Genomic DNA, 57,395 nt, shown 5'->3' with positions numbered 1-57,395 from the left:
ACGCCATACTCGTGCACTCTCGCAAGGCCGAAAACATGTTTCTGGCGGGTGGCTTTGGCACTCATCGCCGCGAGATCATGTATAACGATTTCGTTTTCATCGGCCCGTCTACGGATGACGCAAAAGTTTCCGAGTCCGAAACCGCGGCGGGCGCACTGAAACAGATCATGACCGCACAAGCCCCCTTTGTTAGCCGCGGGGATGACAGCGGCACCCACAAGAAAGAACTCAGCCTGTGGGCGGCGGCCGAGATCGCACCCGAAGGCGCGTGGTACAAAGCGGTTGGGGCCGGTATGGGTGCAGCATTGAACACAGCCGCAGGTTTGGACGCCTATATCATGGCAGATCGGGCAAGCTGGCTGAACTTTGGCAATAAAGGCAATCTGGCGCTGCTTTATGCGGGCGATCCGATCCTGTTCAACCAATACGCCTATTTACCCGTGAACCCGGACAAGCACGAGCACGTAGAGACCGAGCTTGCGGCAAAACTGGAAGCGTGGCTTGTGTCGGACACAGCGAAAGCGTTGATCAACGATTACAAGATCAACGGCGAAACGCTGTTTGTTTTCAACGCCGAGTAATCAGGCGGGTAAAAAGGGGTAAGTGGCGGAGCGGAAGGGATTCGAACCCTCGAGACGGTTCCCCGCCTACACACTTTCCAGGCGTGCGCCTTCGACCACTCGGCCACCGCTCCGCCGACGTTGTTATTCGGAAGTGCTGCGGGGTTCAAGCCGTCATTGTCACTTTTCACAGCGGGTGCCGCGAATAAATGCAGGCAGCCAGACGTTGATCCCGTCGACGCTTTTCCTTGCCCAAAGTATCCCCGAAGGAGGCCTAGAATCTGCCGCAGCTTGCTGCGGCTACCGCCAAGCTGGACGGCCCTTTAGGGCCAGCCTCGCGCGGCAGAGTTACGCTTCAAGATGCAAGGCGACGCGGCGGTTCATGCGACCCTTTTTTTCCACCTTGCCCAGACGCACTCGGCCAATTTCGGCGGTGCGCAATACATGCGTTCCGCCGCAGGGTTGTAGATCCACCTGCTCGTCCCCAGTTCCGATGCGCACCAGCCGCACTTGCCCTGCGCCTTTTGGTGGCTGCACCGACATGGTCTTAACCAAACCGGGATTGGCTTCCAGTTCTTCATCTGAAATCCAGCGCGTCGAGACCTCAAGATCGCGCGCGATCAGGTCATTCAGCGCATCTTCCACAGCCTGCTTGTCCTCCAACGGATGCTCCATGGCAAAATCCAGTCGGGACTTCTCAGCCCCGATTTGCCCGCCTGTGACAGGCAGCGGAATCACGACCGACAACAAATGCAGCGCTGTGTGCATCCGCATGTGGCGCAGACGCAAATCCCAATCGAGTGTCTGAGAAACGTCTGCCCCAACGGGCGGTAAGCTTTGCCCGTCCGCGGGCACCAGAACAATCGCGCCGCCCTCGCCTTTCACGGTGGTTGCTAGAGCCATCTGATCACTGTCCCAGGTCAGCTGCCCCCGGTCCCCCGGTTGCCCCCCGCCGGTCGGATAGAACAGGCTTTGATCCAGCACGACACCGCCCTGATCCGTGTGCGACACAACGCGGCCGGTGGCCTCGGTCAGATAGGCATCATCCTGATACAGCGGTTTACTCATCACCTTCTCCTTCCCCAGTCATATCTTCAACAGTCATGGCGCCTTGGGTCACACTCTGTACCTGCTCTGAAGACGCTACAGCTTGGGGCGCTGTTGCCGCCCCGGTCAGTGCCTCGGGATTGCGCAGCCAGATGTCGCGCTGCGCAAATGGGATTTCGATCCCTTCTTCAACAAAGCGTCGTGCGATCTCGTGGTTGATCTCGCTTTTTACCGAGAGCATGAAATTCACGTCAGACAGAATGGCACGGATCTCGAAATCAAGACTGTCGGCGCCAAAGCCCTGAAACACAATTGATGGAGCTGGGTTGACGGTGACCATGGGATGCGCCTCGGCGATTTCACGCAGAATGGCCTCGACCCGCAGCGTATCGGTACCATAGGCCACACCCACGGGAATAATCACCCGCCCGATCGAGTTGCCGCGCGTGTAGTTCGTGACCACGCCGGACACGAGGTCCGAGTTGGGCAGGATCACATCAGACCGATCAAAGGTCTCGATCCGCGTGGCGCGCACCGAGATGTCGCGCACATAGCCCATCTGGCCGTTCACCTCGATCCAATCGCCTTCTGAGATGGGGCGCTCGATCAGAAGGATGATCCCGGACACGAAGTTCGACACGATGGTTTGCAGGCCAAAGCCGATCCCGACGGACAGGGCACCCGCAATGATCGCGATCGAACTTAGGTCAATCCCGGCCCCGGTGATTGCGATGACGGCAGCCAGAAAGATCCCAACATAGCCGGTGCCAACAGCGATCGCGTTCTGCCCGCCCTTGTCCATTTTCGTCTTGGGCAGGATAGTGCTGCGCAGCGCCGATTGAAGCACGCGTGTTGCAGCGTACCCGACGATGAAGATCAACGCGAAGATCAGAAACGCTCGTGGCGTGATCCGGGCGTCTCCCATTTGGAATCCGTTCAGGAACGTCGCCCAAAGCTCGACCAACTCGGTCGAACGCGCGCCCCATATCAGGGCCAACAGTGGCAAAGCGCCCAGCATCAGACAGAAACTAATGATGACCGGCAGCAAAGCCTGATCAGTCGTTTCATTGTCCGTGCGAAGGATCGTGGCATAGACAGCTTTTATGAAGGCATTCAGGATTTCCAGAACGGCCAACACAGCCAAGGTCAGGATCGTTGGGACCAGCAAGGACTCCGCCAACGTGGCATATCCAACCGCCGCCGCAATCGGAGCGACAAACCCGATAATTTCGCAAACACGGCCAATCAAGGCGTTGGTCCGCTTCCTGAGGACACTTTGACTGCCCGAGGCTTGCGTCCCAAGGTGACGACGCAGCAAACGCCCCAAACGCACAAGCAAGACGCCTGCACCGACGAGCATTGGGAATGCCAGAATTGCCGTGACGCTGCTAGAATATGACTCGGCCACGCTGATTTCTTGCAATGCGATCAACACACCAAGCAACAAGCCCAGTAGGGTGACATCAATGCGCGCTTCGGCCCGCAACGCTGGCGTTGGCAGATAAAGCGATGCGTGTGATGACTCGGCCCCGAAAATGCGTGTGCCGATCCAAAGCGCAACGAAGAAAATAAACCCTGCATCAGGCAACGCATCAGCAATCACTTGCCCGCGCAGGCCAAGAACACCGGCAAGGTTCAATGCGATTAGAAGGGCCGAAAGCCCAAGCATGGGGGCGATCACCTGCCCCAGCGAAATAACAAACCCGACCACCCCGCGCGATGGTCCCTTGCGCATATGGCGCAGATGACTTCCCAGGCGGATCAACCACCTGCGCGAGCGTGTCAACAGAAGCAGCCCAATGGCCAACAGAACAAGCGTGAGGGGCAGATCATCGTGCAGATCACGCTGCTGCGCCTCGTTTCCCCAAGCATTGCGCATTTCGCTCATCGCGGTCGAGAACGTTTGCTTAAGGGCCGCCAATGCCGAGGGCCACGCTGCTGGGTTCAACGGTGTGGAACCAAGTTCGAACAATTGGTCTGCTTGGCGTGACCGCAGCACGCTGTCGATCTGGCGGATCAGGAAATCTGCTTGCGCAAAGGCCTCTTCCGCTTCTTTGACAGGCGCCTGTGCTTGGTTCAGATCTTCGGTCAGCTCGGTCCGGCGATGTGTCAGCACTGCCAGCTCGCTTCCGGGATCTTCTGGTTCAGGCCCGAGCGTCGCCAGTTGCGTCTTTAGCGTGTTGATACGGATCGAGTTTTCATCCTGAGCCGTCGCGAACAACCCGCGCCACTGATCAATCTCGCCACGCAGATCGCTGAGCGCCTGATCCGAAGCACGCCCAATCTCTAACACACGCTCGCCACGCTCAGCGACGCGCGACCACGCCAGATAGTCCGGCGTGCCTGTTTCAGTCAGGACATAGCTCGGGGCATCTTCAGTGACGTCTGCCTCTTGCGCGGTGACGCCCAAGGGTGCCAATAGCACCGCAGCGCACATCCACGCCCGCAAGATCCAAAGGAAACGGGCCATTAGCGTCGTGCAGCGCGGTTCAGAGATCATCAGATATCCTCGAATACCTCGGGCATGAAGGCAGGATCACGATCCAGCCATTTTGGAATGGGAAGACCCTTTTCGCGCAGGAACTCCGGATTGAACAGCTTCGACTGATATCGCGTGCCATAATCGCACAAAACGGTCACAATGGTATGTCCCGGTCCCATTTCACGCGCCATGCGCATGGCGCCAGCCACGTTGATCCCGGACGATCCGCCAAGGCACAGCCCCTCATCCTGGAGCAGGTCATAGATCACCGGCAATGCTTCGTCGTCGGGGATCTGGAACCGCATATCGGGCGTGAATCCTTCAAGGTTGGCTGTGATGCGCCCCTGCCCGATCCCTTCGGTGATCGAGCCACCTTCGACCGCAGCGGTGCCGGTTTCATAAAGCGAATAAAGGCCCGAGCCCATTGGATCGCTCAGCGCGACTTTCACGCCTTTGGGCTGCAGTGCCATGCCAACGCCTGCGAGAGTCCCGCCAGACCCGACCGCACAGGTGAACCCGTCCACTTTGCCTTCGGTCTGCGCCCAAATCTCGGGTCCGGTGCCTTCGATATGCGCCTGACGGTTCGCCACGTTGTCGAACTGGTTGGCCCAGACTGCCCCTGCCGGCTCGCTTTCGTTCAGCTTTTCGGCAAGACGGCGCGAGTAGTGCACATAGTTGTTGGGGTTCTTGTAAGGAACAGCGGGCACCTGAACCAACTCGGCCCCGGCCAAACGGATCATGTCCTTCTTTTCCTCGGACTGGGTTTCCGGAATCACGATCACCGTCTTGAAGCCCATCGAGGCCCCAACCAGCGCAAGTCCGATCCCGGTATTGCCAGCGGTCCCCTCCACGATCGTACCGCCCGGCTTCAGCGCCCCGCGCGCCACAGCGTCACGGATGATAAACAGCGCCGCACGGTCCTTGACGGACTGTCCCGGGTTCATGAACTCGGCCTTGCCCAAAATCTCGCAGCCCGTTGCCTCAGACGCTGCATTCAACCGGATCAGGGGCGTGTTGCCCACTGTTGCTTCAAGATCGCGTTTGATGTCCATTTTTCAGCCCCTTATCGCGCGTCGTTTCTACCATCTGTAGGACCAGACCATAGGCGGTTCAAGGGCCGAGCATCACGAATGCGTGCGCAAATCCTGCCGATTGGCGGCCAGCCAGAAGGCCGCAAGGATCAAGGGGCCGCAATTTGCCTCGCCCGAGGTGATAAGTTCGATCAGGTGATCAAAGGGAATGACGTGGCTTCGGATGTCCTCGGCCTCGCTTTCGACGCCGCCAATGCCGCTGGCATCATCGGGAAGATCACACAGGGCAATGAAGGGATAGAAAAACTCGGTGCTGGCGCCGGGGCTTGGGTAATGCGGGGTCAGAGCGATCAGGCGGTCCAACTCCAGCCGCGCTTCCTCCATCGCTTCACGGCGTGCGCTGTCTTCTGGGGTCTCGCCTCCATCGATACGTCCGGCAATCGGCTCCAACAGCCACGGGCGCACATCCCCACGGATTTGCGGCCCCATGCGGAACTGCTCGATTACCAGCACGCGATCCCGCACCGGATCATAGGGCAGAACGATCACCGCATCCCCACCTACGAAGGCGGCACGGTCCACGACCTCGCTCATCTCGCCCGAGTATTTGCGGAAGGACAGCTCTTGCTCTTCCATCGTAAAATGCTTGGCGTAGGGGCGTCCCCGGCTTTGAACCGATACATCCTGAGAACCATAATCCACCCGCAACGTGGTCGGGGACGGTTCAGTACGCGCACGCACCCGGCTGGCCGCACGCGTACGGATCATCGGAAATCGCCTTGCGATCTCGTCCGGCGCAACCTGCCCGTAACCTTCCATGACCTCTTTGGCGGCTTCGACGGTCATGGCACCAAACTGGGCTTCCCAATCGCTCAGGCTCCATATCTCTCCGGGCGTCCACAAACCGGGCGCGGGAAAATAGACCTGTGTTTGGACCTGTATGCCATCTGGTTCAACCTGCACCTCGACATCTTCAAGGGAATAGTCAAAACCACCCTCGTAAAAGTTCAACCGCGCCACGTCCTGATCCGAAAGATCCTGCACCAAAAGCCCGGTTAGGCGCGCTGATGCATCACTTGCAGAGATCATTGGAAATGGTTGATTTTGCACCCAATTTGCGACATGACTTGTCAGTGATGCAGGGCTGATACGGCAGGTACTTTCGCCCCCCAAAACCAAATCCAGAAGCGGGCGATGGCACAAGGTGCCATAGAAAAACAGAGAGTTCACGAGATCCCTTTCACATCTGTATGTGGTGCGTCACACACAGATGCACTATCCCCATTTTCGGGCTGCGTAAAAGGCACTTGTTGACGCAATGAACACACCCAGGATAGCGACCGCTGCGATCTCGGCGGTTGTATATTCCATCACCGTTTCAAACCCGATGACGAAAATATCCTGCAAAGCCTCGATCGGCCCTTCATACCGCTTGCGCAGTGAATTGCTGATCATCTCGGCAAACGAGAATGTAAAAAGGGTGACAAAAACCTGCACAATAAGCGTGGTGCCTGCATTGGCCCCAGCGGTTCCAAGCCTCTTGTCCGCGCGCGGCCCCAAATAGAACCACCCAACAAACAGGCCTGCCGCTGATGCGGTCGGCGAGAGATAGGACAGATCCTTGCCTTCGGGCATCAGGGGTTTCACCAGCTCAGCGCACAGCCATCCGACCGCAGCCAAAATGATGGCAGAGATAAGTTTTGCGGCTGTTGGCATAAGCTTCCCGCTTTCCAAGTCTGTGGTCGTTGTTACTAAATCGTTAAGATCTGCTTATGGCCATATTATGGCGTAAAGCACGACAGTAAAACAGAATTATCCAGACCTCCGCTCTACGGTCAATTGAACCACATCACAGCTTCCGGAATGAAACGCCGCTGCGCACGATGTCAGATAGAAATTCCACATCCGGTGAAATCTTTCATCAAACCCCATCGGGGCGATTTTACCCCAGCTGGCGTTGAAACGATCAAACCACCGACGCAACGTGACCGAGTAGCTTTCCCCAAATTCGATCTGGTTTCGTGTATCCAATCCCGCGCGCATCACCTCGTCTTGCAGCACAGACTTTGACGGCAACATGCCGCCCGGAAAGATATACTTCTGTATGAAGTCAACGCCTTTGCGGTAAGCGTCAAACCTACGTTCCGCGATTGTGATGATCTGCAATGTCGCTTTTGCACCGGGTTTCAGACAAGATTTCACCGTATCAAAATAAATCGGCCAATATTTCTCGCCCACGGCCTCGAACATTTCGATCGATGCGATCCCATCATACTGGCCGGTCTCGTCGCGGTAATCCTGCATTTTGATGTCGACCATGTCCTGAAGACCCGCACGACGCAGCCGTTCCACGGCGAAGTCATGCTGTTCTTGGCTGATGGTCAGGCCCGTCACGCGGATCCCCTTGCGCGCGGCATGTTCAGCAAAGCCACCCCAGCCACAGCCGATCTCAAGCACATGATCCCCCGGCCCGACGCCCATTTCGTCGATCATGGACGCGTACTTTTCCTCCTGAGCACGCTCTAGGCTTTCTTGCCCGGTGCGAAACAGCGCCGAGGAATACGTCATCGTGTCATCCAGCCACGCCCCATAAAAGTCATTTCCCAGATCATAATGGGCCGAGATGTTCTTCTTTGCCTGTTTCTTGCTGTTGGCGCGCATCAGATGGCGCATCCGTTCATAAGCACGCAGGAACATCTGACCGGGAAACCCGTCATAGACCATGTCATTGTCATCCTGCACGAGATCCAGAAACGCCTGAAGGTCGGGCGTAGACCAGCCGCCCTCGATGTAGGAATCACAAAACCCCAGATCGCCTTCGCGGATCAAACGCGCGAAAACATCCGGATCATGAACGTGAAGCTCGGCCACATAGCCGGGCTGTGCGCCATCTGCCTGAAATCGACGACCGTCTGGCATCACAAAGTCCAGCCGCCCCTTATTCATGCGCTTGGCGATCGCAAATACCTGCGCGAAATAGCGCGGCAAATCGCTTTGATTCTTGGTGTCTGTCAGGATCATGTCTCACCCCTGAAACATAGAAACGTTTGCCAAAAGGCTATGTCGTGCATGGGTGAGCTGGCAAGATAGCTGCTGTGCAACTGCGGAAAACCGCTTTGCAAACGCAGTATTCAGGTGTGGTACCCCGGTCAATGCCGACCGGGGCAACCTGTTGATATATCAGAGAACCTGATCCAGAGCATCGATCAGTTTCGTGACTTCTTCTGCGGTCGTATAGTGGGTGAAGCTGACACGCAAAACGCCATGTGCGGGGTCTACCCCCTGCGCCTCAAGCGCGCGCACAGCATAGAAGTCACCTCCACCTGCCATGATGCCTTTCGGGACCAGAGCAGTTGCCAGATCTTCCCCCGGCTTGGCCGAGACCAGTGACACGGTCGGCGCCCGGTTGGCTGCCACCGACGGCCCCAGCAAACGGATCGAGTTCTTGGCCGAAGCAAAATCCAGAAGCGGTTGCAGCAGCTTTACTTCGTGATCACGCATCAAGGTGTGGGAAGCGGCAGCCAAGTCTGCGGGATCACCGGTTGCACCATGATGTTTGGCCAGCGCCTCTATATAGTCCGCCATCCCGGCCGAGGCTGCGACCTGTGCGTGGTCAGGACCTGCGGGGGTGAAGCGTTTGTACAGACAGCCTTCATTGAAATAGTGCGCCTGATTGGGCAGTGCCTCGCCCAGCGCGCGGCGGATCACCATGATGCCCTGATGCGGACCATAGGTCTTATAGGCTGAGAACAAATAGATATCCGCGCCCAGCGCGTCCACATTCACAAAGCCATGTGGGGCGTAGCTGACGCCATCCACACAGCTATAGGCCCCTGCCATGCGGGCCTTCGCGCAGATGGTTTTCACGTCATTGATCTCGCCAACAACGTTCGAGCAATGCGGGAAGCAGACCAGCTTCACCTTCCCGTCGCCCAGAAGATCATCCAGAGCCGCCGGGTCCAGATTGCCAGTGTCGGGGTCGATTTGCCATTCGCGGACCTCGAATCCTTCGTCTGCCAGACGCCGCCACGGGCCGGTATTCGCCTCGTGATCCTGATTTGTGACGACAATCGCATCGCCCGGCGACAAGTGCTGCCGGAACGCCTGTGCCAACACATAGGTGTTCTGCGTGGTCGACGGACCGAAAGACAGCTCATCGGTTTCCACCCCCATCATGGCCGCCAAACGCGCACGCGCCTCGTCCATCTCTTCCCCTGCCAGTCGGGATGCCTCGTAGGGTGCATAGGGCTGAACCTTACGCTGGGTGTAATAACGGGTCAGGCGATCAATCACCGGCTTGCAAGTATAAGATCCACCCGCATTTTCGAAGAACGCCTGCCCCTGTAAAGTCGGCTCAGAGAAAGCGGGGAATTGCGCACGCACCCAGTTGATGTCCAGCTCGGCCATTGTCGGCTCCTTCAGTCATGTTTGGGGGGTGCCTGTCAGATCAGAGCCACCCCGGATCCGGCAGGTCTTCCAGCCAGCCCGAAGTCATTTCAAAACCACGGACAGCCCTCGCCAAAACGAGGACATCATCTGGCTAAACCGCTCCATTTCAGGCGTCAAGACCATCAGAAACGGCATACAATCGCACACCGTAAAATGCCCTCTGGAAGCGGCCAGAAAGCGACAAATTGTCGCAAATGACTGCGATCCTGTCCATTTTGACGAACGTCGCACAAATCCTGTCCGTCAGGCTCACAAGATGCCATTCGGCCCGCCCGATTGAGCAAGGTTAAACAACCAAGGACAGGGAATATGAGTATCAAACCCCCCTTTACGGAGCTTCACATTCCGAAGGCTCCGTCAGGTTTTTACGAGGGCAATAGCCTTCCGATTGCGTTGATCTCGAAGGGGATCATGGTCGCACTGGTGATCTGGGCACTGGTTTTCCCAGCAAACGCGAATTCAACCCTCGGCAGCCTGAACTGGCGCCTTCTTGAAGGGTTCAACAGCTTTTACATCATCATCGTAGGCATGTTCCTATTCTTCCTGGCTATCGTGGCCATTCTACCATCCACCGGCAAACGCGTGATGGGACTTCCGGGCGAGAAGCCCGAGTTCTCGAACTTCTCGTGGTTCTCGATGATGTTTGGCGCCGGTCTGGGCGTCGGCCTGATGGTCTTCGCAACCGCCGAGCCTTTGGGCCTGTGGGGATCGAACCCAGTCATCTTAACCGGAGATGTCGCACCCAACACACCGGAAAGCCTGCAGTCGGGATATCGCTATACCTTCCTGCACTACGGGTTCCACGCTTGGGCCATCTATGTGATGACCGGCCTGTCGCTGGCTTACTATGCGTATACGCGTGATATGCCACTGACGATCCGCTCGGCACTGACGCCGCTTTTCGGCAAGTTCGTGAACGGCTTCTTCGGTCACATCGTCGACGTTCTGGGCGTTGTCGCCACCATTCTGGGTGTCTCGGTGACCATCGGCTTCGGTGTCAGCCAGTTCATTGACGGTCTCTATGCCATCACCGGTATGGAGTGGATGATGGATATGTCAGGCGACGCGCCTGCACCGGGCAAAGTCGGACTGGTTACGGGTTTGGTCTGCATCATGGGTCTGTCGATCATCTCGGCTGTTTCGGGTGTTGGACGCGGGGTGAAATACCTGTCGAACCTGAACCTGGTTCTGTCGCTGATCCTGCTTCTGACCTTCATCGTCTTCGGCTCGTTCTTCTTTGCGATGTCCACCTATGGCGCGGCATTGGTCGATTACCTGCTGCACATTGTGCAGCTATCCTTCGGCGCATACGGCCCACAGCCTGCTGGCGACTTTGCTGCCAACCTGCCCGAAGCCGCAGCCCCGCTGGCCGACTCCCTGAAGGGTGGCGCAACCAACGCATGGGGTAGCTATGGTGGCTTCGTGTCGGGTCTGGAAGGCGATGCAGCCGCCCTGCCCGCAGACGTGCTGCGTGAAGTCTACGCCGCGGGTGAACCTGCCCGTCAGTTCGGCTGGCAAGCTGGCTGGACCACCTTCTACTGGGCTTGGTGGATCGCGTTCTCGCCCTTCGTAGGCCTGTTCCTGGCCCGAATCTCGAAGGGTCGTTCGGTCCGTGAGTTCATCATCGGCTGCGTATTCGCCCCGGCTCTGGTCTGCTTTGCATGGATGACCATCCTTGGCGGCACCGCGATTGATCTGGAACTGAGCGGTGCTGCAGAAGGTGCCATCATCGGCGCCTCGAACACCTCGAAGCTTTTCGTCACTCTGGGCGAAATGATCTCGGGTCCGTTCCTGTCGATCATCACCGTGATGTGCGTGGTCCTGATCCTGACCTTCCTTGTCACCTCGGCAGACAGTGGCATCCTTGTGATGAACACCATCATGTCGGGCGGCGAGCAAGAGACCGGCATCAAGCACCGCATCGTCTGGGGTGTTGTTCTGACCGCCGTGATCGGGACGCTGCTTCTGGCGGCTGGGGAAAACAACCCGATGGATGCGCTGAAAAACGCGATGATTATCGGCGCGCTTCCCTTTACTGCGGTCATGGGCCTGATGATGGCGTCCTTGACCAAAGCGCTTTATCGCGACGGCCTGCGTGACAAACACGCAAGCACTCAGGCGGAGCCGGCTGAGTAACGCCTCGCCCAATATCTGAAAACAAAAGCGGCGCCGGGAAATCCGGCGCCGTTTCTATGTCAGGGCTTGAAGCTCGGGATCATCCGGCCATCGCTTTCGCGCTGCCTCCAATAGATCACCCGGATAATAGTCGCCCTCGGCCATAGGATCTTCGCGCAAGACCGCCAGCGCAAAGGGCTTCAGAACCTCAGCGCCGATATCCTGCGCAATCATGATGCGCAGATCTTCAGTGGTAAATTGTCCAAGGTGTTTCTTGCGCAGCGACGTGGTCGTCGCCTCTAGATAAGACGCGCAGCACGGCGTCGGCCAGCGCTGCCCGTCAATCTCTTCCAGAGTTTTATTGGCGAGGGACGCTGTAACGCGCCCCTCATCGTTCTTAGGCATTCACATCCACCACGACACGACCTTTGACCTGACCATTTAAGATGTCAGCGCCCAGTTTGGGAAGGTCTTCCAGTGTCGCAGGGTTGATCATGGCTTCCAGCTTGTCCATTGGCAGATCTTTGGCGATCCGCTGCCAAGCCCGCACGCGGTTGTCGTAGGGCTGCATGACGCTGTCGATCCCCAGCAGGTTCACACCACGCAGCAGGAACGGGATGACGGTAGCCGGCAGCCCAGCGCCACCTGCAAGACCCACCGCAGATACGGACGCACCGTATTTCATCTGACCCAGCACACGCGCCAGCATGTCACCGCCCACGGCATCCACACACCCAGCCCATGTCTCGGCCTCGAGCGGGCGTTTCGTGGTCTCGTTCAGTTCTTCACGCGCCACGATGGTGGTGGCCCCGAGTGACTTCAGGTAATCTGCCTGATCCGGGCGACCGGTCACACCTGCAACCTCGTACCCCAGATTGGCCAGAATAGCCGTGGCAACCGATCCTACGCCACCAGCAGCCCCGGTGACCAGCACTGGTCCCTGCCCCGGTTTCAGCCCGTGATCTTCCAGAGCCATGACAGCCAGCATCGAGGTGAAGCCCGCTGTGCCCACGGCCATCGCCTGACGGGTGGTCAGACCTTCGGGCAGCGGCACCAACTTGTCGGCCGAAATACGTGCCTTCTGGGTATAGCCACCCCAAGACACTTCGCCCACGCGCCAGCCGGTCAGCACCACCTTGTCGCCGGGCTTATAGCGGTCATCTTCGGACGCTTCCACGGTGCCTGCATAGTCGATGCCCGGTACGTGAGGATAGTTGCGCACAAGACCCCCGCCCTTTGCGGACATGCACAGCCCGTCCTTGTAGTTCACGGTCGAATACTCAACGGCAACGGTCACATTACCCTCGGGCAGCGCGTCTTCACCGATTTCCTTGATCGACGCCGAGGCCAGCCCCTCGTCGTTCTGTTCCATCACAAGTGCCTTGAACATCGTCGTCTCCTTAAATCCAAAAAGTGTCATAGACGGTCGCTGCACGCGGTCCGTCAGGCGTCATCACATCCAGCTCGGTGCCCGTATCCCAGTGGGTCATCCGCACCATGCCAATGGCGACACCGGTGTTGAAATCAGGCGAGTTGGCGGCCGAGGTCACCTGACCCACTTGTCGATCCCCGTCCATCAAGGGCCACGCCCGGTCGCACGGGGGCACAGTGCCCAGTATCTCGATCGCGCGCACTTGCTGCACCGGGCCTTCTTTGGCCACCCGCAACAGCGCGTCGCGTCCCACACAACCCAAAGCGCTTTCCGTAGAACAGAACCGCCCCAGCCCAGCTTCGTGCGGGGTGTTTTCGCGGGTCATATCGTTGCCATAGGACAAAAGCCCACCTTCGACGCGCTCGATCCCATTGGGGCAGCCAGCATGTACATCCATGCTTTTGCCTGCCTCCATCAGTGCGTTCCACAGCGGCATGCCGATGTCACTGCCCTCGACGTAGATCTCGAACCCGCCCTGCTTGGAATAGCCGGACCGCGCGACCACAAGACTGCGCCCCTGAAACTCCAGCCGTTTGTAGCGGAAGAAGCGGATATCGCGCACGGCATCGCCAAAGACGGCCGCCGCCAGATCATCCGCCTTCGGACCCTGAATGGCCAAAGGCGAGACGTCCGGTTCATCCACCAGAACGTCCAACCGGAACCCATAGGCCAGCCCCTTCACCCACATGATCAGATCACTGTCCGCAATCGAGATCCAGAACCGGTCCTCATTCAACTTCACCGCCACCGGGTCGTTCAACATCCCCCCGGTCTCGTCGACCATGGGGACATAGAAACACTGCCCGTCCTGCATCTTGGACAGATCACGCGGGGTGAGCATCTGAATCAGGCGGGCGGCATCCGGGCCGCGCACCTCGACCTGCCGTTCACAGGACACGTCCCAGACCTGCACCGCGTCTTTCAAGTGACGATAGTCTTCTTCCACCGACCGAAAAACGGTCGGCAGCAGCATGTGGTTATACACCGTGTAGCCCTTGACCCCGGCAGCTTCGACGCCGTCAGAGAAAGGGGTGCGCCGCAAGCGGCGGGATGGTGAGATCATAGCCATGGGTCGCGCTCCCGTGGGGTCCTCCGGCCGCGTTAGCGACCGGGGCCTTTCCAGTCGATCTGACAGATCTCGGCCGAACGGCCATCAAAATCCCAGACCCGTCCATGCGAACGCAACTTGCCTTTGGTTGCCGTGGCCACGGTGATATCCGGTCCCATCCAGTATTGTGTGTTGGTAATGACAACATCTTCGTCACCATCCGCTCCGCCGACCGGATGCACCACACCTTCAATCTTGCGACCCACCGTGATGTGACGTGTCTTTCCTTCGGTTTCATAGGTGACCGGCTGACGTTCCGCGCCCAGGAACTCGCCTACCAGCATTTGGAACAGACCAGTTGTACCTTTGGCAGCACCCGAGAAAATCGCAACCAAAGCGTCAAACGCTTCGTCGCTGGCGCGATCATCGATGAACAGCGCTACTTTCCAGTTACCGCGCCCCATGTTGCCCGGAATTTCGATCAACAAACCAATGTTTAGGCCTGACAGGTCGATATCGCCGTACTGACCGCTGTCAATCCGCACTCCGCCCCATGTTTGGCAGTGCCCTTCCGTGGGTGGGTGCTTACCCAAGCTGACCACACAGGGGCAAAAGACCGTGCAGTTACAGTTGAGGATGAGCTCCCCTTTGATGGTCCATTCGACTGTACCAATTTGCGATCCGTCCATGTTATCCTCCCTGGACAAGTGCCACGATCCCGCCCGCGATCAGCGCCCAGCCCAAGGGGCGGGTTAGATAGCGGCCCAGATCGGGCAGTTTTTCAAAAATCATGATAAGTGTGGCGAGCCCCATAAAGGCGAGGTTCATAACCCCACCCACGAAGCCCAAAAGCATCAGCGCCCAGCAACAACCAAGGCAAATCGCGCCAAGGCGCAAGCCCAGCGCGACCGCGTTCCAACGTGTCTCGCGCCAATATTGCATGAAGAAGGTCATCGGTTGACGGCATTGGCTGAGGCAGCTGTCCTTCAGAGACGAGAATTGATACGCCCCTGCCCCGATCAGCAACCCGCCTGTCAGCCACGGCGAGACACTCTGCCCAAGTGGCGACAGAAGCCCCGCGCGGAATAGCACAAGCTGCCCGGCAGCGGCGACGGCCGCAAAGCCAAGCCAAATCGCCAGATATCCCGCGATCAGTTCCGCAAAACCTTGGCGCGAGCCCGCGCCCGAAGCGATCAAATCGTCATAAGCTGCGAAGGTCGGTAGCGCCGTTGGAGCCATCATCGCAGCAGACATCACGGCCCACATGGCGAACAGCCCCAAGAACCCAGCCTTGTCAGGCTCCACAACACAGAGCGAGCGCCAGAAGTCAGCGCCATAGATGCGCGACAGTTCCAACGCCTCCGGCGGCAGCGCCATGGCGTAGAGAAGCACCCAACCCACAAGGATCAGCCCAAACAGCGCCAGCCAATGCGGCGCGCCCATGGTTCTTATCCTTGACGAAACGGACATGCTTCCCCCATCTTGCGAGTCGGAATGATAATGTCTGACAATTGCCGATGGAGCAATTGAATTGTCAGACAATTGCGACAAATAGAGGAAGTAACGCGGCGTGAAAACGGATTTGGACGAGAACAGAGACCTGTCAGCGCAGATCGCCGAGGCTATTCGCGACGCCATCATTGGGGGCAGCCTGATCGTTGATCAACGCCTGCCTTCCGAGGCGGAACTGTGCGAAAAGTTCGATGTGGGTCGATCCACCGTTCGTGAAGCGCTGAAACGTCTGGCCGCCCAAAACCTGATCCGCACACAGCGCGGGGCGTCAGGCGGGGCCTTCGTCAATCGCATGTCTTTTGAAGAGGCTTATGATCAGCAGATCACGACCTCGACCCTGCTTCTGTCCATGAACCGGGTGGACTTTGAGACCGCGTGCGAGGCGCGATATGTGCTGGAACGCTCTTGTGCGCCTCTGTCTGCCCAGCGCCGTACGCCCGACCAATTGGCGACCATGCGTGCCGAAATCCACCGCCAGTCGCAGCCCGGCCTGACGGACGAGGCCTTCTGCGCCTCAGACGTGGCCTTTCACCGGGCGCTTGTGGATGGCGCGGGCAACCCCGTGCTGTCCTATCAACTGGCAGGGGCCGTCGAAGCGATGCAGCCCCTGATGAACATGATCACCTACTCACAGAGAGATCGGGACCGGATCATCGCACTGCACAGTCAAATTGCCGATGCGCTTGAAGCGCAGGACGCTGATGTTACCAATGCGCGCCTGATCGACCTTGAAACAGAGACCCTAAAGCTCGCTAAAAGCGCCTTCGCCGCCCACCGCTGACCACACCGTCTGCGCAAAGGGCATAATTGTGCTATGCTTAAGGCATTACACAATGCGCATTGCGAGGGACCATGTCTTTAAAAGTCATCGGAACAGGCTTTGGCCGTACAGGTACAGATTCCATGCGCGAAGCCCTGAACATTCTGGGTTTCGGCCCAACGCATCACATGTTCGAGCTGAATGACAACCCTCATCAGACAGAGATTTGGCGCACCCTGGTGGAAGGCGGCTTGCCAGATTGGGACCAACTATTCGAGGGGTATCATGCCTGCGTCGACTGGCCCTCGGCACATTACTGGCGTGACCTGATTGATCACTATCCAGATGCCAAAGTGATCCTGACACAGCGCCCCTCAGACGCATGGTGGCGCAGCTTTGAAAAGACCATACTCTCGTTTACCAATTCCCCAGATGATCCAGACAAGTTTTTCTCGCAAAAACTTGTGGGCGATACAGTATTTGGTGGGCGACCAGTGACGCGGGACCATGCGATCTCAATCTACGAAGCCCACATCCAGGACGTGAAAGATACAGTGCCGGAACATCGGCTGTTGGTTCACGGTCTCGGCGACGGCTGGGCACCACTTTGCCGGCACCTCGAGGTCGAGATCCCGCAGCAGGACTACCCAAATCGCAACGCGAAGAAATCTTTCCAGGACCGCGTTGAAGCACAGCGATCTTCCTGAGCCAACTATCAAACTTCGCACCAGAAATTCGTCAGCAACCATTTGCAACTGCGGATACCGCAACCTATATAACCAATGTCCCCTCGGGGACTATGAACATAAACGCGCTCGTAATAAGCGGATCGGACCCGGGGGCGGTACCCGGCGCCTCCACCAACATCCTTCATTTGGGGACCTTGGGGGCGAAATAGGATCGACGGACGTCTAAAGGGGTTAGCTTTGTTTCGGTGAGATACCACCGTTATCGGTTCATTTAAGCTAGTTGCAAATGACAACAAAGCTCCGGCAATGGCTCTGGCTGCGTAAGCAGTTCGGGTCGCCGAAACTAAGTCCTTACGCTTAGCAGCGTTTGGCGGGGTTCGCAGGCACCTGGCAACAGAAGCCTGCACTTCCATTTCTTCGGCGCTTCAAGACCTTGACCCCTGCCCCTTGGGTCTGGCACAAACTGTCTATGGGGTTCGCGTGACCACCCCGTGAGGCCAAGGCTCAAGGTTCGCATCCATCACCAAACTTGTTTGAAGGATGCCAAGCCATGCCTGCATTTTCCGAAATTTCAGCCAACCAGCTGATGCGCCTGATCGGCACACCTGACGCGCCGGTTCTGATCGATGTCTCGGTTGACGAAGACTTTGACGCCGACCCGTTTCTGGTGCCCGGCGCTGTCCGCCACAAGCATACCGACATAATAGCCCTTCTGCCCGGCCTGACTGGGCGCACGGTCGTCACGATCTGCCAGAAAGGTGGCAAGCTTAGCCATGGTGCTGCGGCAATGCTGCGTGACGCAGGGCTGAACGCCGAGGTTCTGGCGGGAGGCAATTACTCTTGGCGAGATGCCAAACTGCCACGTGTACCTGCCGCCTCGATCCCGCCTAAACAGAACGGGGCAACGCTTTGGGTCACCCGTCATCGCCCCAAGATCGACCGGATCGCCTGCCCGTGGCTGATCCGCCGGTTTGTCGACCCGTCCGCGCGGTTCCTGTTTGTGCCGCCTGCGCAAGTGCTTGATGTGGCTGCACGTTATGACGCAACCCCATTCGATATCGAGGACACGTTTTGGTCCCATCGCGGCGTAAAGTGCAGCTTTGACACGATGGTCGAAGAATTCGCGCTGGCCACCCCGGCCTTGTCTCGTCTGGCAAATGTCGTGCGTGCGGCGGATACCAACACGTTGGCCGACGTACCCGAAGCCGCAGGGCTGCTGGCGCTGTCGGTCGGGCTATCTCGTCAGTACAAAAACGATACCGAGCAACTGGACGCGGCGATGCCCTTGTATGATGCGCTTTACCGTTGGGCCCGTGATGGCGCAGACGAGACCCATGACTGGCCAGACAACAGGGGCGCGAAATGAAACTTCCCAGTTTGGCGGAGCTGATCCGCGTATTCACCCGCATTGGCCTGATGTCCTTTGGCGGACCAGCTGCGCAGATTGCCGTGATGCACAAGGAACTGGTCGAGGATCGGCCTTGGCTGACCGAAGATCAATTCCTGCGCGCCCTGTCCTTCTGCATGCTTCTGCCGGGGCCAGAGGCGATGCAGCTGTGCACCTATGCAGGCTGGCGTCTGAGGGGCACCTTGGGCGGATTGATCGCGGGTCTTCTGTTCGTCCTCCCCGGCGCCGCTGTGATGTTCGCGCTGGTTCTGGCCTATGCGAATTGGGGCAATGTCCCGGCGGTCGAGGCGCTGTTTCTTGGGATTAAGGCGACTGTGGTCGTCGTGGTTCTACAAGCCTTGTGGCGTTTGGGGCGAAAAACCCTGAAACGCTCGCTGCATTGGATCATCGCCCTAATGGCTTTCGTGGCGTTATACCTATTCGGTCTGCCTTTCCCTCTGGTGATTGTCGCTGCAGCCTTGTTCGGCGCGCTTCGGGCTGCGTCTGAAACCACAGTGACTGCAGCTGTTCCAGCACGTTCAACCGCCACCCTCTCAACTGTTGCCATCTGGGGCGCGCTTTGGGCTGCCCCAATCGCTCTCGCCTTTCTGCTGGGGGCGGATTTCCTCGTGGATGTGGGGCTTTTCTTCTCGAAACTTGCTGTGGTCAGCTTTGGCGGCGCCTATGCGGTGCTAGCGTACATGGCGCAAGCCGCGGTCGAGACCGAGGGCTGGATCAGCGCAGGGCAGATGGTCGATGGTCTGGGGCTGGCCGAAACAACCCCCGGCCCCCTGATTCTTGTCACCCAGTTTGTGGGCTTCATGGCAGGTTACAATCTGGCGGGCGCGGGACTTGCCTTCGCGGCCGGGCTTATGACCCTCTGGGCCACCTTCGTGCCCTGCTTTCTGTGGATCTTTACCGCCGCCCCCCATGTGGAATGGCTGACCAGCCAACCCCGACTGGATGCCGCCTTGCGCGCCATCACCGCTGCCATCGTTGGCGTCATCGCCAATCTGATGCTCTGGTTCGCCATGACCGTGTTCTTCGCCCAGACCCGTCCAATCTGGGAAGGTCTGCCCGGTGCACGCCCTGACTTTGCCTCGGTTGATCTGACGGCAGTGGGCCTGTGTGCGCTTTCGGCCGTGTTGCTGGCCCGCCTGTCGCTGCCACTTACCCTGATCTGCATGGCCCTGGCCGGGCTTGGCTGCAGTCTTGTGTTCACCTAATCACTTCCTGTCTTCCCTTCCCCGCCCCCTGCCCCTATTCTGATCCAAAGCGCAGGAGGTCCCGCCCCATGTCCGACATGTCCGACCAGATCGACTATGGTAATCTGATGCATGACGCCATGCGCAGTTTGATCCGCAAAGTTCTGGATGATGTAGCGCGTGACGGCTTGCCGGGGCAGCATCACTTTTTCATCAATTTCGACACGCATCACGAAGATGTCGAGATTGCGGATTGGATGCATGATCGCTTCCCGGACGACATGACCATCGTACTGCAACACTGGTTCGAAGACCTTGATGTGCGCCCTGATGGTTTCACGGTGACACTGAATTTCGGAGACGTACCAGAGCGGCTTTATGTGCCTTATGATGCAATTCGCACCTTTGTAGACCCCTCCGTCGAGTTCGGCCTTAGGTTCGAACTTCAGGATGAACATCATCCCGATTTGCATTTGGCCGGGGACGAAGATCTTCTGTCCGAGGAAGACCAGCCCGTATCCGACCCGGAACATGACGATGCCGAAGCTGGCTTTGCCGAGGATGTGGAAGAAGAGCATCACGACGCCGAGATCGTCAGCTTGGATAGTTTCCGCAAATAGCCCTCGTTGTGCGATGCTTTCCGCGCTCAGCGCCACAGACACCTCAAAACACCGGCTATAGCGCCATCGTTAGCGGTATCCCACGGTATACAGGATTGAACTTTGCGCCCATTCCGCTATGAAGAACGCGGTATTTTTGACAAAGGCGCAAAGACATGACCCAGACCCGCACCGAATCCGACAGCTTTGGCCCGCTTGAGGTTCCTTCCGACAAGTATTGGGGCGCACAGACCCAACGTTCGATCATGAACTTCCCCATCGGCTGGGAAAAACAGCCGGTGGCCATCGTCCGCGCACTTGGCGTGATCAAACAGGCCTGCGCTGAAGCGAACAAAGCCTCTGGCGCGATGAACGCTGACATCGCGGATGCCGTCATTCAGGCAGCATCCGAAGTGGTAGCTGGCAAGTTTGACGACAACTTCCCGCTGGTCGTATGGCAAACTGGGTCGGGCACTCAGTCGAACATGAACTCGAACGAAGTAATCGCCAACCGCGCGATCGAGATCATGGGCGGCGTTATCGGCTCGAAAGATCCGGTCCACCCGAACGATCACTGCAACATGGGTCAGTCGTCGAACGACACCTTCCCGACCGCCATGCACATCGCAACCGCCATGTCGGTGCGTGACGTACTGCTGCCCGGTCTGGAAAAGCTTCTGAAAGGTCTTGAGGCCAAAGAAGAAGAGTTCAAAGACATCATCAAGATCGGGCGCACCCATACGCAGGACGCGACCCCTTTGACATTGGGTCAGGAATTCTCGGGCTATGCGCATATGATCCGTCAGGGCATCGCGCGTGTGAAGCTGGCCCTGCCCGGCATTTACGAATTGGCCCAAGGCGGCACCGCCGTTGGTACCGGCCTGAACACCAAAGTGGGCTGGGGCGAAGAAGTCGCGGCCAACATGGCGCGCATCACCGGCCTGCCCTTTGTCACCGCCCCCAACAAGTTCGAAGCCCTGTCGGCGCATGACGCCATGGTCTTCATGTCGGGCGCTTTGGCCACGGTTGCCGGTTCCTGCTACAAAATCGCCAACGACATCCGCCTGCTGGGCTCCGGCCCGCGTTCGGGTCTGGGCGAGCTGATCCTGCCGGAAAACGAACCCGGTTCGTCGATCATGCCGGGCAAGGTTAACCCAACACAGGCCGAGGCACTGACGCAGGTTGCCGCCCACGTCATGGGCAACAACGCTGCAATGACCTTCGCCGGTTCGCAGGGTCACTTTGAGCTTAACGTCTATAACCCGATGATGAGCTATAACCTGCTGCAGTCGATCCAACTTCTGGGCGACGCCACCGACAGCTTCACCGAGCGTATGCTGAACGGCATCCAAGCCAACGAACCGCGCATCGACAAGCTGATGAAGGAAAGCCTGATGCTGGTCACCGCGCTGGCCCCGACCATCGGTTATGACAACGCGACCAAAGTGGCCAAGACCGCGCACAAGAACGGCACCACTCTGAAGGAAGAGGCAATCGCCCTTGGCTTCGTGGATGAAGCGACCTTCGACGCTGTTGTCCGCCCCGAGCAGATGATCGGCCCGAAGGCCTGATGGAAAAGCCGGTCAACCTGAACCGGTATCGAAAAGACAAAGCGCGGGCCGATAAAAAGGCCCGCGCAGATCAAAACGCGATGAAATTTGGCCAAACCAAGGTCCAAAAAGACGCGGACAAGGCGGAAACGGCGCGGATCACGCGGCTGTTTGACGGCCACAAGCAGGATCGTGACACATGAGCCGACCTGAAAAACATTCGCTTACCCTTCATGGTCACCGGACATCCGTGTCCTTGGAACCCGAGTTCTGGAAAGCTTTTCAGGATATTGCGAAAGCGCGGGGGTTGCCCCTGAACGCTTTGGCTGCCGAGATCGACAACGCCCGCGGGGTTGATCGTGGGTTAGCGTCAGCCATTCGGGTCTTTGTACTTGAGTATATCCAGCGTCAGGCCGAAGACTGATCCCTGAAGGATCAATCCCACAAGGCTGCTCGGATGCGTTCGGTTCTGCCTTTCTCGCGGAGTTCTTCAGGCGTTAAAGCATCGGCATCTTGATCCTTGCGGAGCACGTCATCGAAGATGCCTTCAATCTCTTCTCGCGAGACCTTGTCCTTACCCTCGTCCTCTTCGACACGTACGCCAAAAAGTCGCCATGCCGGAAGCACCATGCGATAGGTGAACCCTTTCTGTAGCGATGTTTTTGTGTTCGCGGCCTTCATTGCTTTCCCCAATGCGTATCCCCTGTTGGAAAGCATATTGGCTTGCTTGACGCTTCGGTAAACGGGGAAAAGCGCCGCGTCTGTCACCCGACCGGACCGAACCATTTATCTAGTTGTTTTAAATGATTTATTGTAGCTAGCTACGAGGTGTGATCGACAACCAGATCCCGTCTTCACCGCGCACTGTCAGGTGCGCAACTGGCATGGCTGGCCGGGTTTCCACCAGTTCAAACCGATAAGAACGCACCAGCATGGACAGGATCAACGGCCCTTCGATCATCGCAAATCCCGACCCCGGACACACGCGTTGCCCCGCGGAAAACGGAATATAGGCGTCGCGCAGGCATTCCTTCCCATTGGGGGTCTGGAACCGCTCTGGATCAAACTCATCCGGTCGTTCCCACAGACGTTCATGTCGATGCAGATGCCAAGGGCTAAGCACGATCTGACTGCCAACGGGCACCTTACGGGCGCGGAACTCCTCGGGACAAGTTGTTTCACGCACCATCATCGGAACCGGAGGGTACAAACGCATCGTTTCGCGAAATACATCGCGCGACAGGCGCAACTTGGACATGACCGAGAAGTAGGCTTTCTTGGGGTCAATCTGATCCTGTGCCTCGCTGGCCACTCGGTCCTGCCAATCTGGATAGAGCGCCAGAAGATACAGCGCCCATGCCAAGGCCGAAGCGCTGGTTTCGTGCCCGGCCAAGAAGAAAATGGCGACCTGATCGACCATCTCCTCCGTGTCAAAACACGCGCCGGTTTCCGGGTCGGGCGTCGTCATGATCTTGGTGGCCAGATCATCCGGAGCAGTCCCCGCCTGAATGGCGTGCATCCGGTCTTGTGTCAGCTGCTGGATCAATCCGCGAATGACCTTGGCGGTGCGCTTGGTATCGCGCTTATGAAACCGCGGGAACCATTTGGGCAGGGGCAGAAACGCCCCAAGGTTCAACACGGGCTGGGTGCGCTGGTGGTTCTTGAACTCGTCAAAAACCCGCCCCGCCACTTCGTGCTCTATCGGGATCGAGAACAGCGTGCGAAAGATCACATCGGCGGCGGCGTGGCTGGTGTGGCCTTCAATCTCGACTGGCTGACCGGTCGCATGGGCGTCGAACCGTGCCACAGCGGCATTGGCCGCGTCCCACATGGCCGGGAACACCTCGCGCAGGCGTCCGCCCTCAAAGGCGGGATCGATAATGCGTCGTTGGCGCTTCCAGACGTCGCCATTCGTAACAAAAACCGAGTTTCCCAGAAGCGGAGCCAACCCCTCGCGTATTCGATCGGATTTCGGAAAATCATCCGGGCGCTGTTTCAGCACAAGGTCGACCAGTTCGGGATCGTTGCACATATAGCTTCGGAAAAACGGGGTCCGAAACTCGGCCATCCACGCATGGTAAAGCCGTGCCGGCTGGGCCGACAGGATATCCTTGCGAAACAGCTTGGCATAGCGCCAGAGCGACACCCGACCAGGGCGCGAAGGCGGTTTAGGGGGCAGCGGATCCGTCATGGCACCATTGATGTGTATTTCGAGGCACTGACGTCAATGCGGCTTTTCGACGGCGCCCGGTCGCGATAGCGATCCCGCAGGGTTTGCGGCCCAGCGGTGATCTGGAAATAATCATAATCGCGTGGGCGATCAAAGGCGCAGAGATACTGAAAATGTAGCCGAAAGAACCGCCAGCGCAGCTCGGCCCAGCGTTCGGGCGACAGAGTTTGCGTGAAGGCGGCCGAGAACACCAAAGGCCAGCGTTTGCCCTGATCCGGTGCGACACCGGACACCGTAACCGGATCACACAGCGCAAAGGCACAGCCATCCCCCGGTGCGGTGACATCCACCCATGCAATCTGATCTTGTTGACACAGCCGGTTCAGGTCGCGCCGTAGACGCCCAGCATTGGGCAGGAAGCTGACCATGGGGACCACTTGGCCAAGGGTCAGGAAATTCAGATGAGGGCCGCCCTTTGGCACCCTGCCCTGCGCCAGAAGGTCCGACAGGATCGACACGCCCAGATGTGCGCCGGACGAATGACCGATTACCAGAACCTCGTCGACATCGGTGGCCAATGCCTCGGCAATCTGATCGCCAAACTGCGCCATCCGCGCCTCAAGCTCGGGCGGGTTGGCGCCCTTGGTCGAGGCGGAATAGCTGTAGTCATGCATCAAGTAGTAGATGAACAGCTTGTTGTCGATCTTACGGAACCACAACAGCAAGGCAGCGGCGACCACCAGCAGGACGATCCAGCCCAGAATGCGCCCCAGAAGCGGCGACAGCGCGCCCGCGGCCCATTCGGTCAGCCCGCCCAAGATCCCGCCGACAAGCAGTGCAAGGATCAATTGCAGAAGCAACGCCACCACGGGATAGAGCGCCGCAATCACCGGCCCTCTGCGCAGCCACATTAACCGTCTTAGCGCCCCCGTGCTGATATAGGTCCACGCGGTTCGAAACATCATCAGATAGGTCTGCGGGATATTCAGCTCCATGCTGTCGCGCACGATGTCCGACCAGACCAATACGTCAAACTCGGCCTCGACCTCGTGACCATCCATCCGGCCCAGCACTTGCCAACCATAGGTCGCGGTGCCTTGCCGCCCGATCAGATCAATCTCATAGCCCGAGATCGAGGCCTGCATGGCCCCTTCCGTGCGATAGAGCTCGCGATAGCGGCGCGGGTGAATAGGGTCGTAGCCGGGGATGTAAAACACCCGGCGACGGCGCACGATTTTTAATGTGTCGGCGTTGTTGGTCATCTGCCCGGCCTAATCTTTGTGGCAGGTTAAACCGGAACGGTTAAGGACATAACCCCCGGCATACAGAATTCACGGCTGGGATCAGCCCAGTGTCGCCATGGCCGGGAACATCTCGAGCAGCCAGTACGAGAAGCGCGAGAAGCCGCCTGTCAGCATCAACAGACCGATGGTCCACAAAAGCAGGCCCATGATCCGCTCGATGCGCTCCATATTACGCTTCATGAAGGCCATCAGCCCCCCGAGACGCGCAAAGAACGCGGCAAACAGAAGGAACGGGATGCCCAGACCAATCGCGTAGACCGCCAAAAGCAACGTCCCGCGCGCAACCGACCCCTCGCTGGCGGCCAGCGCTAGAATGGCGCCCAACTGAGGTCCGATGCAGGGCGTCCAACCGAAGGCAAAGGCCAGCCCAAGCAAATAGGCGCCAAAGGCACTTCCGCCTTGATCACCAGCATCCAACCGTGCTTCGCGGTTCAGAAACGGGATCGAGATCACGCCCAGGAAATGCGCCCCGAAGACCATGACCACCACGCCCGCAATGCCTGCAAAAAGCGTCTGATTGGCCAGGAACATCGACCCAAAGGCCGACGCCGCAAAGCCAAGGAACAGAAACACCGTCGACAAGCCCATCACAAAGAAAAGCGCGGCGAGCAGAACCTTGCCCCGGCCCGACGAACCACCTTCGTTCATTTCCGACATGCTGACCCCTGACATATAGGCCAGATAGGGCGGCACAATCGGCAACACACAGGGGCTGAGAAAGCTCAGGATCCCCGCGAAAAACGCTATGGTCAGGGCAGGCACTAGGCTTGCGTCGATCAATTCAATTCCAAACATAAGCCTCACATAGCGCGGGTTTGAGGCGGCGTCACCTGCAGCTTTGTCACATCTGCGCGACAAATTGCGATCTCGCAACGGATGGACAGCGTAATGCACAGGGATTAAGGAAAATCATGACCTATGATGACGATCTGGATGCCATCGGGCTTTTGTGCCCCCTGCCCGTTCTGAAAGCCCGCAAGCGCCTGAAATCGCTTGAGCCCGGGCAGATTCTGAGACTGCAAGCCACGGACCCCGCCGCCGTGATCGATGTGCCGCATTTCTGCGCTGAACAGGGACACGAGCTTGTGGGCCAGGATGAAACATCTGGTCCGGTTGGCGTGACCTTCTATTTTATCAAACACGGATAAACGAAAAAAGCCGGGCGAGTTGCCCGGCTTTTTCTGTTCTTTGGTCCGTTTAGCGGTTCAACGACCACCACCCTTTGCGCTTGGGTTTGGGCGGCTCGTCTGAAGCGACTTCGACCACCGGAGCTGGGTCCGGCGCGGCTACGGGCGCTTCGGCAACGGCGACTTCGACCGGCGCAGGAGCGGGATCCGCAGCAGGCGTTTCCGCAGGTGCGCTTGCAGTCTCTTCCGCAGCGGGTTCAGCCTTCTTGCGCGGCGCGCGTTTGCGAGCAGGCTTCTTGGGCTTTTCTTCCTCAGCCGGCGCGTCTTCCGCCTTAGCTTCTGCCTCGGCCGCTACTTCGGCCGGAGCCTCGTCGGCCTTCGGCTTCTTCGCGCGGCTTGCACGTTTGCGCTTGGGCTTTTCTTCGGTCGGCTCTTCCGACGCTTCAGGCTTGGCCTCTTCAGACGCCTCGGTGGTTTCAGCTTCGGCGGCTTTCGCCTCTTCCTCGGCTTTCGCCTTCGAGGTCCGACGCCGACGCACAGGCTTCTTCGGCTTTTCGTCCTCGGCAGGTGCCTCGGCCTCTTCAGCGTCAGTCGCTACGGCATCCGCAGTATCCACGTCGGCAGCAACCTCGTCGGTCTTCCGTCTGCGCGACCGGGTGGCCCGCTTGCGCTTGGGCTTTTCTTCCGTCGCCTCTTCTGCGGCATCCTTGGGAGATTCCTCAGCATCCGAAGCATCGCCAGCTTCCGCTTCACCTTCCGAAGCGGCCTGTTCGGCATCGCCATTCTCGGACTGTTCAGTATCCTGCTGATCATCTCCACCGCGACCGCGACGACGACGACGACGACGACGGCGCTTCTTGGGCTTATCCTCGCCTTCGACTTCCGGCGTCTCTTCCGCGATCACCTCGGCCTCTTCGACGTCATCAATGTCCGCCATGATGGACGCGTCAACAGACACAACCGGAGCCGCATCCGGCACCACGCGAGTGGCCGTCTTGAACTTCTCGATCGTGTAATCCGGCGAGATCAGGAACGGATCAGCTTCGATCCGCACAGACATGCCATAACGCGCTTCGATTTGCGCGATATGCTCGCGCTTGTTGTTCATCAGGAAGTTCACGATACCGATGGGGGCCTTCACCAGAACCTCGCGCGAACGACGGCGCACGCCTTCTTCTTCCAGCTGACGCAGGATGTTCAGGGCAAGGTTGTCATCCGAACGGATCAGGCCCGTGCCGTGACAATGGTTACAAGGCTGGGTCGTTGCCTCGATCATACCGGGGCGCAGACGCTGACGGCTCATTTCCATCAGACCGAAGCCCGAGATGCGACCCACTTGAATGCGGGCGCGATCGGTCTTCAGCTTGTCCTTCATCCGCTTTTCAACAGCGGTGTTATTGCGACGCTCGTCCATGTCGATGAAGTCGATCACGATCAGGCCTGCAAGGTCACGCAGACGCAGCTGACGCGCCACTTCTTCTGCGGCCTCAAGGTTGGTCTTCAGCGCGGTTTCCTCGATCGAGCCCTCTTTGGTGGCTCGGCCCGAGTTCACGTCGATGGCGACCAGTGCTTCGGTCACGCCGATCACGATATAACCACCGGATTTCAACTGAACGGTCGGGTTAAACATGCCCGACAGATAGCTTTCCACCTGATAGCGCGCGAACAGCGGCATGGCGTCTGTATAGTGCTTCACGTTCTTGGCGTGGGACGGCATGATCATCTTCATGAAGTCCTTGGCCACGCGATAGCCGGCCTCGCCCTCCACAAACACTTCATCGATCTCACGTGAATAGAGGTCACGGATCGTGCGTTTGATCAGGTTGCCTTCTTCGTAGATCTTCGCGGGCGCGATGGATTCCAGCGTCAGCTCGCGGATCTGTTCCCACAGGCGTTGAAGGTATTCATAGTCGCGCTTGATCTCGGTCTTGGTGCGCTTGGCACCTGCGGTCCGAACAATCAGACCCGCGCCCTTCGGCACGTCGATCTCGGCTGCGATTTCTTTCAGTTTCTTGCGGTCTGCGGCATTGGTGATCTTGCGGCTGATCCCGCCACCGCGCGCGGTGTTGGGCATAAGTACGCAATAGCGACCGGCCAGCGACAGATAGGTGGTCAGGGCAGCACCCTTGTTGCCGCGTTCTTCTTTCACGACCTGCACCAGAAGGATCTGGCGAACCTTGATCACTTCCTGGATCTTATAGCGTTTGGGACGCGGTTTGCGACGCGGACGAATTTCTTCAGTCGAGTCGTCATCGGCCACACGCTCGATCTGGTCATCCTTCTCGGATGCTTCCAACGGCGCGTCTTCGTCGTCTTCGTCGTCACCGTCGTTGTCGGCATCGTCGCGAGCATCGGCATCAGCCGCATCCTCAGCAGGTGCTTCTTCAGCATCGACCTTTTCAGCAGCTTCTTCTGACACCGCCTCAACTGCGGCCTCTTCTGCCTTAGCAGCAGGTGCTTCAGCTACGTCCGAGGCAGCTTCGACAGCCGCATCTTCAGTAGGTTCTTCAACCGGGGTTTCAGAAACCAGATCCATCGGTGAATGGCCTTCGTCGGCATCCAACCCGCCATCATCCAGATCAATCACGTCCATCCCGCTGGAGGACTTATCGATCTCTTTGGTAGCAACCGCATCATCCGATTTGGTCTCTTCCGCCTTGGACCGCGAGCGTGTGCGGCGGCGGCGGCGTGTTTTAGGTTTGTCGTCCTCTGCGGCCATAGCTTCTGCATAGGCGCGCTCTTCCTCGAGCAGCGCTTCACGATCCGCAACCGGGATCTGGTAATAGTCCGGATGGATTTCCGAGAACGCAAGGAAACCGTGACGGTTTCCGCCGTAGTCAACAAACGCCGCCTGAAGCGACGGTTCGACCCGCGTTACTTTTGCCAGATAAATGTTGCCAGCGAGCTGGCGTTTGTTTTCGGATTCAAAATCGAATTCTTCGACCTTGTTCCCGTCGACCACCACAACGCGAGTTTCCTCGGCGTGAGTGGCGTCGATAAGCATCTTCTTTGCCATTGTGTCTTTCTGCACTCGGATCGCCGCGTTCGCCCCGGGGGACGAACAACAGGAAAGGAGTGACTTGTCAGGGCGAGCAGATGCGGGGGATGGGACAACAGCTCAAGGGGCATACGCCCCTGTGCCTGTCCTTGCTCGATCCTCGCACGCATCATCGCGTTTCTTCTCCGGCTCCGCCTATCCTGTCCGGTTTTACCCGGCGGTTCGTGCGAAACCCATTCATTTGCCCACTTTGCAACGCAAAGTACGGGCGTATTTTCAGACATCGGGGCAAGTCTTAGTAAACCTGCTGCCGGGTCATCAATTTCCGGCTTCGGCGGCCAGTCCGTCTTGCGGCTGCGTCCCGAAGCGCTTTTAGCCTGTCATGATGTGGTCTGCGGGCGTCCTTGGGCCAGCATCCGTCGCCATGACAGCGAAACTCTGGTGCGGGGTGCTTTTTCTAAACGCACCACCGTCCTTTGAACATATGTGCTGGGGACATGGAAAGACAATGGGCAAAATGCGTTTCTTTGCATAAGTTTTTGCAAGTCCCGCATCGCGACCCCGGAAGGTCATTCCATTTCTGGTTGCTAACCTTAGCTCAGTAGAGACCACCGGATGACAGCGACCCGAAATCTGCCTTGTCCGGAACCACGACCGTTTTCCCGGTTGAGGTCCGCACCTGTTCGCCCCCCGATCCACCATGATCAAACAGCGGCAAGTTCGATCCCATGGCAAAGCCACCATCGAACATCACACCAAACAGCGGCTCTTCGCCATCGCGGAAGTACTCTGCAACAACGTGTTCACCTTCGGCATCAAACGGCAGCCGCGCGCCCGAGAAGCGGTCGATCTTGATGAAATGTCCGCCTTCTGGCACGTCAAACTCTCCGCCACCCAGCTCTTTCACAGCTTCTGTCATGAAGCGGGTAAAGACAGGGCCACACATTCCACCGCCTGACGCTCCGGGCATATTGCGCGGGCGGTCATAGCCGATATAGCAACCTGCCACGATGTTCGACGTAAAGCCCACGAACCAAACATCACGCGCGTCATTGGTGGTCCCGGTCTTACCTGCGGTCGGTACCGAAAGGTTCACCGTACGGCTGGCCGTGCCGCGTGACACCACCCCGCGCATCATCGACGTCAGCTGATACGCCGTGATGGGATCCATCACGCGTTCCCGGTTGCTGTCGATCTGAGGCTCTGCGCCTGCGGCCAGCACCGGATCGGTGCAATTCACGCAGTCGCGACGGTCATGGCGATAGATCGTGCGGCCCCAGCGGTCCTGCACCCGGTCGACCAACGTGGGTTCCACCCGCTCGCCGCCATTGGCGAACATCGCATAGGCCGCAACCATCTTGAACAGCGTCGTTTCCTCGGATCCCAACGAGTTGGCAAGGAATGGGTTCATCCGGTCATAGACCCCGAACCGCTCGGCATAGCCAGCAACTGTGTCCATTCCGATTTCCTGTGCCAGACGTACGGTCATCAGGTTTCGGGATTGCTCGATCCCAGTTCGAAGAGGTGTCGGGCCGTAGAACTGGTTCGACGCGTTCTTTGGTCGCCAGATCTTACCACCGCTTTCAACCTCAATCGGGGCATCAATCACGATGGTTGCAGGGGAAAAACCGCTGTCCAGTGCCGCTGCATAGACAAATGGCTTAAAGCTCGATCCCGGCTGGCGCTGTGCTTGTGTCGCGCGGTTATAGACCGAATGCTGATAGCTGAAGCCACCCTGCATCGCGATCACGCGGCCTGTGTTGACGTCCATCGCCATGAAGCCGCCCTGCACTTCGGGGATCTGGCGCAGGGTCCAGCGGACAAAGCTGCCATCGGCATCTTTCACCATCCGGCGCACATGCACGACTTCGCCAACCTTCAAAAGATCACCCGCCACGCGGGCCTTGCGCCCAAGGCTGCCATCGTCATTCAGACGACGCGCCCACGTCACGTCCTTGGCTGGGATCCAGTGGCCGTCTTCGTCATCCTCGACGCCTTCAATGCCGATCCGGGCCTCATTGCCGCTGATCTCGAGCACAACGGCCGGATGCCACCCCTTAACGTCACGGGGGAACTTGGTGTCCGCCAGCGCCTGACGCCAACTTTCCTCGTTCGACAGAGTGGCCTCGGGCAACGTCACACCTGAGGGACGCCAGACACCCCGGCCCCGGTCGTACTCTTCAAGACCTTGTCGCAGACTTGCGGCGGCAACCTCTTGAAGCTTCGGGTTTTCAGTCGCACGAATGGTTAGCCCGCCCGTAAAGAACTCTTCTTCCCCAAAATCACGACTCAATTGGCGACGGATCTCGTCGGTGAAATAGTCACGATCTGGAAGCTCAGTACGATACCCAGCGAAATCGCCGTTCTGGACCGAGCGCAGCGGCAATTCCTTTTCGGCCTCATAGACCGCCTGATCCAGATAGCCGTTCTGAAACATCTCGCGCAGGACATAGTTGCGACGTCCCAGCGCGGCTTCTTTGTTGCGTACCGGGTGCAGCTTTGCAGGCTTTTTCGGCAGGGTGGCCAGATAAGCGGCCTCGTGCGGTTTCAGCTCGTCCGGGGTCTTGTTGAAATACGTCTGAGCAGCAGCGGTCACACCGTAAGAGTTCTGCCCCAGAAAGATTTCGTTCAGATACAGCGCCAGAATGTCATCCTTCGACAACGTGTTCTCTAGCCGTACCGACAGGATCAACTCTTTGATCTTACGTTCAGCGGACCGTTCGGACGACAGCAGGAAGTTTTTCACCACCTGCTGCGGAATGGTCGACGCCCCGCGCAAGGCTCCGCCCCGCGCAGCTTCAATGGCAGCGGCAGCAATACCACGCGGATCAAAGCCTGCGTGATTATAGAAGTTTTTATCCTCGGCCGAGATGAAGGCGTGCTTCACAAGATCCGGAATTTCGTCTGCGGGCGTATACAGACGACGTTCCTGCGCGAACTCGTCCATCAGCTGCCCTTCGCCCGAATAGACTCGGCTGATTGTGGCAGGCGTATAGTTCGCCAATTGCTCGTGGCTGGGCAAGTCCCTGGAATACATCCAGAAAACGCCACCCACGACCAATGCGGCCATGAAGATCGCAAGGGTGATGCCGGTAAACATCGCACCGAAAATGCCAAGGACGAATCTGATCACGCCGCACGCTCCTAAGGATAGTTGCTCTTCCTATAAAGGGACCCTAGTGCCGGGTCAAAACCCCCAAGGGGGGAAAATCGGCCATTTCCCGCCCCAGACGGGTCCCGTCGTTACGCCGCCTGCCCCGGTTTTCGAGAACGTCGAACGGCCTGATTGCAACCGCGCTGTCCACCGCCTATGTCTTGGGAAACCACATTTTGGAGGTCTCATGTTTTCCACCCTACCCCCTCGAATTCTGCGCGACGCCACTGCCGGTACGGGCGACAACCCGTTCGGGGACCTGCCAGAATGGGATCTGTCGGATCTCTACTCTGACCAAGACGCGCCCGAGCTTGAGCGCGACCTGAACTGGCTGGAAAACGCCTGCGCCGATTTTGCCCAGACCTATCAGGGCAAACTGGCAGATCTGGACGCTGCGGGTATGCTGGATTGCGTGCTGGCCTACGAGAAGATCGAGATGATCGGCGGGCGCATCATGTCCTTCGCGGGCCTGCGCTATTATCAGCAGACCACCGACGCGGATCGCGCGCAGTTCTTCCAGAACTGTCAGGAACAGATCACTGTGTTCACCGCGCCTTTGGTTTTCTTCTCGCTCGAAGTGAACCGGATTGACGACGCGGTTCTGGACGGCTGGTTCGCGGGCAACGCCGATCTGGCCCGCTACAGGCCCGTGTTCGACCGCCTACGTGCCATGCGCCCCTATCAACTGTCAGACGAGCTGGAGCAGTTCCTGCATGACAAGTCCTCGGTTGGGGCATCGGCGTGGAACACTCTGTTTGACGAAACCGTCGCCGGGCTGATGTTCACGGTAAACGGGGAAGAGCGCGGGCTGGAAGCCACCGCCAACCTTCTGACCGAACACGACCGCGCCACGCGTCAGGCGGCCTCGGAAGAGATCGCGCGGGTACTGGGTGAAAACATCAAGATTTTCGCGCGCGTTCACAACACCTTGGCCAAGGAAAAAGCCATCGAGGACCAGTGGCGTAGCATGCCCACCCCGCAGACCGGCCGCCACCTGTCCAACCACGTGGAACCCGAAGTGGTCGAGGCCCTGCGCGACGCGGTGGTCGACGCCTATCCGCGCCTGTCGCATCGCTATTATGAGCTGAAGCGCAAATGGTTGGGGCTGGACCGTATGCAGGTCTGGGACCGAAACGCGCCGCTTCCGATGGAAGACGACACGCTGGTGAACTGGCCCGAGGCCGAAAAGATCGTCATGGATGCCTATGCCGATTTCGATCCACGCATGGCCGAAATTGCCAAACCTTTCTTCACCGATGGCTGGATTGACGCAGGCGTGAAACCCGGCAAAGCGCCCGGCGCTTTCGCCCACCCCACCGTCACCGACGCACACCCCTATGTGATGCTGAACTATCTGGGCAAACCGCGCGACGTGATGACTTTGGCACACGAACTGGGCCACGGCGTCCACCAGGTGCTGGCTGCCGACCAAGGCGAAATGCTCTCGTCCACCCCGCTGACGCTTGCCGAAACCGCGTCTGTATTCGGCGAGATGCTGACCTTCCGCAAACTTCTATCCGAAGCCAAGACGCCCGAGGAAAAGAAGGTCATGCTGGCCGGCAAGGTCGAAGACATGATCAACACAGTTGTCCGTCAGATCGCGTTCTATGACTTCGAATGCAAACTGCACGAAGCCCGCGCGGAAGGCGAACTGACCCCCGATGACATCAACACGTTGTGGATGTCCGTGCAGGCACAAAGTCTTGGCGAAGCCTTTGATTTCATGCCCGGATACGAGACTTTCTGGTCCTACATCCCCCATTTCGTCCACTCGCCCTTCTATGTCTACGCCTATGCGTTCGGCGACGGCTTGGTGAACGCGCTTTATGCCGTTTACGAAGAAGGCGACGCAGACTTCCAAGAGAAGTATTTCGAGATGCTGAAGGCGGGCGGATCGAAACACCACAAAGAGCTTCTGGCACCGTTCGGGCTGGACGCCTCGGACCCCAACTTCTGGGCCAAAGGTCTGTCGATGATCGAAGGCTTCATCGACGAGCTTGAAGCGATGGAGTAAGGGAGACACCGAAAGCTTTGGGGCGCCGTGCTTATACAGTCCAGCGCCCCATCGCGTCTTCGCCACGACCACTGAAACCTTTTCTTTCGGCTAAACCAGCTGACCACGCCGACGAGAAACACAATCATTAATCTCTGCAGCTAATAATTACGAAGGACTTTATGAAGAAATTTATCCTACTCGCCTGCCTGGCTGTTCTGCCCAATAGCGCTCTTGCACTGGATCAATCTGACCTTGTTGGAAAGTGGCACTGCCACATCCCGGAGGAGACCGAGGACGGCATGACAACATCCATGACAGCCAATGTCGTGTTCAAAGAAAATGGCCGATTTAGCGCCAAAATGACGCTGATCTTCAAAGATCCCGAGCTCGAAGCCACCGCAAAGGTGAAATATCGCTCTAGCTGGGTTTTCAAAGATGGCTATCTGTACGACCGTCCCATTTCGGCAGTTGTCCGATCACTCAAGGCAAATGGACGCGATCAGCGTCGCAGCTCTTTTGCCCGAAACATTCGGGCAAGCCTGTTGAAACATAGCCTCAATGACAGGACAAAGGTGACACTTGCCTCCGACACTAAAATGTCGCTGACAAGCAAAGACACCACCACTTACTGCGCGCGCTAGAACTGCATTCTGGCGCTGCAACGCCCCGCCCCAAAACAACAAAACCCGCGCCGAAAAGCGCGGGTTTCTTGTTTCCAGAGCCCAAGCTTACTGCTTCGGGAAGTAATCCTCGCAGTCTCCGTCGCGGTATACGTCCGCCGTACAACAATGCAGACCGCCACCAAACGCATAGGCATCGCGCAGCTCAACCTCGACCACTTCCATGCCCAGCTTGTCCATCTGCTCGGCCTGATAGACCTCGGACTTTTCGACACAGACAGTTTTCGGGTCCAGCACCAGCACGTTCATCGACAGCCAGGTCGACGAGTAGCACAGCGGCGGCGGCGTGTTGTGCGCGGGTTGGGCCGCGTCCACTATCTCCCACCCGTTCTTCTCGAACATCCCGCGCTGCTCTTCGGGCAAACGGCGCTGGGGGTTGTTTACGATCAGACCCGGGCGCAAAGGCGTAAAGGTGGCGTCGATATGGATCGGATACGGGTCGCCGGGGAAGTTCACTGTGTGCACGCGGTGATCGGGGAAGTGACGGCGCAGCCATTCGATGCCCTTCAGGTTCGTGGTGAACCCGTGCTGCACGACCAGATCCTTACCGAACCGCAGCACGTCGGCGGCGTCGAACAGAGGCTCTTCTTCGGTGGTGACAAAGAACTTCTCGGCCGCCCATTCCAGACGCTGGGCGTCACCGATCTTCTCGGACAGGTAATCCGGATGGTAATCGGCATCGGTCAGACGCGGCTTCGGCGCGGCCTCGTGGCGGAACCGGGGATCTTCTTCCCAGTACTGCTTCAGAAGCGGGCGATAGTTCAGATATTCAAACCAGCGGCAACGATACGACATCGTGGCTTCCAGCATCTCGTGCCCAACGGTCAGCAGCACATCGCGCGGCGGCATGCAGCCAAACTGGCTGTCGGTGTGGAAATCCGGCGTGGTCACAGGCTGCGAATGGTCGATCGAGACGGGACGGTCCACACGGACGCCACGTTTGCGCAGCTGATCGGCGAAGTTGTCCAACAGCTCGTTGGCACGGTCGATGGTTTCCTGAGGGCGGCGGCCCCATTGGCCACGCATGTCGCTGTCTTCCGGCACCTTCGCGTCCAGCGCGGGCTCTTCCGGCGGGATGTGGCAATCATCGGCACGGCCCACAATCACATGGCGCAGCGTGTCCCATTCGTTCCAGCTTTTGACTTCAGTTTTGTCCGGCGACCAGGCCATGGATGCCTCCTATCTGATGGGAGGTAAAGGCGGGGCCTTCAATCTCCCGATTGAAAGTCCCGGCGTACAGGAGCGTGGAAAAGAGCCAGAAAAGCTATCCTGCGGCGACGCCATCGCCATTTTGCTCTGACGTGTCTTTAGCACTCAGTCGCTGGCCGGAAAAGAGGGTTTCGCCACCCCTATTTCAGCTGGCTGTCTTTCGACCCACGCCGATTGATGCCGGGGCGGTTCTGGAACGCTGCATCCCGGTCGCGCACGCAATCGATGCACAGCTTCACGCCGGGGATCGCCTCGCGCCGGGCTTGGGGGATTTCTTCTTCGCACTCCGCACAATGGGTAAAGCTTTCGCCCACCGGCTGGGCCTTGGATTTCATCCGAGCCAGCTCGTCCGAGACTGATGCTTCGATCTGTTCGCTTACTGCGCCATCACGCGCCCATCCGCCTGCCATGGGATCCCTTTCACTGATAGGGGATCATTGCCGTAATCGGCCAGCCCTGCAAGAGGGTCAGCGGTTGGCGGCCACTTTCACACGGGCGGGTTCGCCGGTGATTACCGGCTGCCGCTTGCCGCCTTTGGGCGTGTCGTCATGGCCTTCCATCCGCATGATAACAAAGGCGAATTGCACACCAGCAAAGACAATCCCATTAAACATGAACAGCATCAGAACCGCGATCCATCCCATGTCCGAGGTCGAGATCAGGTGCCACAGGTTGCCCACGTTCATGTAAAGCAGTGCCGCAACAAATGCTGCGGACAACGCAAATCCAACCAGAACGTTCTTGATATAGACGCGGACGAGCTTTGGCATGTCACACTCCCTTTGGTGAATAGGGTAAGTATGTGTGCTCATCCCGGAAATGAAAAGAGGCCAATGGGTCGCATCCCAATGGCCTCTGAAATCTGGTGTTTTCTATTGGACGTCAAAACGCCTCGGGCTTCGCCTCGCGGGCCATGTGGTCCAGAACCGCGTTGGTGAACTTCGCCTCGTCCCCTTCCGGGAAGAACGCACGTGCCACGTCAACGAATTCAGTAATCACGACTTTGGGCGGAGTATCACCTTCGACCAGCTCGGCCCCGGCAGCGCGGAAGAGCGCACGCAAGGTCGGGTCGATCCGTGCAATCGGCCATTTGGCCACCAGCGCGCGGTCGGTCATCTGGTCGATCTTCGCCTGATGGTTCACCGCATCTCCGACAAGCTTGCGGAACAGACGGCTGTCGCCTTCCGCCATGGTGAAGTCGTCGAATTCCTCGCCAAAACGATGGTCTTCGAACTCGACCATCACGCGGTCCATGGTCTGGCCCGAGGCCTCCATCTGAAACAGCGCCTGCACCGCAAAAAAGCGGGCGGCGGATTTCATCTTGCGTTTCTGGTTGCCGGAAAGCGTCATGCGGTTGGGGTATCCTTCGTATCACCTGCAAGCTTGATCGAATCCGAGATCGACTTGAAGCCGACCCCCTTGCTTGCGGAGGCCCATTTGCGCGAAAGCGCGACAAGATGCAAGGCCGCAGCGGCTGCACCGCCGCCTTTATTTTGATCATTCACGTCAGCGCGAACTTCCGCCTGTGGGCGGTTTTCCACGGTCAGGATGCCGTTGCCGATGCACAGCCCGTTCAGCCCCATCAACTGAATGGCACGTGAGCTGTCGTTGCAGACGGTTTCATAATGGGTGGTTTCGCCCCGGATCACGCAGCCCAGCGCCACATAACCATCGAAGTTCGACAGGCGATCCGCAATCGAGATCGCAGTGGGCACTTCCAGCGCGCCCGGTACCTCGATCAGATCCCATGTGCCACCCGCGGCTTCGATCTCGGCCTTGGCGCCGGCGACCAGATTGTCCGCGATATCCTTGTAGTAAGGCGCGACAACGATCAGGATCTTCACCGGCTTGTCAAAGCTGGGGCGGTCCAGAATGTAATGCTGTTCTGCGGTGGCCATGGTTCAGTCCTTCTGAATGGGGCGGGTGCCGGTGATGGTCAGCCCGTAAGCGTCCAGACCCACATAGCGGGTTTCGGGGCTGTCGGTCAAAAGAACCATCTCGTTCAGGCCCAAGGACGACAGAATTTGTGAGCCAAGGCCGATTTGGCGCACGGTGCGCGGGCCTTCTTCTTCATCTGCGTGCAGCGTCTTGCGCGGCTCACGGAACAGGCAGACAACTCCCCTGCCCTCGTCCGCGATGATCTTCATCGCGCGCGGCAGCTCGTCGGCGGGTTTCGGGCCAAGGCCCAAAACGTCCTGCGCTTCTTGCAACGCATGGGTACGGACCAGCACGGGTTCGTCGGTGGTGATGTCGCCCTTGATCAGCACCACATGCTCGATCTCGTGCGTCATGTCGGTGAAGATGCGCATCTCCCATTCGCCACCAAATTCCGAGGTGATGGACTCACGCCCGGTCTCACGTACAAGGTTATCGTGGCGACGACGATAGGCGATCAGGTCGGAAATCGTGCCGATCTTGATGGCGTGTTTCTTTGCGATCTCAACTAGTTCCGGCAGACGCGCCATGGTGCCGTCTTCATTCATGATCTCGCAGATCACGCCGGAAGGATTACGGCCCGCGAGGCGCGAGATATCTACTGCAGCTTCCGTGTGGCCGGCACGGACCAGCACACCGCCATTACGCGCGCGCAGTGGGAAGACGTGGCCGGGGGTCGCAATCTCGGCTGGGCCATTGTCGGGGTTGATCGCAGTCGCCACAGTCAGCGCGCGGTCGGCGGCAGAAATACCGGTCGAGACACCTTCGCGGGCTTCAATCGACACGGTGAACGCTGTTTCATGGCGCGAAGAGTTGTGCATCGCCATCATCGGCAGGCCCAGCTCATCAATACGCTTGGATTCCATCGGCAGACAGATCAGCCCACGGCCATGGGTGGCCATGAAATTCACAGCCGCCGCATCACATGCGTCCGCCGGAATGACGAAGTCACCTTCGTTTTCGCGGTCTTCATGGTCCACAAGGATATAGATCCGGCCCGCGCGGGCCTCGGCAATGATCTCTTCCGCCGAAGCGATGGCATTCGACAAGCCGGCTTCGACCGGACCGGGTGTTTCGTATGTGGTGCTTTCAGACATGGCGCGTTCCCCTTCAGGCTCGGGGCTGAGTAGCGCAGGCGCGCGCTCAATGCCAGCCCAAAGGCGGCGGGAAACGGCTCCAAGACGTCACGAAAACGGTCTAGAACTGCCAGAGCGCCGGGACGAACTGATAGGCGTCGCCATTGCGGCGCACATGGCCCACACCAGGGAACGGGAAATGATACCCGAGCACCGCAATCCGGTCCGAAGCCGCCATGTCCAGCAAACGGTTACGTGTAACGCCAACTTGCGCCCCATCGGAATCCCGCCCCGAGAACCATTCAGGATGGGCGAAGTTCAGGATGGCATGGGTCATGCAGTCGCCCAGCGCGATCAGTTGCTGACCATCGCTTTCCACTGCCACGGACATATGCCCCGGTGTGTGGCCTGGGGTGTCGATCAGGCGAATGCCCGGCGCGATTTCGTGATCGTTCGACGCTAGGGTCCACTCCAGCCCCTCGGCATTGATGGAGTTCACAGCCCCCAGCACGAACTGCTGGTCTTCTGGTGCCACGCGATCCACAAGGCCGTCTTGCAGCCAGTGCGTACGCTCGGCCTCTCCCATCACATACTCAGCGTCCGGGATGATCGGTTCGTCAAAATCATCGCGAATGCCCCAGATGTGATCGGGATGTGCATGGGTGATGGCCACATGGGTGATGCCCATCGGGTCGATCCCTGCGGCCTCTAAGTTCTCCATCAATCGGCCCGTGGTATCGAACCAACGGGTGCCCGACCCGACATCCACCAAGACCTTGGCGTCGCCCAGCTCGATATACATGTGGTTGGTGTGCGAATAGCCGACCTCGGGGTCGATGTAGTGCTCTGCCATGAAGGCCAGCTTTTCCTCTTCCGGCGCGTTCATTGCCTGCCCACCGAAGGGCAAAGTGAAATAACCGTCCGAGACGATGGTGATCTTCGCCTGCCCCAGAGTGAAACTGAAATGCGCCGGATTGCCATCCGTTGGCGCGCCCAGCATGGCACGCGCGGTGGCGGGCATGGCGAAGGCGGGCGCGACTGCGGCCAGGCGCAGAAGATCACGGCGAGTGGGGCGAATGAGGGTCATGGGCGATCTCCGTCAGAAAGGGATTTCGCCAATCATATGCCCACTTTCGAATATTTCAATCGAAGATCACGCCAAACAGAAATCAGGACTGTCCGTAATCTGCCAGCCGCGCCACATAACGCGCCAGCGTGTCGATCTCGAGATTGATACGGTCACCGACCTGTGCCTGCCCCCAATTCGTCACCTCTTTGGTGTGCGAAATCAGGTTTACGCCAAACTCGTCGCCTTCGACCTCGTTCACGGTCAGCGACGTGCCGTTCAAAGCAACCGAGCCTTTGGGCGCAATGAATCGTGCCAGGTCAGACGGCGCGCGGAAGCGCACGCGGGTGCTGTCGCCTTCCACATGCATCGACACGATCTCGGCCACGCCATCCACGTGACCGGACACGATATGCCCACCCAACTCGTCACCCACCTTAAGGGCACGTTCAAGGTTCACGCGGCGACCGACAACCCAGTCGCCCAGATTGGTTTTCGACACAGTTTCTGCTGAGATATCAACGTCATACCAGTCATCCCCCAATGCAACGACCGTCAGACACACCCCGTCCGAGGCGATCGACGCCCCCAGATCAATCCCAGCCGTGTCGTACGCGGTCACAATACGTGCACGCATGTCGCCTGCTTGCTCCAGCGCCTCAACGCGCCCCACATCGGTGATGATCCCAGTGAACATGTCGCCTCCTACATCGGGTTGGTGTCTCTGCTGTAACGGAAACACGGTCGAGTTTGAAGCCAAGATGCAGTGCGTTGGCCAATGTGTCTGCCCCAATAAAAGCACCCGAATGGCCCCATTTTTGCCGCAAGCCACTGTTAATTCCCCTGCAACCATATTCTTGTAGATATACAAAGCGACAAACGCTCTCATTGTTTGGTGATTTTCTGGCATGGCGCGCATCACGGGCGAAAACCGAAACTTCCTGTTCCTGCAAGGGCCTCACGGTCCGTTTTTTGGGCGTTTGGCCAAAATGCTGGGCCGATCAGGGGCAAAGGTGTGGCGTGTTGGGTTCAACCGTGGCGACCAGGCATTTTGGCCCGAAAAGGCCAGCTATATTCCATTCACAGACCCTCAAGATCAGTGGAGCGGTCGGTTCGAACAGATTGTCGATACGCACGACATCACCGACATCGTACTCTATGGCGACACGCGACCGATCCATGCCCAAGCCGTAGCGCAGGCGCGCGCGCGGGGACTTACCATCCACGTTTTCGAAGAAGGCTATCTGCGTCCCTATTGGGTGACCTATGAGCGGGACGGGTCCAACGGAAACTCGCGCTTGATGGACTATGATGTCGCGCAGATGCAGCGCATTCTTGAAGACGCCGAACCGGACATGCCCGAGGCCCCCGCCCATTGGGGCGACATGCGCCACCACGTGTTCTATGGTGCGGTCTATCACTGGTTTGTCATGTTTTTGAACCAGCGCTACCGCAATTTCAGACCCCATCGATCTATTGGTGTAGGCAAAGAGTTCCTTCTTTATTTACAACGTCTTGTCCTGATGCCCGTCATTGCTGCGGATCGCATGGCAGCCTCATTGCGCATCCGCTACGGAGGCTTTCCTTATCATTTGGCCTTGCTGCAGCTGGAACATGATTCAAGCTTTCAGATGCACAGCCCCTTTACCTCGATGACCGAGTTTTTGGAGCTTGTGATCGCGGGCTTTGCCGAAGGCGCCCCCACGCACCACCATCTGGTCTTCAAAGCCCATCCACTGGAAGACGGGCGCGTTCCGCAACGGCGTGAAATCCGCAAGTTGGCGAAAGCGCATGGGATTGCCGATCGCGTCCACTATGTGCGCGGCGGCAAGCTTGCCAAGCTTCTAGATCACGCGCGATCTGCCGTAACGATCAACTCGACCGCAGCCCAACAGGTGCTCTGGCGCGGCCTTCCGTTGAAGCTTTTCGGTGATGCGGTTTATGCCAAGTCAGAGTTCGTTTCGGAACAACCCCTGCCCGAGTTCTTTGACATCCCGACCCGCCCCGACAAACGGGCGTATCGGGATTATCGTCACTTTCTACTTGAAACAAGTCAGGTTGCAGGCGGCTTTTACTCATCGCGTGGCCGACGACAGCTGCTACGCCAGGTGGTGGATATGATGCTGGCGCAGGACGATCCCTATCAGGCTTTGGAACAGGGAACAGCGGCACCTCGGCAACAGTTGAGCGTGGTCAGCTAACCTTAAAGTGCCTCGGCTGGAATTTTGACCGGTCTCGCGATAACCTTCGGAAAATGAATCAAACCTCTAAGAAGGTGTACGGGCAGTGACGACAAAAAAATCAAATTGGGCCAAGCACTTGATCTTGGCGTCGGCCGTATTCGCGCTCAGCTCTTGCGGGCTGCCTCGTACAGGTCCGACCAAGCAAGAACTCTATGCTGGATCGGTCCAGAAAAATGGCAACGCATTCATCGTAGACGTCAATGACCGCGTTACCCGCCAAACGGCAGTTGTCCCACCTCTTGGTTTCGGCCCGGAATTCCAGAACGGCGGTGTCGTCGGGTCGGACACGATTCGTGCTGGCGACACGCTTGGCATTTCGATCTGGGAGAACGTCGAAGACGGCATCCTGACCACGGCCGGGGCCCCAGCAACGCTTGAACAAGTGCAAGTTGACGGCGAAGGATACATTTTCATTCCTTATGCCGGGCGTGTGAAAGCCGCCGGAAACTCGCCCGAAGCAATTCGCCGCGTGATCACCAGAAAACTGGCTGAGCAAACACCGGATCCGCAGGTCACGGTGCGCCGCATCGCCGGTGATGGGGCGACCGTGACGGTCACTGGCTCTGTCAGCGGCCAAGGTGTCTATCCGATTGAACGGCCAACGCGCACCCTGAACGCCATGCTGGCCCGAGCTGGCGGCGTTTCCATCGAGCCTGAAATCGCAAAGGTCAAAGTTATTCGTGGCTCGAAAATCGGAGAGATCTGGTTTGAAGATCTGTTTAGCAACCCGCAGATGAACATTGCGTTGCGCGGCGGCGACCGAATTCTGGTCGAGGCTGACCCCCGCACCTTTACCGCCCTTGGTGCAACCGGTGCTCAAAGCCGTGTTGGCTTTGCAAGCCAAACCCTTTCAGCCGTAGAAGCCATTGCACAGGTGGGCGGTCTTTCCTCGGGAACCGCTGATCCGACAGGTGTATTTGTTCTGCGCGATGAGACTGCGGACATTGCAAATGCGGTTCTTGGACGTTCGGACCTGACCGGAACGCAGCGCATGATCTATGTCATGAACCTGACCGACACCAATGGGCTGTTTCTGGCGCGTGACTTCGGTATCCGCGACGGCGACACCGTTTATGTCACCGAGGCCCCCTATACGCAGTGGTCCAAGGTGCTGACAGCTTTGACTGGGTCGCTGTCCACAGCAGGATCCATTGCGGCGCTGAACCAAAGCCTGACCGAGTGATCGGGCCACAGCCCGTGACAGACCATAATGAAGAACATCTTGCCGCCGGGTCATCACAGCCCCGGCGGCTTTTCGTTTACAATGGCGGCTTCCTGACCCAACCACGCGTGAAGCGCATCCTTGACCTTGCAGGGTGGCAGATCCGGCTTGGGCTTCCCGGTGATGGGGATTGGGTTGGGACATGGGGCAAAAGCCCGACCTCGGGCCGGGGCGAGGCTGTCGCTTCGCGCAAGAACAACCCCGTTCTCAGGGTCGAAGATGCCTTTTTGCGGTCGGTCCTGCCCGGCCGGTCGGGCGAACCACCCTTGGGCCTGATGCTGGACGATCTGGGGGTCCATTTCGATGGATCTGCCCCATCGCGGCTTGAACACATCCTGAAACACGACCCGCTTGACGACAGCGCCCTTCTGAACCGTGCGCGCACGGCGATTGAACGGATGAAATCCGGGCACTTGTCGAAATACAACGCCTTCCACCCGGACCTGCCCGTGCCAGATGCGCCCTATGTTCTGGTGCTTGATCAAACGGTGGGGGATGCCTCGATCCGGTATGGCGGCGCGTCCGATGCGACCTTCCGTGACATGCTTGTCGCCGCACGATTGGAGCATCCTCACGCACGCATCCTGATTAAGACCCACCCCGAGACACAGGCAGGCCATCGCACCGGGCATTACGGAACCGAGGACGAAAACGAACAAGTGCAGTTGATCACTGATCCGGTCAGCCCTTGGGCTCTGCTAGACGGTGCAATGGCCGTCTATACGGTCAGTTCTGGCATGGGGTTCGAGGCCATTCTGGCCGGCCACAAACCGCATGTGTTTGGGCAACCTTTCTACGCGGGCTGGAACTTGACCGAGGATCGACAGCCCATAAACCGCCGTGGTCGCAACCTGACGCGCGCCCAGCTGTTTGCAGGGGCCATGATGCTTTACCCCACATGGTACGATCCCTATCGCGACCAACTGTGCGAGATCGAGCAGGTCTTAGACACGCTCGAGGCCCGAGCGCGCGCTTGGCGTGAGGACCATCAGAGCTATGTCGCCAATGGCATGCGCTTGTGGAAACGTCGCCCTTTGGCCGAGTTTTTCAAGGGCACAGCTACGATTGTGTTCGACGACAATGCCGTGCGGGCGGCAGACGGGGCAGAGACACTGGGGCGCCCACTGATGATTTGGGCAGGAAAAGAAGAGCCCGTGCACAGTACGCACCGCCTTCCCCTTCGTGTCGAGGATGGCTTCCTTCGATCGCGAGGGTTGGGGGCTGAACTTGTGCCACCTCTGTCATTGGTGCGCGATGATCTTGGCATCTATTATGACCCGACGCGTGCAAGCCGGTTGGAACGGCACATAGAAGCCGCGACCACCCTTCCCGACCACGCTCGAGATCGCGCCGCGGGACTGATCGCACGCATCACCCAAAACCGCTTGGGCAAATACAATCTCGACCGTCCCTTGCCCGATGGACTGGACCATTTGCCCGATGGGCGCCGCATCCTTGTGCCGGGACAGGTCGAGGATGACGCTTCGATCCGTTTGGGGACAACCGATGTGGCGACCAACCTTGATCTTCTGAAACGTGTACGGCTTGAAAATCCAGAGGCGGTGATCATCTACAAGCCCCACCCCGATGTGGAAGCGGGCTTGCGTGACGGGTTCATCGCGCGGGACGAGGCCGCAAAATACGCCGACCTTGTCGCCGATCAGGCCGACCCTATCGCTCTGCTGGACCACGTGGACGCGCTGTGGACAATGACCTCGACCATGGGGTTCGAGGCATTGTTGCGCGGGGTGCCCGTGACCTGTCTGGGCGCGCCATTCTATGCGGGCTGGGGCCTGACCACGGATCTAGGGCCTGTGCCTGACCGGCGGACTGCCCGTCCGGATTTGATCGCCCTCGCCCATGCGGTGCTGATCGACTATCCGCGCTATTTCGATCCCCTCACCAAAACCGCCTGTCCCGTAGAAGTCGTGGTAGATCGGCTGGCGTCGGGTGACGTGCCAAAGGGACGACGTGGCACACGGCTGTTGGCAAAATTGCAAGGGATCTTCGCCAGTTATGCCTATCTGTGGCGATAGGCTGCTAGGCTTAATCTTTCGTTCTCCGTGTCCAGCGGTGCAACACATCGCCGCCAATGTCGCGACATTCCACCAGATCGAACCTGGGAGCCTCCGCCAGACGGCTTAGACCCATGGCGGCCAGTGATGGGCGACCTTCTGCCCCAATCGCGAGCCCTGCGCCGTAGCCCACAAGATTATCAACCATATCCGCCACCAGAAGCGAGGCCGCAAGTCCCCCGCCCCCTTCGCAATAGACGCGGGTCAGCCCACGTTCCCCAAGCGCAGACAGCACCGAGGCCGGATCAAGCGCCGCCTGCGCTTCGTCCACTTCGATCAATGTGGCTCCTATGCCCTCCCAAGCCGATATCAGCTCGGGGGCGGCGCGACGGCCGTGGCATATCCACAGCGGCACTTCACGCGCGGTGTGGGCAAGTTGGCTGTCCAAGGGCAGATCAAGATGGCGCGACAGAACTACGCGTACCGGCTGGTGATCGACGCCCAACCCACGCACGGTCAACGATGGGTCATCATCGCGGGCTGTCCCTGCCCCGACCATCACGGCATCATGGCTGGCACGCATGGCATGCACATGACGGCGTGCTTCCGGACCCGTTATCCACTGGCTTTCACCGCTGGCCGTGGCTATCCGACCATCAAAACTGCTGGCAAGTTTGAGCGTCAACATAGGGCGACCACGGGTGACACGACTTAGAAACCCTGCCTGATCAGCGCGCGCGTCGGTCTCGCATAGCCCAGTTTCAACTTCGATCCCGGCGGCACGGAGCTTTTCAAAGCCTCCGCCATCCACGCGCGGATCAGGATCCCCCAAGGCGCAAACCACGCGCGAGACACCCGCCGCGATCAGAGCTTCAGCGCAAGGAGGGGTTTTACCGTGATGGGCGCAGGGTTCCAACGTGACATAGGCGGTTGCACCCTTGGCGGCAGCCCCGGCCTGCGCAAGCGCTACGGGCTCGGCATGGGGGCGTCCGCCGGGCTGGGTCCAACCCCGCCCAACAATCCTATCATCCCGGACGATCACACAGCCGACCGCTGGGTTCGGCCACACACGCCCAAGCCCACGCCGCGCAAGCGACAAGGCCAGACGCATATACCGAAGATCTGCGCCTGTCTTACCTGACATCATCGACGCTTACTCGTCTTCGTGTGGGATATCCGGGCGCAGTTCGCTGACGAATTTGTCGAAATCATCTGCGGCCTGGAAGTTCTTGTAAACACTGGCAAACCGCACATAGGCGACGGTGTCGATCCGGGCCAAGGCCTCCATCACGATCTCGCCAATGGATTTCGACTGAATGTCGGTTTCGCCCATGCTTTCCAGGCGTCGCACGATGCCCGAGATCATCTGGTCAATGCGTTCCGGTTCAACGGGACGTTTCTGCATCGAAATTCGGATCGAACGCTCCAGCTTTTCGCGATCAAAATCTTCGCGTCGGCCGTTGGATTTGATCACCACAAGATCGCGCAACTGCACGCGCTCATACGTTGTAAAGCGCCCACCACAGGCCGGGCAGAACCGGCGGCGACGGATGGCCACATGGTCTTCTGCCGGTCGGCTGTCTTTCACCTGAGTGTCGATATTTCCGCAAAACGGACAGCGCATAGGCGACCCCTTTTCTTCACTGTTCCCCGTTGGTGTGGGCTTTAACCACTTATCCACAGGCACTATAGGGCAGCCTCTAGGTCTTGTGTAGAGGGAAATCCACGCCCCAAAATACGGCGGGCGCTATCCATTCAGATAACGCCCGATCAGTGCATTTTTTTCGCCGACCAACGTCGACCCCCTCGACACTGTACAGCAAGCTTTAAGGGTTGCTGCATCAGGTTCTGTGGCAAAGGCTATTCTTGAATGGTCTGAAGATAGTAAACCAGAGACAGGATACGCCCCTGAACAATCTCTTCAGCGTCAACACCGGGATGGAAGGTGTTTGGACCAGCTTCAATCATGAACAGATCCCCCCACACTGGCATGTCCGTTGTGCCATGTCCTGCGATATCGCGCCGCCCGTTGATGGACTGATAGACCTCGGAGAACGGGAAAATCCCGTTGTTCTTCTTGGATAGAACGCGAAGATCACGCGGCTGCTCGGCGAATAGTGCCGACACAGGACCGCTACCCATCGCATCCGCGCCATGACAGGCAGCGCAGTTCTCAACAAACAGCGCTTTCCCAAACATAGCTTCATCAAGCTGAGCAACAGCTGGAACGGCTGTTACCCCAATTGACAGAACACTACCTGCAACAAACTTCAGAAGCACAGATTTCATTTTAATTCCTCCCAGTTAAAATGGCGGAACTACTTCTGAACCTGTGAAATTACCCTTATTCAAAAGCAATCCCGAACATTAATATATTACAACGAGATACCCAGCAGCGCCTTGATCGGTGTCAATCAACCAGTTTTAACGGCTCAGATGCGCCACCACCTGCCGCTGATGCGGTGCGTTGCGGTGTTCAAATAGATAGATCCCCTGCCACGTACCCAAGGCCATGCGACCGCTGGTGACAGGGATCGCAAGGTTAACCGGTAGTATGGCGGATTTGATATGAGCCGGCATGTCATCCGGCCCTTCATATGTATGAGTCAAATAGGACATGGACGGATCGGTTGTCGGCGGCACCAACCGATGAAAGAAGTTGCGAAGATCCGTCTGGACCTCGGGGTCTGCGTTTTCCTGGATCAGCAGGGAGCACGAAGTATGGCGCACAAACAGCGTCAGCAGCCCTTCATCCGTTCCTTGCCTACGCAGCCAGCTCTGCACCTGATCGGTGAACTCGTAAAGGCCCTGCCCATTGGTTGAAATCTTGAACAATCCGGCCATAAGCCCCCCAGAAAACGAAAAAACCAGCGCCCAAATACGACGCTGGTTTAATCCTTACCCGACCGAGCCCCCACGTCACAACGCCCTAGCGCCATGCCCCATTTCGCTCAGTCGGATCTCGAACCGTATAATCCTGTCACAAAAGCAAGAACGCAGGACGATCAACAGCCTTCCCGGTCTTCTTCCGTTTTTCCAGATTTTTCAGCGCGAGCTTGCGTCCCAAGCGAACCGATACGTCGGCTTGTTTCGCAAAATCTCGTTTTGTCGGCTCAGCAACTTGCCACTCTGACTCAAGCGCCAGCGGCCTTTCTTTCACAACATCATACATAAAATCACCCATCATTTTGCCAAAAAAATACTCTGGCATGAACACTTCCCCGACACATTTATGACACAAATCACCCAGGCTTTAAATCCGAAGGTTGTGTTTTTTGTAGAATTAGAGGGAAACAATCTGTTCTCTAGCCGAACCGTGAAACGCCTAGGTGGATGCACGCCTCAGCCACACCCCACATGGTTGCGGCGCGCTTTATCCAACTATTGCGGATCGCCAAATTCATGCAATTCACTGCAACAAGGCATCCAGAAGTTTGGGTGATAGCCGGGCAGAACAAAAAACGCCCCGCAAAAATGCGAGGCGTCCTTAGTAGTCTTCGCTCTGTCGTTTACTGATCCAAGAACGACCGCAGCTTGCGGGACCGGCTTGGGTGCTTCAGCTTGCGCAGCGCTTTGGCTTCGATCTGGCGGATCCGTTCGCGGGTCACGCTGAACTGCTGACCTACTTCTTCCAGAGTGTGGTCGGTGTTCATACCGATGCCAAAACGCATCCGCAGCACACGTTCCTCACGCGGGGTAAGAGACGCCAGAACCCGTGTCGTGGTTTCCTTGAGGTTTTCCTGAATGGCGCTGTCCAATGGCAGAACAGCATTCTTATCCTCGATAAAGTCACCAAGCTGGCTGTCTTCCTCGTCCCCAATCGGGGTTTCAAGGCTGATCGGCTCTTTGGCGATCTTCATCACCTTGCGGACCTTCTCAAGCGGCATTTGCAGCTTCTCGGCCAGTTCTTCCGGGGTCGGCTCGCGGCCGATCTCGTGCAGCATCTGGCGGCCGGTACGGACCAGTTTGTTGATCGTTTCGATCATGTGGACCGGGATACGGATGGTGCGCGCCTGATCTGCGATCGAGCGGGTGATTGCCTGACGGATCCACCACGTCGCATAGGTCGAGAACTTGTAACCACGACGGTATTCGAACTTGTCTACCGCCTTCATCAGGCCGATGTTACCTTCCTGAATAAGATCAAGGAATTGCAGGCCACGGTTGGTATATTTCTTTGCGATCGAGATCACGAGGCGCAGGTTGGCTTCGACCATTTCCTTCTTGGCCTGACGCGCCTCTTTTTCACCCTTTTGAACCTGCTGCACAATGCGGCGGAATTCAGGAATGTCGACGCCGACATATTGACCGACCTGAGCCATGTCACCGCGCAGCTTTTCAACTTTGTCGGTCGACCGCTCAATGAAGCCCTGCCAAGCGCGGCCGGTCTTCTCGCCCATCTCCTCCAGCCAAGTCGGATCAAGCTCGCGACCACGATAGGCTTCGACGAACTCGCGGCGGTTGATGCGGGCTTGGTCTGCCAGCTTCACCATCGACGAGTCGATCGACATGATGCGGCGGTTGATGCCGTAAAGCTGGTCGACCAGCGCTTCGATACGGTTGTTGTGCAGGTGAAGCTCGTTCACCAACAGGACGATCTCCGAGCGCAGCTTCTGATACGCACCCTCTTCTTTTTTCGAGAAGCTGTCATCTTCGTTCAGGGTCGCGGACATCCGCAGATCCTGCATTTCCGACAGCATCTCGTAATCGCGAGCGATCAGTTCGAGGGTCTCAAGCACGCGCGGCTTCAGCGCAGCTTCCATCGCCGCCAGAGACATGTTGGCGGCTTCATCCTCGTCGTCATCATCGTCGTCGTTGTTAATCGGGTTACCGTCGGCGTCCAGCTCTTGCGCTTTTTCTTTCTTCTCGGCGTTCGGGGCAGCACCATCGGCGGATGGTGTAACCTCTTCTTCCTCGTCTTCTTCCAGCTGGTTGCCGAACGTCGCATCAAGGTCGATCACGTCGCGCAGCAGAATGTCTTCGTTCAGAAGTTCTTCTCGCCAGATGGTAATCGCCTGAAACGTCAGCGGGCTTTCACACAGACCCGCAATCATGGTGTTGCGGCCAGCCTCGATCCGTTTGGCAATCGCGATCTCGCCTTCACGCGACAGCAATTCGACCGAGCCCATTTCGCGCAGGTACATGCGAACCGGGTCATCGGTGCGGTCAAGTTTTTCGGTTTCGGCCGTCGCGACAGTGACGTCACCACCGGCGTTTTTCGTCACCAGCTCGGTCGAGCCTTTTTCTTCTTCTTCCGCTTCTTCATCTTCAATGATGTTGATGCCCATCTCGGACAGCATCGACATCACGTCTTCAATCTGTTCCGAGCTGACCTGTTCAGGCGGAAGTACCTGATTAAGCTGGTCATAAGTGATATAGCCACGCTCGCGCGCTTCGGCGATCATCTTCTTGACCGCGGCCTGAGACATATCGGTCATCGGCTCGGCGTGCTGATCGTCTTTTTGATCGTTGGCGGTATCCTTGGCAGCCATGGGCTCTCCTTGCACGAAAGGCGCGGGCTGGGCCGTTTTGATCAGGCAAGGCGTCCCCTGCTGTCGGCCACCCGCGCTTGGGTGATTCGGGTTGAACAACACTGATTCGAATCAGTGATTCGTCCACAGCTGTAAGGTGGGTGCTTTACGAGGTGTTTGCAAGCAGGCGGCAGGGCCTGTCGTGCGCTTCAGTGACTTTTTCCCTTCGAGGGGTCGATCTGTGCCAACAATGCGTCCAAAGCATCACGTTCTTCGCGATCCATTAGCGAGCCATTATCAGCAACCTCGTAAGTCGTTTTATCTTCGGTTTGGCTGCGCAGCGCTTTGTTACGTGCCTCGGCAGCCTGGCCCAAACGCCATGTCACGCCCTCATCAGGCAGCGCATCCATATCCGCCTCGGCATCGCGAATTTCACGTGCCACACCGCGCTTTGCTTCCAGCTTTGTCAGCTCTTCGGTCAGACAGGCCAGCACGATTTCATCGTCGTTACTTGTACGAATAGCGGGCGTGATCCGTACGTGGCTGAGCGAAAACAGCCGGTCCAGCACATCGCCCCCGACTCGATTCAGCAATGCTTCTTCCAACGCCTCGGCCCCGAAATGCGCCGAGGTCAGGACGCAGCGCAGCAGCAAGTCGTGATCCGGCCCAACCATGTCCAAACGCTCCATCCGGCTTTCAACCTGATCCAGCATATCCGGGCGGCGGATCAGGATGGCCAGAATGACCGCCTCGCGCAGGGCGTCTTGCGCGCGCTCGTCCGCGCTGGCCAGCATCGACCCTTTCGTCGAGGCCAACACCGGAGGCGTCGCCTGCCAACCGCGTCGCCCACCGGGCTGCCAAGGACGTTTGTTTCCGCCCTGCCCCGAGGGACGGTTGCGGAACAGCTCCCACCGCTTGTCTTTGATCGCCTGACCGTAGTGATTTTTGATGGACGGATCCTGAATGCGTGCGATGGCCGTGCGCAGATCCTTATCCAGCGCGGCCTTGCGCTCGGGGCTGTCAAAGACCTTGCCTTCGGTCTCGCGCCGCCACAGCAGATCAACCATGGGAATGGCCCCATCGATCAACGTCTGCATGGCGCTGGCCCCACTTTCTTTCAGCAGGTCATCCGGGTCTTTGCCTTCCGGCATGATCGAAAAGCGCAGGCTTTGACCCGCTTCCAGCAAAGGCAGAGCATTGTCGATCACCCGCATAGCAGCGCGCAGCCCTGCCGTGTCGCCATCCAATGCGATGATCGGTTCAGGTGCGATGCGCCACAACAGGCGCAACTGGTCTTCGGTGATCGCAGTTCCCAGAGGCGCGACTGTGGCGTTGAACCCGGCCTCAGAAAGAGCAATCACGTCCATATAGCCTTCAGCCACAATCAACGGCTGGCCCTTGCCAGCGGCTTCTCGCGCGGGGCCGTGGTTGTAAAGGTTGCGGCCCTTGTCGAACAGCTCGGTTTCGGGCGAGTTCAGATACTTGGCGTTGTCATTCGGGTCCATCGCGCGACCACCAAAGGCAATCGCCCGCCCGCGCGCGTCGCGGATCGGGAACATGATGCGGCCACGGAACGTGTCATAGGGTTTTCCGCCCTTCTGGCTGGGCTTGGCCAACCCGGCACCAAGGATCAAATCATCCTCGACATTCTTGGCCTTAAGGTGATCCCAAAGGCCCTGCCACGCATCCGGCGCAAAGCCGATTTCCCAACGATCCAGCGCCGCTTCGTCAAGACCACGACGGGTCAGATAGTCGCGCGCCTCGGCCCCGGCACCAGTCTTCAGCATCAGGCGGAAATGATTGACGGCCATCTCCATCACTTCGATCAACAGCGTACGACGGTCGGCCTTTTCCTGTGCCTTCGGATCGCGAGCGGGCATCTTCATCCCCGCTTCACCGGCCAAGATTTCTACCGCTTCTATGAACGAGACATTCTCGGTCTCTTTCACGAAGCTGATCGCATCCCCTTTCGCGTGGCACCCGAAGCAGTAATAGAACCCTTTTTGGTCATCCACATGAAAAGACGCGGTTTTTTCCTGATGGAAGGGGCAAGGCGCCCACATGTCGCCCTTGGCTTGATTGGACTTTCTCTGATCCCACATGACCTTACGCCCAACAACCTGTGTCAGGCTGAGGCGGGTGCGCAACTCATCTAGGAAACCGGGTGGCAGAGACATGTTCTATATATCGGGTCGATAGCGGACAGAGTCCAGCCTAAGCGCCAACCGCTCCGCGCACCATATCCCAATAGCGATCCGCCACCGCTTCACGCGACAGGCGGCCGCCCTCGCGATACCACGTGTTCACCCCGGTCAGCATCGCAATGATTGCCATGGAACTTAGGCGAATGTCGGACAATTCCAGCTCGCCTGCCTCTTGACCTTCGCGCAGGATCGCCTCCAATTCGCCCTCATATTGACGGCGGAGGGTTTCAATCGCGGCGAAATTCTCGTCCGTCAGGTTGCGCAGTTCCATATAGGCGATGAAGACTGCGTCGGGACGTTCCAGGTGAAAGCGGATGTGGAAGCGCGAAAAGGCTTCAAGCGCCTCTAGAGCACTTTGCCCTTTGGGTTCGTCCGCCCACGCCGCCAGCAGCTCTTCCATATGCGAGCGCATCAGGTCGAACAGCAGGCTTTGCTTGTCCTTCGTGTAAAGGTACAGCGCACCAGCCTGCACACCCACTTCGCGCGCAATCTGGCGCATCGACACGGCCGCAAAGCCGTGACGGGCAAACAAGGTCAGCGCCGCCTCGCGAACGCGGGGGCCTGTGATTTCGCTGTGTGATCCGGTTTTACGCGCCATATGAAATTGGTAACTGAACAATCGTTCATATCCAAGTGTTTCGCCAAAATGTGTCGCAACGTCCTGCCGCCATCCGTCCGGAACACCATGCTGCCTTGCAGCGTCCGCCCGCCCTGTCTATGGTCGCGGTGACGACAGCTTCAAGGACCGCCGCCGCATGACCCGACCGCTAAAAACCTGCCTGTTTCTGGGGTTCGGAGTCCTGATGGCGTGCTCGGACATTCCGGATTTTGCTGCTGGAACGACGGCAAACGCCCCCTACCCTCAGATCATCTCGATGAGCGACATTCTTGGCCAGGTCCCAACAGATCAGGGCGACTACGGTACCGGATCTTTGGCCAGCCGCGCCGCCGCGCTGCGGGCGCGGGCCAACCGCTTGCGTCGCGCCTCGGTCGTAGATGGGCAGACCCGCGCACGAATGCAGGCCGCATTGGCACGGCGTTAAGCCACAAACCCCACAAGAAATTGGGCTGCGCAGCCTCGCCGTGGATTGCACAGCCCTGCCGCTTTGGCTACACGTCGCTGGACCATATTACAGCCGACGGAGACCGACATGACAGATACCGCCCCCCTGCGCCTTGGAATTGCAGGTCTTGGCACCGTCGGCATCGGCGTGGTGAAGATCATTCGCCGTCAGGCAGCACTCTTGCAGGATCGCGCCGGGCGTCCGGTGGTAATCACTGCGGTTTCCGCCCGTTCGAAAGACAAGGATCGCGGCGTGGACCTGTCGGACTATGCTTGGGAAGACGATCCAGTGGCCTTGGCCAAGCGCGACGATATCGACGTGTTTGTCGAGCTGATGGGCGGCCACGAAGGCCCCGCCAAGGATGCCTGCGAAGCGGCGATTGCCACGGGTAAAGACATCGTCACCGCGAACAAAGCCCTTCTGGCCCATCACGGGCAGGAACTGGCCCTTGCCGCTGAAGAGGCGGGCGTGCGTATCCGTTATGAAGCCGCCGTCGCCGGTGGCATCCCAATCATCAAGTCGCTGCTGGAAGGTCTGGCCGGAAACGAGATCACCCGCGTCATGGGCGTGATGAACGGCACCTGTAACTATATCCTGACCCAGATGCAGGCCACAGGCCGCGGCTATAACGCGCTGTTCGAAGAATGTGCCGAGCTGGGTTACCTGGAAGCAGATCCAAACCTTGACGTGGGCGGCATCGACGCCGGTCACAAGCTGTCAATCCTGTCCTCGATCGCCTTTGGTACACAGGTCAATTTCGATGCGGTCGAGCTGGAAGGCATCCAGCGCATCCAGCTGGAAGACATTGAACACGCTGCCGAAATGGGCTTCCGCATCAAGCTGCTGGGCGTTGCCCAGATGACCGGCCGCGGACTGGAGCAGCGCATGTCGCCCTGCCTTGTGCCGGCCAGCTCTCCGTTGGGACAGCTGGAAGGCGGTACCAATATGGTCGTCGTTGAAGGCGACGCCGTAGAACAGGTAGTTCTGCGCGGTCCCGGTGCCGGCGAGGGCCCAACCGCCAGCGCCGTGATGGGCGACGTGATGGATATCGCGCGCGGCATCTCGATCCCAACCTTCGGGCAACCCGCGTCGACCCTGCGCCCAGTGACCGGCGCCAAAGCCGCCAAACCGGCGCCATTCTATCTGCGCATGTCGCTGCTGGATAAACCCGGCGCGATGGCCAAAGTGGCCGCCGTTCTGGGCGATGCGGGCGTCTCGATCAACCGGATGCGCCAGACCAGCCATGACGAGAAACTCGCCCCGGTTCTGGTCGTCACCCATAAATGCACCCGCGATGCGCTGGATGCTGCGCTGAAGGGTTTTGCCGAAACGGGTGTGGTCGACGGCGATCCCGTCGCCATCCGCATCGAAGAGCTGTAAACCCCTTCGCGCAACGTCAGTCTGCTTGCCACTGGACCGGTCCAGCCGGTCCAGCCAAAGTGCCTTCGGAGATAGGAGACACTTTTGGATTGGTTCACCCCGATTGATATCTATTGCGAACGAGTCAGCGCGGCCTTCTGGGCCGAACCGCTGAATGCGATCTCGAATCTTGCCTTCATTCTTGCGGCCCTCTGGGGGTGGATCGAAGCCAAACGTCGGGATCGGCTGGACCCGATGACCATGATCTTGATCCTGCTGGCAGGAATGATCGGGATTGGCAGCTTTCTGTTTCACACTTTTGCCAACGCCTGGTCCAGCCTGGCGGATGTGATCCCAATCTGGACCTTCGTCCTGCTGTTCGTTCTGGTCGCCCTGCGTCGCGTGGCTGGCATTCGACCTGGGCGCATTGGGATCGGCTTGGCCGTGATCGTCGCCCTCATCGCGGTTTTAGTTGCCTTTGGAGGCGACGGGTTTGGCAGCCAAACCAACCGAGACGTCGTCACCGAGGACGTCGCGACAGCCTCGCCACCCCTTGCGGGCGAGATCACGCATGATCACACCGGGAAAAACAGCCTTCTCAACGGATCAGAGCAATATTTGCCAGCTGTTCTGGCTCTTCTGGCGTTCACGTTCCTGACCCGCCGGAACGGGCACGAGATCGCCCCGTGGATCACAGCCGCCACCGTCATTTTCATGATTTCGCTCACCTTCCGCACATTCGACATGCATCTGTGTGAAATCTGGCCCCTAGGCACCCACTTCATCTGGCATATCTTGAACGGCACAATGATCGCGCTTTTGTTCCAAGGGCTCATCCGAAGCCCAGACCTGCGCTTTGCGACCTGAATCACGCACGCGGTACCGTTTTCGCCACGTAATGCCCTTGCCCCTGCCCCCACCGGCCCTTAAACCGGAAGGCAAATAGAGACAGTGAGGATTGCCCCTTATGGCCGATAAAGTCGTTTTCGCCGACCGCATGCTTTCGCTTGGTCTGGCACGTGTTTCCGAAGCCGCTGCCGTGGCCAGCGCCGACCTGGTCGGACGCGGGGACGAAAAAGCCGCGGATCAGGCTGCCGTGAACGCTATGCGTGACCAGCTGAACCTGCTGGAAATTCAAGGTACCGTTGTGATCGGTGAAGGCGAGCGGGACGAAGCCCCGATGCTGTACATCGGTGAAGAAGTCGGAACCGGCGAAGGTCCCGCCGTGGACATCGC

The 57,395-nt window shown here is 58.4% G+C and carries 54 protein-coding genes, 1 tRNA gene and 1 other RNA gene (2 of these 56 running past the window's edge); 21 read left to right on the top strand and 35 right to left on the bottom strand.

Annotated features, from left to right (window positions below; all coding sequences use genetic code 11):
• Positions 1-581, top strand: partial view of an ABC transporter substrate-binding protein gene (locus ALP8811_RS05310; protein WP_108856114.1) — the 3' portion only. 214 nt of this gene lie to the left of the window's left edge; 581 of the gene's 795 nt are visible here — the last part of the coding sequence; its start codon lies off the left edge, out of view; it ends in the stop codon at positions 579-581.
• 23 nt (positions 582-604) lie between these two features.
• On the opposite strand, the gene ALP8811_RS05305 is transcribed toward ALP8811_RS05310, so the two are convergent.
• From ALP8811_RS05305 to ALP8811_RS05270, 8 genes are all read right to left on the bottom strand, one after another.
• Positions 605-694 (bottom strand) — tRNA-Ser (locus ALP8811_RS05305).
• Positions 695-908: 214 nt separating this feature from the next.
• Positions 909-1,628, bottom strand: a complete 720-nt coding sequence (locus ALP8811_RS05300; protein WP_108856113.1) for an alanyl-tRNA editing protein — start codon at positions 1,626-1,628, stop codon at positions 909-911.
• Positions 1,621-4,107, bottom strand: coding sequence for a DUF3772 domain-containing protein (locus ALP8811_RS05295; protein WP_245924572.1), 2,487 nt, complete (start codon positions 4,105-4,107; stop codon positions 1,621-1,623). The genes ALP8811_RS05300 and ALP8811_RS05295 overlap by 8 nt, the downstream gene beginning before the upstream one ends.
• The gene (locus ALP8811_RS05290; protein WP_108856112.1) at positions 4,107-5,141 is read right to left on the bottom strand and encodes a cysteine synthase A; all 1,035 of its coding nucleotides are present in this window, start codon (positions 5,139-5,141) and stop codon (positions 4,107-4,109) included. The genes ALP8811_RS05295 and ALP8811_RS05290 overlap by 1 nt, the downstream gene beginning before the upstream one ends.
• A gap of 72 nt (positions 5,142-5,213) precedes the next feature.
• Positions 5,214-6,350 carry a gamma-glutamylcyclotransferase gene (locus ALP8811_RS05285; RefSeq protein ID WP_108856111.1) on the bottom strand — a complete coding sequence of 379 codons (1,137 nt, stop codon included), beginning with the start codon at positions 6,348-6,350 and terminating at the stop codon, positions 5,214-5,216.
• A gap of 45 nt (positions 6,351-6,395) precedes the next feature.
• Positions 6,396-6,836, bottom strand: coding sequence for a TrgA family protein (locus tag ALP8811_RS05280; RefSeq protein WP_108856110.1), 441 nt, complete (start codon positions 6,834-6,836; stop codon positions 6,396-6,398).
• A 96-nt stretch (positions 6,837-6,932) separates the two neighbouring features.
• Positions 6,933-8,141 (bottom strand): SAM-dependent methyltransferase, encoded by a 1,209-nt coding sequence (locus tag ALP8811_RS05275; RefSeq protein ID WP_108856109.1) that lies wholly within the window; start codon positions 8,139-8,141, stop codon positions 6,933-6,935.
• Between the two features lie 159 nt (positions 8,142-8,300).
• A complete protein-coding gene (locus ALP8811_RS05270; protein WP_108856108.1) occupies positions 8,301-9,527 on the bottom strand; it encodes an aminotransferase class V-fold PLP-dependent enzyme in 1,227 nt (408 codons plus the stop codon).
• Positions 9,528-9,878: 351 nt separating this feature from the next.
• Between ALP8811_RS05270 and ALP8811_RS05265 the strand changes: the two genes are divergently transcribed.
• On the top strand, positions 9,879-11,705 hold the full coding sequence (locus ALP8811_RS05265; RefSeq protein WP_108856107.1) for a BCCT family transporter: 1,827 nt from the start codon (positions 9,879-9,881) through the stop codon (positions 11,703-11,705).
• Positions 11,706-11,759: 54 nt separating this feature from the next.
• Here the strand turns inward: ALP8811_RS05265 and ALP8811_RS05260 are convergent, their stop codons facing one another.
• The 5 genes from ALP8811_RS05260 to ALP8811_RS05240 are packed head-to-tail and all read right to left on the bottom strand — an operon-like array spanning position 11,760 to position 15,607.
• Complete coding sequence (locus ALP8811_RS05260; protein ID WP_108856106.1) at positions 11,760-12,089, bottom strand: contact-dependent growth inhibition system immunity protein; 330 nt, start codon at positions 12,087-12,089, stop codon at positions 11,760-11,762.
• Positions 12,082-13,074 (bottom strand): acryloyl-CoA reductase, encoded by a 993-nt coding sequence (gene acuI, locus ALP8811_RS05255; protein ID WP_108856105.1) that lies wholly within the window; start codon positions 13,072-13,074, stop codon positions 12,082-12,084. Before acuI ends, ALP8811_RS05260 begins: the two co-directional genes overlap by 8 nt.
• 10 nt (positions 13,075-13,084) lie before the next feature.
• A complete protein-coding gene (locus ALP8811_RS05250) occupies positions 13,085-14,185 on the bottom strand; it encodes a dimethylsulfoniopropionate demethylase (protein WP_108856104.1) in 1,101 nt (366 codons plus the stop codon).
• A gap of 32 nt (positions 14,186-14,217) precedes the next feature.
• Complete coding sequence (locus ALP8811_RS05245; RefSeq protein WP_108856103.1) at positions 14,218-14,853, bottom strand: DUF1326 domain-containing protein; 636 nt, start codon at positions 14,851-14,853, stop codon at positions 14,218-14,220.
• A 1-nt stretch (position 14,854) separates the two neighbouring features.
• Complete coding sequence (locus ALP8811_RS05240) at positions 14,855-15,607, bottom strand: DUF2182 domain-containing protein (protein ID WP_108856102.1); 753 nt, start codon at positions 15,605-15,607, stop codon at positions 14,855-14,857.
• Positions 15,608-15,734: 127 nt separating this feature from the next.
• On the opposite strand from ALP8811_RS05240, the gene ALP8811_RS05235 reads away from it, so the two are divergent.
• The 9 genes from ALP8811_RS05235 (at position 15,735) to ALP8811_RS05195 (ending at position 22,290) form a co-directional block, all read left to right on the top strand.
• Entirely contained in the window at positions 15,735-16,457 is a 723-nt protein-coding gene (locus ALP8811_RS05235; protein ID WP_108856101.1) for a FadR/GntR family transcriptional regulator, read from the top strand.
• Positions 16,458-16,528: 71 nt separating this feature from the next.
• A complete protein-coding gene (locus tag ALP8811_RS05230; RefSeq protein ID WP_108856100.1) occupies positions 16,529-17,143 on the top strand; it encodes a sulfotransferase family protein in 615 nt (204 codons plus the stop codon).
• Positions 17,144-17,181: 38 nt separating this feature from the next.
• Positions 17,182-17,533: a transfer-messenger RNA gene (gene ssrA, locus ALP8811_RS05225) on the top strand.
• A gap of 142 nt (positions 17,534-17,675) precedes the next feature.
• Positions 17,676-18,491 (top strand): chromate resistance protein ChrB domain-containing protein, encoded by an 816-nt coding sequence (locus tag ALP8811_RS05220; RefSeq protein WP_108856099.1) that lies wholly within the window; start codon positions 17,676-17,678, stop codon positions 18,489-18,491.
• Complete coding sequence (gene chrA / locus ALP8811_RS05215) at positions 18,488-19,738, top strand: chromate efflux transporter (RefSeq protein ID WP_108856098.1); 1,251 nt, start codon at positions 18,488-18,490, stop codon at positions 19,736-19,738. The genes ALP8811_RS05220 and chrA overlap by 4 nt, the downstream gene beginning before the upstream one ends.
• Positions 19,739-19,815: 77 nt before the next feature.
• Positions 19,816-20,337 (top strand): SspB family protein, encoded by a 522-nt coding sequence (locus ALP8811_RS05210; protein ID WP_108857440.1) that lies wholly within the window; start codon positions 19,816-19,818, stop codon positions 20,335-20,337.
• Positions 20,338-20,492: 155 nt separating this feature from the next.
• A complete protein-coding gene (gene fumC / locus ALP8811_RS05205) occupies positions 20,493-21,887 on the top strand; it encodes a class II fumarate hydratase (RefSeq protein ID WP_108856097.1) in 1,395 nt (464 codons plus the stop codon).
• A complete protein-coding gene (locus ALP8811_RS05200) occupies positions 21,887-22,069 on the top strand; it encodes a DUF4169 family protein (RefSeq protein ID WP_108856096.1) in 183 nt (60 codons plus the stop codon). The genes fumC and ALP8811_RS05200 overlap by 1 nt, the downstream gene beginning before the upstream one ends.
• A complete protein-coding gene (locus ALP8811_RS05195) occupies positions 22,066-22,290 on the top strand; it encodes a ribbon-helix-helix domain-containing protein (protein WP_108856095.1) in 225 nt (74 codons plus the stop codon). The genes ALP8811_RS05200 and ALP8811_RS05195 overlap by 4 nt, the downstream gene beginning before the upstream one ends.
• Positions 22,291-22,301: 11 nt before the next feature.
• On the opposite strand, the gene ALP8811_RS05190 is transcribed toward ALP8811_RS05195, so the two are convergent.
• From ALP8811_RS05190 to ALP8811_RS05175, 4 genes are all read right to left on the bottom strand, one after another.
• On the bottom strand, positions 22,302-22,547 hold the full coding sequence (locus tag ALP8811_RS05190; RefSeq protein ID WP_108856094.1) for a hypothetical protein: 246 nt from the start codon (positions 22,545-22,547) through the stop codon (positions 22,302-22,304).
• Between the two features lie 136 nt (positions 22,548-22,683).
• Positions 22,684-24,057, bottom strand: coding sequence for a cytochrome P450 (locus tag ALP8811_RS05185; RefSeq protein WP_108856093.1), 1,374 nt, complete (start codon positions 24,055-24,057; stop codon positions 22,684-22,686).
• Positions 24,054-25,298, bottom strand: coding sequence for a hypothetical protein (locus ALP8811_RS05180; RefSeq protein WP_108856092.1), 1,245 nt, complete (start codon positions 25,296-25,298; stop codon positions 24,054-24,056). Before ALP8811_RS05180 ends, ALP8811_RS05185 begins: the two co-directional genes overlap by 4 nt.
• An 81-nt stretch (positions 25,299-25,379) precedes the next feature.
• Entirely contained in the window at positions 25,380-26,135 is a 756-nt protein-coding gene (locus ALP8811_RS05175) for a cytochrome c biogenesis CcdA family protein (RefSeq protein WP_108856091.1), read from the bottom strand.
• Between the two features lie 116 nt (positions 26,136-26,251).
• Here ALP8811_RS05175 and ALP8811_RS05170 point away from each other — a divergent pair, with 116 nt between their 5' ends.
• Complete coding sequence (locus tag ALP8811_RS05170) at positions 26,252-26,488, top strand: sulfurtransferase TusA family protein (RefSeq protein ID WP_108856090.1); 237 nt, start codon at positions 26,252-26,254, stop codon at positions 26,486-26,488.
• A gap of 49 nt (positions 26,489-26,537) precedes the next feature.
• On the opposite strand, the gene ALP8811_RS05165 is transcribed toward ALP8811_RS05170, so the two are convergent.
• Together ALP8811_RS05165 and ALP8811_RS05160 are read right to left on the bottom strand one after the other, a co-directional pair.
• Positions 26,538-29,483 (bottom strand): Rne/Rng family ribonuclease, encoded by a 2,946-nt coding sequence (locus tag ALP8811_RS05165; protein WP_108856089.1) that lies wholly within the window; start codon positions 29,481-29,483, stop codon positions 26,538-26,540.
• Between the two features lie 580 nt (positions 29,484-30,063).
• Positions 30,064-32,598 (bottom strand): penicillin-binding protein 1A, encoded by a 2,535-nt coding sequence (locus ALP8811_RS05160; protein WP_108856088.1) that lies wholly within the window; start codon positions 32,596-32,598, stop codon positions 30,064-30,066.
• 208 nt (positions 32,599-32,806) lie between these two features.
• Between ALP8811_RS05160 and ALP8811_RS05155 the strand changes: the two genes are divergently transcribed.
• Together ALP8811_RS05155 and ALP8811_RS05150 are read left to right on the top strand one after the other, a co-directional pair.
• A complete protein-coding gene (locus tag ALP8811_RS05155; protein ID WP_108856087.1) occupies positions 32,807-34,633 on the top strand; it encodes a M3 family oligoendopeptidase in 1,827 nt (608 codons plus the stop codon).
• 161 nt (positions 34,634-34,794) lie between these two features.
• The gene (locus ALP8811_RS05150; protein WP_108856086.1) at positions 34,795-35,256 is read left to right on the top strand and encodes a hypothetical protein; all 462 of its coding nucleotides are present in this window, start codon (positions 34,795-34,797) and stop codon (positions 35,254-35,256) included.
• Positions 35,257-35,343: 87 nt separating this feature from the next.
• Here ALP8811_RS05150 and ALP8811_RS05145 read toward each other — a convergent pair whose 3' ends face one another.
• The 8 genes from ALP8811_RS05145 to ALP8811_RS05110 form a co-directional block, all read right to left on the bottom strand.
• Complete coding sequence (locus tag ALP8811_RS05145; RefSeq protein WP_108856085.1) at positions 35,344-36,465, bottom strand: serine/threonine protein kinase; 1,122 nt, start codon at positions 36,463-36,465, stop codon at positions 35,344-35,346.
• Between the two features lie 179 nt (positions 36,466-36,644).
• The gene (locus ALP8811_RS05140; protein WP_108856084.1) at positions 36,645-36,914 is read right to left on the bottom strand and encodes a DksA/TraR family C4-type zinc finger protein; all 270 of its coding nucleotides are present in this window, start codon (positions 36,912-36,914) and stop codon (positions 36,645-36,647) included.
• Positions 36,915-36,971: 57 nt separating this feature from the next.
• A complete protein-coding gene (locus tag ALP8811_RS05135) occupies positions 36,972-37,274 on the bottom strand; it encodes a hypothetical protein (RefSeq protein WP_108856083.1) in 303 nt (100 codons plus the stop codon).
• Between the two features lie 112 nt (positions 37,275-37,386).
• Positions 37,387-37,854 (bottom strand): transcription antitermination factor NusB, encoded by a 468-nt coding sequence (gene nusB, locus ALP8811_RS05130; protein WP_108856082.1) that lies wholly within the window; start codon positions 37,852-37,854, stop codon positions 37,387-37,389.
• Complete coding sequence (locus tag ALP8811_RS05125; RefSeq protein WP_108856081.1) at positions 37,851-38,402, bottom strand: 6,7-dimethyl-8-ribityllumazine synthase; 552 nt, start codon at positions 38,400-38,402, stop codon at positions 37,851-37,853. The genes nusB and ALP8811_RS05125 overlap by 4 nt, the downstream gene beginning before the upstream one ends.
• A gap of 3 nt (positions 38,403-38,405) precedes the next feature.
• Complete coding sequence (ribB, locus tag ALP8811_RS05120; RefSeq protein WP_108856080.1) at positions 38,406-39,536, bottom strand: 3,4-dihydroxy-2-butanone-4-phosphate synthase; 1,131 nt, start codon at positions 39,534-39,536, stop codon at positions 38,406-38,408.
• A 100-nt stretch (positions 39,537-39,636) separates the two neighbouring features.
• Entirely contained in the window at positions 39,637-40,602 is a 966-nt protein-coding gene (locus ALP8811_RS05115) for an MBL fold metallo-hydrolase (protein WP_108856079.1), read from the bottom strand.
• Between the two features lie 82 nt (positions 40,603-40,684).
• The gene (locus tag ALP8811_RS05110) at positions 40,685-41,278 is read right to left on the bottom strand and encodes a riboflavin synthase (RefSeq protein ID WP_108856078.1); all 594 of its coding nucleotides are present in this window, start codon (positions 41,276-41,278) and stop codon (positions 40,685-40,687) included.
• A gap of 211 nt (positions 41,279-41,489) precedes the next feature.
• On the opposite strand from ALP8811_RS05110, the gene ALP8811_RS05105 reads away from it, so the two are divergent.
• The 3 genes from ALP8811_RS05105 (at position 41,490) to ALP8811_RS05095 (ending at position 46,082) form a co-directional block, all read left to right on the top strand.
• Entirely contained in the window at positions 41,490-42,782 is a 1,293-nt protein-coding gene (locus ALP8811_RS05105) for a capsule polysaccharide biogenesis protein (RefSeq protein ID WP_108856077.1), read from the top strand.
• A gap of 85 nt (positions 42,783-42,867) precedes the next feature.
• Positions 42,868-44,007 (top strand): polysaccharide biosynthesis/export family protein, encoded by a 1,140-nt coding sequence (locus ALP8811_RS05100; RefSeq protein ID WP_370738877.1) that lies wholly within the window; start codon positions 42,868-42,870, stop codon positions 44,005-44,007.
• Positions 44,008-44,021: 14 nt separating this feature from the next.
• On the top strand, positions 44,022-46,082 hold the full coding sequence (locus ALP8811_RS05095; protein ID WP_108857438.1) for a capsule polysaccharide biogenesis protein: 2,061 nt from the start codon (positions 44,022-44,024) through the stop codon (positions 46,080-46,082).
• Between the two features lie 10 nt (positions 46,083-46,092).
• On the opposite strand, the gene ribD is transcribed toward ALP8811_RS05095, so the two are convergent.
• From ribD to ALP8811_RS05055, 8 genes are all read right to left on the bottom strand, one after another.
• Entirely contained in the window at positions 46,093-47,208 is a 1,116-nt protein-coding gene (gene ribD, locus ALP8811_RS05090) for a bifunctional diaminohydroxyphosphoribosylaminopyrimidine deaminase/5-amino-6-(5-phosphoribosylamino)uracil reductase RibD (protein ID WP_370738876.1), read from the bottom strand.
• Positions 47,209-47,214: 6 nt separating this feature from the next.
• Positions 47,215-47,685: a transcriptional regulator NrdR gene (gene nrdR / locus ALP8811_RS05085; RefSeq protein ID WP_108856075.1), complete on the bottom strand. Its 471-nt coding sequence runs from the start codon at positions 47,683-47,685 to the stop codon at positions 47,215-47,217.
• 236 nt (positions 47,686-47,921) lie between these two features.
• On the bottom strand, positions 47,922-48,350 hold the full coding sequence (locus tag ALP8811_RS05080; protein WP_108856074.1) for a c-type cytochrome: 429 nt from the start codon (positions 48,348-48,350) through the stop codon (positions 47,922-47,924).
• A gap of 135 nt (positions 48,351-48,485) precedes the next feature.
• A complete protein-coding gene (locus ALP8811_RS05075) occupies positions 48,486-48,905 on the bottom strand; it encodes a secondary thiamine-phosphate synthase enzyme YjbQ (protein ID WP_108856073.1) in 420 nt (139 codons plus the stop codon).
• A 136-nt stretch (positions 48,906-49,041) separates the two neighbouring features.
• Positions 49,042-49,272, bottom strand: coding sequence for a hypothetical protein (locus tag ALP8811_RS05070; RefSeq protein ID WP_108856072.1), 231 nt, complete (start codon positions 49,270-49,272; stop codon positions 49,042-49,044).
• Between the two features lie 298 nt (positions 49,273-49,570).
• Positions 49,571-51,553: an RNA polymerase sigma factor RpoD gene (rpoD, locus tag ALP8811_RS05065; protein WP_108856071.1), complete on the bottom strand. Its 1,983-nt coding sequence runs from the start codon at positions 51,551-51,553 to the stop codon at positions 49,571-49,573.
• Positions 51,554-51,741: 188 nt separating this feature from the next.
• Positions 51,742-53,709, bottom strand: coding sequence for a DNA primase (gene dnaG / locus ALP8811_RS05060; RefSeq protein WP_108856070.1), 1,968 nt, complete (start codon positions 53,707-53,709; stop codon positions 51,742-51,744).
• Between the two features lie 37 nt (positions 53,710-53,746).
• Complete coding sequence (locus ALP8811_RS05055; RefSeq protein ID WP_108856069.1) at positions 53,747-54,334, bottom strand: TetR/AcrR family transcriptional regulator; 588 nt, start codon at positions 54,332-54,334, stop codon at positions 53,747-53,749.
• Positions 54,335-54,491: 157 nt separating this feature from the next.
• On the opposite strand from ALP8811_RS05055, the gene ALP8811_RS05050 reads away from it, so the two are divergent.
• The 4 genes from ALP8811_RS05050 to glpX form a co-directional block, all read left to right on the top strand.
• A complete protein-coding gene (locus tag ALP8811_RS05050) occupies positions 54,492-54,779 on the top strand; it encodes a hypothetical protein (protein WP_108856068.1) in 288 nt (95 codons plus the stop codon).
• A gap of 108 nt (positions 54,780-54,887) precedes the next feature.
• Positions 54,888-56,180: a homoserine dehydrogenase gene (locus ALP8811_RS05045; protein WP_108856067.1), complete on the top strand. Its 1,293-nt coding sequence runs from the start codon at positions 54,888-54,890 to the stop codon at positions 56,178-56,180.
• Positions 56,181-56,264: 84 nt separating this feature from the next.
• Positions 56,265-57,026 carry a ceramidase domain-containing protein gene (locus ALP8811_RS05040; RefSeq protein ID WP_108856066.1) on the top strand — a complete coding sequence of 254 codons (762 nt, stop codon included), beginning with the start codon at positions 56,265-56,267 and terminating at the stop codon, positions 57,024-57,026.
• A gap of 100 nt (positions 57,027-57,126) precedes the next feature.
• Positions 57,127-57,395: the 5' end (the start) of a class II fructose-bisphosphatase gene (glpX, locus tag ALP8811_RS05035; protein ID WP_108856065.1), read on the top strand. 703 nt of this gene lie beyond the right edge of the window; only the first 269 of its 972 coding nucleotides appear in the window; it begins with the start codon at positions 57,127-57,129; the stop codon falls past the right edge of the window.

Origin of the sequence: Aliiroseovarius pelagivivens (assembly GCF_900302485.1) — a bacterium.
Classification (GTDB): Bacteria; Pseudomonadota; Alphaproteobacteria; order Rhodobacterales; family Rhodobacteraceae; genus Aliiroseovarius; species Aliiroseovarius pelagivivens.
Note: the sequence above shows the minus strand (reverse complement) of the source record. Positions and strands in the feature narration are given on the sequence as shown.

What these genes read in the sequence shown, in the direction of transcription:
- ALP8811_RS05105 (WP_108856077.1), top strand. Translation starts at nt 41,490, where the DNA reads ATGGCGCGCATCACGGGCGAAAACCGAAACTTCCTGTTCCTGCAAGGG.
- ALP8811_RS05080 (WP_108856074.1), bottom strand. Translation starts at nt 48,350, where the DNA reads ATGAAATCTGTGCTTCTGAAGTTTGTTGCAGGTAGTGTTCTGTCAATT.
- ALP8811_RS05145 (WP_108856085.1), bottom strand. Translation starts at nt 36,465, where the DNA reads ATGGCCTGGTCGCCGGACAAAACTGAAGTCAAAAGCTGGAACGAATGG.
- ALP8811_RS05175 (WP_108856091.1), bottom strand. Translation starts at nt 26,135, where the DNA reads ATGTTTGGAATTGAATTGATCGACGCAAGCCTAGTGCCTGCCCTGACC.
- ALP8811_RS05190 (WP_108856094.1), bottom strand. Translation starts at nt 22,547, where the DNA reads ATGAAGGCCGCGAACACAAAAACATCGCTACAGAAAGGGTTCACCTAT.
- ALP8811_RS05220 (WP_108856099.1), top strand. Translation starts at nt 17,676, where the DNA reads ATGCCTGCATTTTCCGAAATTTCAGCCAACCAGCTGATGCGCCTGATC.
- ALP8811_RS05230 (WP_108856100.1), top strand. Translation starts at nt 16,529, where the DNA reads ATGTCTTTAAAAGTCATCGGAACAGGCTTTGGCCGTACAGGTACAGAT.
- ALP8811_RS05055 (WP_108856069.1), bottom strand. Translation starts at nt 54,334, where the DNA reads ATGGCGCGTAAAACCGGATCACACAGCGAAATCACAGGCCCCCGCGTT.
- ALP8811_RS05245 (WP_108856103.1), bottom strand. Translation starts at nt 14,853, where the DNA reads ATGGACGGATCGCAAATTGGTACAGTCGAATGGACCATCAAAGGGGAG.
- ALP8811_RS05070 (WP_108856072.1), bottom strand. Translation starts at nt 49,272, where the DNA reads ATGCCAGAGTATTTTTTTGGCAAAATGATGGGTGATTTTATGTATGAT.
- ALP8811_RS05295 (WP_245924572.1), bottom strand. Translation starts at nt 4,107, where the DNA reads ATGATCTCTGAACCGCGCTGCACGACGCTAATGGCCCGTTTCCTTTGG.
- ALP8811_RS05135 (WP_108856083.1), bottom strand. Translation starts at nt 37,274, where the DNA reads ATGCCAAAGCTCGTCCGCGTCTATATCAAGAACGTTCTGGTTGGATTT.
- ALP8811_RS05140 (WP_108856084.1), bottom strand. Translation starts at nt 36,914, where the DNA reads ATGGCAGGCGGATGGGCGCGTGATGGCGCAGTAAGCGAACAGATCGAA.
- ALP8811_RS05155 (WP_108856087.1), top strand. Translation starts at nt 32,807, where the DNA reads ATGTTTTCCACCCTACCCCCTCGAATTCTGCGCGACGCCACTGCCGGT.
- rpoD (WP_108856071.1), bottom strand. Translation starts at nt 51,553, where the DNA reads ATGGCTGCCAAGGATACCGCCAACGATCAAAAAGACGATCAGCACGCC.
- ALP8811_RS05200 (WP_108856096.1), top strand. Translation starts at nt 21,887, where the DNA reads ATGGAAAAGCCGGTCAACCTGAACCGGTATCGAAAAGACAAAGCGCGG.
- ribB (WP_108856080.1), bottom strand. Translation starts at nt 39,536, where the DNA reads ATGTCTGAAAGCACCACATACGAAACACCCGGTCCGGTCGAAGCCGGC.
- ALP8811_RS05180 (WP_108856092.1), bottom strand. Translation starts at nt 25,298, where the DNA reads ATGACCAACAACGCCGACACATTAAAAATCGTGCGCCGTCGCCGGGTG.
- ALP8811_RS05270 (WP_108856108.1), bottom strand. Translation starts at nt 9,527, where the DNA reads ATGGCCGAGCTGGACATCAACTGGGTGCGTGCGCAATTCCCCGCTTTC.
- ALP8811_RS05210 (WP_108857440.1), top strand. Translation starts at nt 19,816, where the DNA reads ATGTCCGACCAGATCGACTATGGTAATCTGATGCATGACGCCATGCGC.
- nrdR (WP_108856075.1), bottom strand. Translation starts at nt 47,685, where the DNA reads ATGCGCTGTCCGTTTTGCGGAAATATCGACACTCAGGTGAAAGACAGC.
- ALP8811_RS05170 (WP_108856090.1), top strand. Translation starts at nt 26,252, where the DNA reads ATGACCTATGATGACGATCTGGATGCCATCGGGCTTTTGTGCCCCCTG.
- ALP8811_RS05165 (WP_108856089.1), bottom strand. Translation starts at nt 29,483, where the DNA reads ATGGCAAAGAAGATGCTTATCGACGCCACTCACGCCGAGGAAACTCGC.
- ALP8811_RS05250 (WP_108856104.1), bottom strand. Translation starts at nt 14,185, where the DNA reads ATGGCTATGATCTCACCATCCCGCCGCTTGCGGCGCACCCCTTTCTCT.
- nusB (WP_108856082.1), bottom strand. Translation starts at nt 37,854, where the DNA reads ATGACGCTTTCCGGCAACCAGAAACGCAAGATGAAATCCGCCGCCCGC.
- ALP8811_RS05110 (WP_108856078.1), bottom strand. Translation starts at nt 41,278, where the DNA reads ATGTTCACTGGGATCATCACCGATGTGGGGCGCGTTGAGGCGCTGGAG.
- ALP8811_RS05150 (WP_108856086.1), top strand. Translation starts at nt 34,795, where the DNA reads ATGAAGAAATTTATCCTACTCGCCTGCCTGGCTGTTCTGCCCAATAGC.
- ribD (WP_370738876.1), bottom strand. Translation starts at nt 47,208, where the DNA reads ATGATGTCAGGTAAGACAGGCGCAGATCTTCGGTATATGCGTCTGGCC.
- ALP8811_RS05265 (WP_108856107.1), top strand. Translation starts at nt 9,879, where the DNA reads ATGAGTATCAAACCCCCCTTTACGGAGCTTCACATTCCGAAGGCTCCG.
- ALP8811_RS05185 (WP_108856093.1), bottom strand. Translation starts at nt 24,057, where the DNA reads ATGACGGATCCGCTGCCCCCTAAACCGCCTTCGCGCCCTGGTCGGGTG.
- ALP8811_RS05195 (WP_108856095.1), top strand. Translation starts at nt 22,066, where the DNA reads ATGAGCCGACCTGAAAAACATTCGCTTACCCTTCATGGTCACCGGACA.
- ALP8811_RS05280 (WP_108856110.1), bottom strand. Translation starts at nt 6,836, where the DNA reads ATGCCAACAGCCGCAAAACTTATCTCTGCCATCATTTTGGCTGCGGTC.
- ALP8811_RS05045 (WP_108856067.1), top strand. Translation starts at nt 54,888, where the DNA reads ATGACAGATACCGCCCCCCTGCGCCTTGGAATTGCAGGTCTTGGCACC.
- fumC (WP_108856097.1), top strand. Translation starts at nt 20,493, where the DNA reads ATGACCCAGACCCGCACCGAATCCGACAGCTTTGGCCCGCTTGAGGTT.
- ALP8811_RS05115 (WP_108856079.1), bottom strand. Translation starts at nt 40,602, where the DNA reads ATGACCCTCATTCGCCCCACTCGCCGTGATCTTCTGCGCCTGGCCGCA.
- ALP8811_RS05300 (WP_108856113.1), bottom strand. Translation starts at nt 1,628, where the DNA reads ATGAGTAAACCGCTGTATCAGGATGATGCCTATCTGACCGAGGCCACC.
- chrA (WP_108856098.1), top strand. Translation starts at nt 18,488, where the DNA reads ATGAAACTTCCCAGTTTGGCGGAGCTGATCCGCGTATTCACCCGCATT.
- dnaG (WP_108856070.1), bottom strand. Translation starts at nt 53,709, where the DNA reads ATGTCTCTGCCACCCGGTTTCCTAGATGAGTTGCGCACCCGCCTCAGC.
- acuI (WP_108856105.1), bottom strand. Translation starts at nt 13,074, where the DNA reads ATGTTCAAGGCACTTGTGATGGAACAGAACGACGAGGGGCTGGCCTCG.
- ALP8811_RS05240 (WP_108856102.1), bottom strand. Translation starts at nt 15,607, where the DNA reads ATGGGCGCGCCGCATTGGCTGGCGCTGTTTGGGCTGATCCTTGTGGGT.
- ALP8811_RS05125 (WP_108856081.1), bottom strand. Translation starts at nt 38,402, where the DNA reads ATGGCCACCGCAGAACAGCATTACATTCTGGACCGCCCCAGCTTTGAC.
- ALP8811_RS05275 (WP_108856109.1), bottom strand. Translation starts at nt 8,141, where the DNA reads ATGATCCTGACAGACACCAAGAATCAAAGCGATTTGCCGCGCTATTTC.
- ALP8811_RS05290 (WP_108856112.1), bottom strand. Translation starts at nt 5,141, where the DNA reads ATGGACATCAAACGCGATCTTGAAGCAACAGTGGGCAACACGCCCCTG.
- ALP8811_RS05050 (WP_108856068.1), top strand. Translation starts at nt 54,492, where the DNA reads ATGACCCGACCGCTAAAAACCTGCCTGTTTCTGGGGTTCGGAGTCCTG.
- ALP8811_RS05260 (WP_108856106.1), bottom strand. Translation starts at nt 12,089, where the DNA reads ATGCCTAAGAACGATGAGGGGCGCGTTACAGCGTCCCTCGCCAATAAA.
- ALP8811_RS05075 (WP_108856073.1), bottom strand. Translation starts at nt 48,905, where the DNA reads ATGGCCGGATTGTTCAAGATTTCAACCAATGGGCAGGGCCTTTACGAG.